Consider the following 55382-nt stretch of genomic DNA (forward strand, 5'->3'; position numbering starts at 1 on the left):
TAGGTCGGGGCTTCGGCGGCGTCGAGCACGACCGGTGGGCCGTCGGTGGTCAGCGCCACCCATCCGGTGCCGCGCAGTGTGGTGTTGAACAGGCCGCCGGTGGCGATGCTGCCGCCGCGGACCCGTTCGATGTTCCAGTCCAGGCTCGACGAGAAGGCCAGCACGTTCTTGCCGCTGATCGACAGACCCGAGTTGGACAGCTGCAGCAGGTGTACGTCGAAACCTTGATCGGCCAGGAACACATCGCCGGAGCCCTGGCAGCGCATCAGCGGAAGGCCTTCACCGGTCAGGGCCTTCTTGATGAACTTCGATGCGCCGCCGCCTTCGAAGGCGAAGTCGACGTTGCCCTGGTAGGCGACCATCGAGCCCTGCCGGGCCATGAACGGGTCACCCAGACGGACCCGCAGCATCTTGCGGTTCTGGTTGGCGATCGGCGTCGCCTCTTTCTCGCTGAACCGGCCGTCGACGAGTTCGCCGCTGATGCCGGCGAACCCGCCACCCTGGGACTGCTGGGCCTGAACCTGTGCCTGCTGCGGCTGCGGTTGCTGGGCCTGCTGTTGCTGCGGCGCTGCTCCCATCGGCGCGCGGCCGGCCTGGCCCTGATGGGATACCTGATCGGTCCAGGATTGTCCGTCCCACCACCGGTATTCGTAGCGGCCCTCGGGATCAGGCAGCCAACCGGGTTGCGGGGTTCCGTTCACAGTCATCGCCTCAGGCTACAGATGGAGCACCGCTCTGAGCGGTGTCGCTACGAACGGGGCCAACCCCTGGCATTCTGGTGCCATGGCAAAGGAAATCGACCCGCTCCGTGCCCAGGGTGCGCTCGCGGTCTTGAAGCAGCACCCCGGCATGGTGCTGTTCGCGGTGTCACCGGTGATCATCGTGCTGGGCGCCGTGTGGTGGATCGCCGGCCCAGGCTGGGCGGGGTTGCTGCTGGTCGCCCTGGTGCTGGCGGGTGGAGCCGCACTGCTGCTCAAGCGCAACTAGACCGGAAAACCAACAATTGGCGTTCGCCGGTGGTGAACGCCGTCCCACCAGCGGTGTAACGGTGTAATCATGTAATCATGACTAAACACCAACACCATCGCCGGTCTGCGGATGAGGCCGCCGAGTGGTTCGCGGGCCGACTGCCCGACACCTGGTTCACCGGCGATCCGACCGTGATCGTCGACCGTGAAGAGATCACCGTCATCGGCCGGCTTCCTGATCCGGACGAAGCCGAGACCAAAGCCCGGGCCTCCGGGCGGGCCTCGCGGTTCCGGGAGGAGACGCGCAGTGAGCGCATGCGCATCGCCGACGAGGCGCAGGGCCGTTTCGACCGGAAGGTCTCCTGGGGCGTGGAAATAGGCACCCAGGTGGGCGACGGCGACGAAGTGGAGCGAATCTTGTTCACGCACATCGCCGTACCGGTGATGACGCGGCTCAAGCAGCCCGAGCGTCAGGTACTCGACACCCTGGTCGATGCCGGTGTGGCGCGGTCCCGCTCGGACGCGCTGGCCTGGTCTGTGCGCCTGGTCGGTCAGCACACCGAGGAGTGGCTGGACAAGCTGCGTGACGCCATGAAGGCGGTCGACGATCTACGTGCCGAGGGTCCCGGCGCCTAGAGTCGCTCGACTCCCACGTAAACCGAGCCCAGTGCCGAGGTCTGCGACAGCGGATCTATCGATGTCCGGTCGGCCAGCAGGTTGCGGTTGACCCCGTAGGTGTCCGGCGGGCCGCCATGAGTGGGGTCGAATACCCCTGAGCCCCAACCATGATCGAGCACGACGACCCCGCGACGCGGCCCGTCGCTGAGGGCTGCGGTCACCTCCAGCCGTCCGGTCGGTGAGAACACCCGAACCCGGTCGCCTGACGCAATGCCCAGCGCGGCGGCGTCCTCCGGGTGCAGCAGTACCTCGTTTCCCTTGCCGCCCGGATGCAGGCCGGGCAGTTCGTTCAGCCACGAATTCATCGAATGCCGTCGGCGCCGGTTGCCCAGCAGGAACGGGAACTCCTCCGGTGCTTCGGGATCCGGCGTGGCGAGCAGTTCACGGGTTCGTGCCACGAACTCGGCGGGAGCCGCATGGACCTTGTGGTCCGGGGTGCGCAACGCCTCGCGGAAGCGGCCGAACTGCCGTGGGCCGAGCACCAGGCCGTGCGGATGGGCTTTGAGCTCGCGCCAGGTGAGCTTGTGCCCGTCGACCTTGCGCGAGGTCAGGATGATCAGCCGGTCCAGCCAGTGCGGCCCGAAGGCCAACCCGGGCCGTCGGGTTCGCTCCGCCAGCCGGCGGGTCGCGCGGATGAACCCGTTGAAGCCCTTGGCGCCGAACAGCGGGCGGCGCATCGCCAGCGCCAGATCGGTGAATACCCGCCACTCCTCGCGGGCGCCGGCCGGTGGTTCGACGGCCTTCCCGCCGTACTGCACGTACGGCTCGTCGTGCATACCGCTGGTGAAGGCCAGCAGATCGTCGCGTTCGAGCCAGTGCGCCGCGGGCAGCAGCCAGTGCGCGTGCCGGTGGCTCTCGCGTTGCACCAGATCGATGGCCACGAGCAGGTCGAGCCGGCCCAGGGCCTCGTCGAGCCTGGCCCCGTCGGGCCCCGAGATCACCGGGTTGCCGGAATTGATCAGCAGGGCACGGATCTGGCCGCGACCCGGCGTGGTGATCTCGTCGGGCAGCTCGGCCAACGCGTGGGCCCCGGCGACCAGCTCACGCCCCGCCACCCGGCTGGTGTGCGGGCGGGTGGCCGCCAAACCCGCCAGCCGCAGCGTGTCGACGTAGCCCGGCTCGAAGCGACGACCACCCGGACGGTCCATCCGCCCGGTGATCAGATTGAGCACATGCCCGAGCCATTCCGCCACGGTGCCGGCGGCGTGGAGCGAGACCCCGGTGCGGGTGATGGCCATCGCCCCTGGCGCCGAGGCGAATTCGCGAGCCACCCGCTCGATCACGTCACGGTCGACGTCGCAGCGTGCCGCCAGGTCGTCGAGGTCGGCTCCGGCGGTCAGCGCACGTAGGTCCGCCACCCCGACGGCCAGCTCGGCACAGTCAGTGCGGTGCTCGCGACCCTCGTCGAGGATCACCTTGACCATCGCCAGCAGCAGCGCCCAATCCGTACCGGGACGCACGGGCAGATGGAGGTCCGCGGCCTGCGCGCTCTCGGTGCGGATCGGGTCCACCACGACGATGCGGGCGCCCCGCTTCTGGCGGGCCAGTGCCCGGCGCCAGCCGCCCGGCACCGATTCCACCCAGTTCCACGCGCTCACAGCCGGATTAGCGCCGATGATCAGGAAGTAGTCGCAGTTGTCGACATCGGAGACGGGCACCATCAATGGCGAGCCGTACATGGCTTCGGCCACCACGTGCAGCGCGTTCTGGTCCACCGAGCCGACCGCGTAGCGGTTGTACGTGCCGACGGCGTCCAACCAGGCATTCATGAATACGAGGTTCGAGGACGAGTACCCGGCCGGATTGCCGTAGTAGGCGGCCACCGCATCCGGGCCCCCGGCGTCGATGATCCGGTTCATGCGCTGGGCGATGTCGCTGATCGCCTCGTCCCAGCTCGCCTCGACGTAGCCATCACCTACCCGGCGCATCGGCGCCACGATGCGCCGCGGGTGCTCCACGACCTGGCCGGCGGTGCGGCCCTTCGCGCAGAAATCACCCCAGGTGTGCGGGTTGAGCTTGTCGGGGCCGATCTTGACGACGCGATTGTCCTCGACCGTCACTTCGAGGCCGCAGGAGGCCAGGCAGTACCGGCAGAACGTGTGCACGGTACGGGTCGTCATTACAGTGACACTACAATTTGTAATGGAATTGTGGTGCTAAACCTGCGTCATCTCCCAGTACCGACCGTGCCGCGACATGAGCTCTTCGTGGGTGCCGCGCTCGATGATCCGGCCGGCGTCCATCACCAGGATCAGGTCGGCATCCCGGATGGTCGAAAGTCGGTGGGCGATGATGAAACACGTCCGGTCCCGGCGCAATTCGGCCATCGCCTGCTGGATCAGGAGTTCGGTGCGGGTGTCCACTGCGCTGGTGGCCTCGTCGAGTACGAGCACCTTCGGCCGGGCCAGCACCGCACGGGCGATCGTGATCAGCTGCTTCTCACCGGCGCTGATGGCACCGCCGTCATCGTCGACCCGGGTGTCGTACCCGTTGGGCAGGGTGTGCACGAACCGGTCCACGTAGGCTGCCCTGGCCGCCTCGATCACCTCGTCCTCGGACGCGTCGGGCCGGCCATAGGCGATGTTGTCGTAGATGGTGCCGCCGAACAACCAGGTGTCTTGCAGCACCATGCCGATCGAGGACCGAAGCGATTGCCGGCTCACCGTCGAGATGTCCACACCGTCGATCAGGATCCGGCCGGAATCGACGTCGTAGAACCTCATCAGCAGGTTCACGCACGTGGTCTTGCCCGCGCCGGTGGGGCCGACGATCGCCACGGTGCGGCCCGGCTCGGCCACCAGTGAGAGGTCCTCGATCACCGGGGTGTCCGGCAGGTAGCCGAAGTTCACGCGCTCGAATTCGACCCGGCCGCTGCGGATCTCGAGGGCGCTGACCGGTTCGGAGGACTGTTCGTCGGCGTCGAGCAGTTCGAAGACCCGTTCGGCGCTGGCGATTCCGGACTGCAGCGTGTTGTACATCCCGGCCACCTGGCCCAGCGGTTGGTTGAACTGCCGCACATACTGGATGAACGCCTGGATGCTGCCCAGCGTGATCTGTCCGGTCGCCACCTGCAACCCGCCCACCACGGCGACGGCCACGTAGCTGAGGTTGCCGATGAACATCGTCGTCGGTCCCACGAGTCCAGAGAAGAACTGCGCCCCGATGCTGGACCGGTAGACCTCGTCGTTGAGTTCGTCGAACTTCCGCTGGGCGGCCTCCCGGTGCCCGAAGGTCTTGACGATCGTGAAACCGCTGTAGGTCTCCTCGATGTGGGCCGCGAGCCGGCCGGTGTTGCGCCACTGCGCCACGAACAACGGTTGCGACCGACGGGTGATCCAGCGGATCGCCCACAGCGCCAGCGGCACGGTGACGACGGTGAGCAGGGTCAGCAGTGGCGAGATGGTCAGCATCATCACCAGCACCGCGAACACGGTCAGCACCGAAGTCAGTAGTTGGCTGATGGTCATCGACACCGAGCTCTGCATGTTGTCGATGTCGTTGGTGACCCGGCTGAGCACCTCGCCACGCTGCCGGGAATCGAAGTAGGACAGTGGAAGTCGGTGCAGCTTGTCCTCGACGTCGGCCCGCAGCGCCACCATGGTGCGCTGCACCGTGATGTTGAGCAACTGCGCCTGCAGCCAGACCAGCACCGCGGCAAGCAGATACAGGCCCAGCGCCAGGGCCAGGGTGCGGGCCACCGCGGCAAAGTCCACCCCGTGGCCGGGAACCACGTTCATTCCCGACAGGAGGTCGGCGAACGTCGTGTCGCCGCGGGCCCGGGCGGCCGCTACGGCCTGCTCCTTGGTCAGGCCCGCAGGTAGTCCGCGACCGATCACACCGTTGAACAGCAGATCGGTGGCGTGCCCGAGAATCCGGGGGCCGATCACGCCGATCGCGATGCCACCCATTCCGAGCAACACCACCGAGATCGCCAGGCCACGTTGCGGCACCAGGCGCCTGAGCAGCCGAAGGGCCGATCCGCGGAAGTCGCGAGTGCGCGCGACCGGTGCGACAGGCGTGCCCGAGCGGCGCAGCACGTGGCCGGTCATCGCGGATCTCCGGCAGTGATGGCCTGCGACGCCGCGAACTCGGCGTAGGTGGGGCAGTCGGCGAGCAACGCCTCGTGCGTGCCGATGCCGACGATGCGGCCGTCCTCGACCACCACCACCTGGTCGGCCTCGATCACCGTCGAGATCCGTTGCGACACGATGACCACGGTGGCGTCGGCCGACACCTCACGCAGCGCGGTGCGTACCCGGGCATCGGTGTGCACATCGAGGGCTGACAGCGCATCGTCGAACAGGTAGATCGCGGGCCTGCGGATCACCGCACGTGCGATCGCCAGCCGTTGGCGCTGCCCGCCCGAGAAATTGATGCCGCCCTGGGCCACCAAGCGGTCCAGCCCCTCGGGGTGGGCCGCCACGAAGTCGTCGGCCGCCGCGATCCGCAGCGCCTCCCACATCTGTTCGTCGGTGAGTTCCTGTCCGGGCGCAGCGCCGTAGCGCAGATTCTCGGCAATGGTTCCGGAGAACAGATAGCCGCGTTGGGGGACCAGACCGATCGACGACCACAGCTGTTCGAGGCCCAGTTCACGCACGTCGACGCCGTCGACGCGGACCGCGCCCGAGGTGACGTCGTAGAACCTGCAGATCATGGCAAGCAGGGTGGATTTGCCGGATCCGGTGGATCCGACGACAGCGGTGGTGGTCCCGCGCTCCACGCGCATCGAGACCTGCTGCAGCACCGGGCGATCGGCGCCGGGATAGCTGAATGACGCGTCGTGGAACTCGATCTCGCCGGCTATGGACACCGGTCGGACCGGGTCGGGTGGGCTGGTGATCTGAGGCCGGGTGCCCAGCACACCGCTGACCCGCTCGGCGCAAACCGACGCGCGCGGAAGCATCACTGCCAGGACCGTCGCCATCAGCACGGCCATCAGAATCTGCATGAAGTAGGCCAGGAACGCGATCAGCGAGCCCACCTGCATGTGGCCGGAGTCGATGCGCAGTCCGCCGAACCAGATCAGCGCAACGCTGGAGACGTTGATCACCAGGGTGGTGGCGGGCAGCATCAGTGCCTGCCACCGACCGGCCTCCAGCGCGGTGGCCGACAGGGACTCGTTGGCGTCGGCGAAGCGGCGCTGCTCGAAGGGTTCGCGCGCAAACGCGCGGATCACCCGGATGCCGGACAGTTGGTCGCGCATCACCCGATTGATGCCGTCGATCAGTCGCTGCATGCGACGGAAGATCGGCATCAGGTGGGTGATGATCCAGAAATTCGCCAGGGCCAGTACCGGAACACTGACCAGGAGCAGCCACGACAGTCCGGCGTCCTGGTGCAGCGCCATCAGGATTCCGCCGATCGACATGATCGGGGCGGTGATGAGGATGGTGGCGGTCATCTGCAGCAGCTGCTGGATCTGGCCGACGTCGTTGGTGGTCCGGGTCAGCAGCGACGGGGCGCCGAAGCGGCCGGTCTCCTCGGCCGAGAACGTGGTGACGTGGTGAAAGATCGCCGAACGCAGGTCGCGGCCGAAACTCATGGCCGCGCGCGATCCGAAGAACACCGCACCGATCGCGCATGCCACCTGCAGACCGGTGACACCGAGCATCACCCCGCCGAGTTCGACGATGCGCCCGGTGTCGCCCTTGGCCACGCCGTCGTCGATGATCGCGGCGTTGACCGTCGGCAGATAGAGCGACGCCAGGGTGCTGATCACCTGAAGCGCCGCGACGATGGCGAGCAGCCGCCGGTACGGCCGCACATACTGTCGCAGCAGCGCCCAGAGCATCTGGCTACTCTTGCACACCGGCCGCTGTGGGTCGTGTCCAGCCGCTGCCGTGTCCGGCTCGGTGAAAGTCCAGGTCAGTCGGTATGCCGGTGTGGGGCATAGGTGTTACAGCTACAGTGCATGGCGTGACGGTCCGCACGGCCACCAAGCCACTACTCCGCAATGCCAGAGCCTTGGCGGTATTGGCTGCGGCAATGGTCCCGGTGTTCGCCGGGTGCTCGACTGACGAGCCCGCGACACCCCAGGTTCCGCAGAGCGAGTCGCCGAGTGCCGGTGGCACGGGTCAGCACGGCCCCCACTTTCCGCACTGCGGCGGCGTGACCGACCAGACGGTGACGGAGTTGACCCAGGTCCAGGGGCTGGTCAACACCGCGACCAATTCCTCGGGCTGCCAGTGGTTGCAGGGTGGCAGCATCCTGGGACCCCACTTCTCCTTCACCTGGTTCCGGGGCAGCCCGATCGGCCGGGAACGTAAGACGGAGGAGCTGTCGCGGACCAGCGTGGAGGACATCAACATCGAGGGTCACGGCGGCTTCATCGCGGTCGGGGAGAACCCGCTCAAGGCCGGCGACGTCAACCTGTGTGAGATCGGCATCCAGTTCGACGACGATTTCATCGAGTGGTCCGTGAGCTTCGACCAGAAGCCCTATCCCGATCCGTGCGAGGTCGCCAAGGAGCTGACCCGCCAGTCGATTGTGAATTCCAAATGATGACGCGACGTGGGGCTGCCGGAGCGCTCGCTGTGCTGGCCGTGTTCGCCGGGCTGACCGGGTGCACGCGCACCGTGGACGGCGCCGCAGCCAAGGAAGGGTCCAGCGGCGGCCCCAGTAACAACAAGTCCGAGAAGACGTACCCCAACCTGCTCAAGGAATGCGACGTCCTGACCACGGACATCCTGGCCAAGACGGTGGGTGCCGACCCGCTCGACATCCAGAGCACCTTCGTCGGCGCGGTGTGTCGCTGGCAGGCGGCCAACCCGGCCGGCCTCGTCGACATCACCCGATTCTGGTACGAGCAGGGCAGCCTGGACAACGAGCGTCAGACGGCCGAGAAGCTGCAGTACGCGATCGAACAGCGTCGGATCGCCGGTGTCGATTCGATCATCATGAAGCCCAACGGGCTCAACGGGGCGTGCGGTGTCGCCAGTGACGCGGCAGGCGTGGTCGGCTGGTGGGTCAATCCGCAGGCGCCCGGGATCGATGCCTGCCCGATGGCCATCAAGCTGATGGAGTTGACGCTGGCCACCAACTCCTAGCGGGGTACGTGGAAGCGCACCAGTGTCGCGCCGCCGAGCGCGAGCTGCTCCCAGGGGTCGCTGGTCCGCAGCACCGCGATGGCCGATGTCGGGAACTTCAGCGAAATGCTCTCCGCCGCAGTGCGGTTGGAACCGTCTGCCAGGCCCAGGGCAACGGCGGACATGGCCGGCTCGTGCCCGATCACCAGGACCGTCGAGGGCTCGGTGCCGAAACGTGACGCGACACCGTTGATCTCGTCGATGACGGTGCCCGGCCTGGCGTCGTAGATGCGCTCGGCGTATTGCACGGGCGCCTCGATGCCGGTGCGTTCCAAGGTCTGACGGGTCCGGGTGGCCGTCGAGCAGAGCACCGCGTCCACCTCGGCGAAGTTGGCCCGGATCCAGTCCCCGGCCAGCCCGGCCTCCCTGATCCCGCGCGCCGCCAGCGGGCGGTCGTGGTCGGTGACGCCCTCGGGATAGTCCGACTTGGCGTGGCGCATCAGCAGCAGGGTTCTGATCGGACTGATCGGGTCGGCCATTCCAACCAGGTTAGGCCATGCCGCCGCAGGTCCCCGGACTTGTCGGCTGCCAGTCCTACACTCGCCTTGCTCGGAAGATGAACCCACGGGGATCAACACAGGAAGGACGGGGCCGATGCGTTTTCTGCATACCGCCGACTGGCAGCTCGGCATGACCCGGCATTTCCTGAACGGTGAGGCCCAGCCCCGTTACTCGGCGTCGCGCAGGGAGGCCGTCGCGGCCCTCGGCCCGGTGGCAGCGGCCTCGGGTGCGGAGTTCGTCGTGGTGTCCGGTGACGTCTTCGAGCACAACCAGTTGGCCCCGCGCGAAGTCAGCCTGTCGCTGGAGGCCATGCGTGGCATCGGGGTGCCGGTCTATCTGCTGCCGGGCAACCACGATCCGCTCGATGCCGCCTCGGTCTACACCAGTGCGCTGTTCACCGCGGAATGCCCGGACAACGTCGTGGTCCTCGACCGCGCGGGTGTGCACGAGGTGCGGCCCGGTCTGCAGATCGTGGCCGCTCCGTGGCGGTCCAAGGCGCCCACTTCGGATCTCGTCGGCGACGTGCTGGCGGACCTGCCCGCCGACGGCACCACCCGGGTCGTGGTGGGCCACGGCGGCGTCGACATCCTGGATCCGGACAAGGACAAGCCGTCGCTGATCCGGCTCGCCGCCGTCGAGTCGGCGTTGGCGCGCGGTGCCGTGCACTATGTGGCGTTGGGGGACAAGCACTCCCGCACCGAGGTCGGTTCGACGGGCCGGGTCTGGTACTCGGGTTCACCCGAAGTGACCAACTACGACGACATCGAATCGGACCCGGGGCATGTCCTGGTGGTCGACATCGACGAGGCCGCCCCGCACCGTCCGGCGCGGGTGGAGTCCGAACGGGTGGGCCGGTGGCGCTTCGTCACGCTGCGCCGTGAGGTGGACACCGACCGCGACGTGGCCGACCTGGATCTGAACCTGGATCTGTTGGCGGACAAGGAACGCACCGTGGTGCGTCTCGCGTTGACGGGCTCACTGACCGTGACCGACAAGGCCGCACTCGACGCCTGTCTCGACAAGTACGCCCGATTGTTCGCCGCCCTCACCGAGTGGGAGCGGCACACCGAGATCGCGGTGTTGCCTGCCGACGGCGAATTCGACGACCTGGGTATCGGTGGTTTCGCGGCGGCCGCTGTGGACGAGTTGGTGGCCACCGCCCGTACCGAAGGAGCCGGGGCCGACGACGCCAGGGCGGCGCTGGGGCTGCTGCTGCGCCTGGTCGACCGTGGGAGCGCGGCATGAAACTGCACCGCCTGGTCCTGACCAACTACCGCGGCGTCACCCACCGCGAGATCGAATTCCCCGATCACGGTGTGGTGGTGGTCAGCGGCGCCAACGAGATCGGCAAGTCCTCGATGATCGAGGCACTGGATCTGCTGCTCGAGGCCAAAGACCGCTCGGGCAAGAAGGAAGTCAAGCAGGTCAAGCCGACGCATGCCGATGTCGGCGCCGAGGTGATGGCCGAAATCTCCACCGGTCCTTACCGTTTCATGTACCGCAAGCGCTTTCACAAGCGTGCCGAGACCCAGCTGACCGTGCTGGCGCCGGTGCGCGAGCAGCTCAGCGGGGACGAGGCGCACGAGCGGGTGCTGACCATGCTCGCCGAGACCGTGGACACCAGCCTGTGGCAGGCCCAGCGGGTCCTGCAATCCAGTTCGACCGCACCGGTCGACCTCTCGGGCTCGGACGCGCTGGCCCGGGCCCTGGACGTGGCCGCCGGTGAGGCGGTCGCACTATCCGGGGACGAGCCGTTGCTGGTCGAACGCATCGACGCGGAGTATCTGCGCTACTTCACCGCCACCGGCCGGCCCACCGGTGAGTGGGCGGCGGTGACCAAGCGGCTGGCCGCCGCCGAGGGCGAGGTGGCGCAATGTGCCGCGGCGGTGGCGGAGGTCGACGACGCGGTGCGTCGGCATGCCGAGCTCAGCGCCGAGGTCACCGGACTGGCCGGTGAGCGCGAAGTGGCCCACGCCGCCCTGGCCGCGGCGCGCAAGGACGCCGAGGCGGTTGCCGCACTGGTGCAACGGCTCAAAGAGGCCGAGGTGGTGGCCGAGGCCGCCCGGGTTGCGCAGGCCGCCGCGGCCGCTGCCCTCACCGAACGCCGACGGCTGCGCGCCGACCTCGACGAGCGGGCCACCACCATCACCGAACTGCAGGCTGCGCTCGGTGTGGCCGACGGTGAGTCCACCACCGCCCGTGAGGTTCACGAGGCCGCCGAGGCCGTGGCCGAACAGGCTCGGGTGGCAGCCCAGGAGCACGAAGTCAGGGTGGAGTCCGCCCGCACCACGCTCACGCAGATGACCGACCGCGACAAGGCCGACCGGTTGGCGGCCCGGCTGAGCAGGATCGACGCCGGCGTGCGTGAGCTCGACCGGAACAACCGCGACCTGGCCGGGATCACGCTCGACGACGCGGGGATGCGGGCCATCGAGGCCGCCGCGGTGGCGGTGGAACGTGCTGCGGGGCAGGCCGAACTCGCTTCGGCGCGCATCGAACTCGTCGCCGTCGAGAACCTCGATGTCCGAGTGGACACGGCCGGGGTCGCTCTCGAGGCCGGTACCCCATGGTCGGTCAACACCACCGCCGAGACCGAGATCGCCGTGCCCGGTGTGCTCACCGTCCACGTGGTGCCGGGCACGCCGGCCGCGCAGACACAGGCCCGTCTCGACGAGGCACAGAACGTGTTGACGGCTGCGCTGGCCGCGGCCGGGGTCGACGACGTGGAAGCCGCGCGGGCCCTCGACACCCGGCGCCGGGAACTGGTCGGCAGCCGGGATCGGTTGCGCGCCACCGTCGAAGCGCTGACGGGCGATGACCAGTTGGCGGATCTGCGGGCCCGACTGGCGCAACTGCGGGCCGGACAGCCCGACGAGGCCGGGTTGTTCGAGCTGGCGGGGCCCACCGATATCGCCACCGCCCGAAGCGAACTCGATACCGCGGTGAAGGCGCACCGTCAGGCGGTGGCCGACAGTGAGACCAGTCGCAAGGTGATCGCCGCGGCGGCCCAGAAGCTCACGGAGAAGTCGACCCGCTGCAGCGTGCTGCGCGAGAAGCTCACCACGGCGCAGGCTGAGCTGACCGTGGCCGGTGGCCGGTTGGAGGTCCAGCGTGCGCAGGCCGGCGACGATGAGTTGGCGGTCAAGGCTCAGACGACTGAGGAGGAAGCGACCGCCACAGCAGGCCACGCGACAGCGTTGCGTACCGAATTGTCGGCCACCGCACCGGATTCGGTGAAGGCCGCACTCGATGAGGCGGTTCGTCGCGCGGAGGCGCTGGACGCTCGACACGGGGCGGCGGCCGATGCGCTGCGGGAGTTGGCCGCGCAACTCAAGGTCTACGGCACCCAGGGACGCAAGGGGCATCTCGACGCTGCCGAGACCGAACGCGAGCACGCCCACGCCGAATACCTCCGGGTGCATCGCCGGGCCCGGGCGGCCGAGACGCTGCGGACCGTGATGGCGCGCCACCGCGATGCCACCCGTCAGCGCTACGCCGATCCGTTCCGTCTCGAGGTGCAGCGGCTGGGCCGGCTCGTCTTCGGTGAGGATTTCGAGGTCGACGTCGACAGCGACCTCAACATCCGGACCCGCACGCTGTCCGGGCGCACGGTGCCGTACGAATCGCTGTCGGGCGGCGCCAAGGAGCAACTGGCGATTGTCGCGCGGCTGGCCGGCGCGGCGATGGTGGCCAAGGAAGACAGCGTGCCCGTCGTCATCGACGACGCCCTCGGATTCACCGATCCGGACCGGCTGACCAAGATGGGGGCGGTATTCGACGCCGTCGGCGGAGACGGACAGGTCATCGTGCTCACCTGCAGCCCGGAGCGTTATGCGAGCATCCAGGGCGCGCACCACATCGCCTTGACGGCCTAGAAATCGGCTACCTGGACTCGCCGTTTACTACTCCTGGGTCGCGATTTCGTCCGAGCACGACCCAGGAGTAGAAAACGATGCGCAAGCCTTCCCAGTGGCCCGCCACGCACGGGATCAGAAGTAGGCGTTGGACGGAAGGGGCGTGCCGTGCAACAGGTTCTGACCGATCACCTGGGCCTTGTAGGCCACCGGGTTGTGCAGGGTGATGGTGCGGATGTTGCGCCAGTGCCGGTCCAGGTTGCGCTGCCGGGAGGCCGCACTGGCGCCGCCGAGTTCCAGCAGTCGGGTGGCGGCCTCGGGTGCGACGTCGTCGAGGTGCACTTTCACTTTGGCGACCTTGAGCTGAGCTTCCGCCGCGAGCCGCAGGTCGGGCACCCCGTCGACGGCAGAATCCGTCGCGGCACCGATCGCCGCCGCCGCGTCCAGCACGGCAGCCCGCGCGACGTAGGCCGTGCTGGCCAGGACCCCGAGTTGCCGCTGCAGCAGAGGATCATCGGTGGGCCGCTCGGTGACGGCATGGCTGAAGTTGCGCTCGCGGGAGCGCAGCAGCGCCACGCCGTCGTCTACGACATTGGCCAGGATTCCGGCCACCACCGCATGGATGAACAACTGCAGTGAGGCGTACTGCACGGTCGGAACCGGTTCGGCGTCATACGGGGTATCGGAAAGGATCTCGTCGGCAGCGACCGTGACATCGGTGAACGTCGTGGTGCCGGTTCCGGTGCGGCGCTGGCCGAAACCGTCCCAGTCGTCGACGAGCCGCACGCCTTCGCGGTCGGCGGGAACCAGGACGGTGGCCACCGAGTCGCGGTCGGTGGTGGCGGTCACGGTCAGATAGTCCGAGAACAGGGTGCCCGTGCTGTAGTACTTCTCGCCGGTCAGCCGGAAGGCACCCGGATTCGCCCCGTCGGCCAGCAGCCGGGTGTTGAACACCAGGCTGCCCACGGCCAATGAGCCCTTCTCACTGAATGCGTTACCGAAGATCTTGCCCTCGGCGATCTTGCCCAGCCAGTGCGCCGACACCGGATCCTCGGCATTGCGCAGGCGCTCCTCGGTGAACCAGAAGTGCGTCCGGAAAATGTGGGCCACGATGGGGTCGGCCTTGGCCACGTCGATCACCGCGGAAAAGAGCTGCGGCACAGTGAATCCTGAGCCGCCGAGGGACTCGGGCAGGCGCAGGGTGCCGAACCCGGCCCGCTTGAGCGCCGCGACCTGATCGAAAGGGTTCTCGTCGTTCAGGTCGCGGTCCTTGGCGCCTGAGGCGATCGAGGCCAGCAGGTCATCCCATTCCGGGGTTCCGGGCCGGACATGGGTCACGTTCTCGACGGTGGTCATGGCACCGTTGTAGCCGGACCGGCTACCGCTGGGCACGTGTTTGGATCAGCCCGAACCTAAGCCGTTCACCCGCATACCGTAGAGATAGGTGGTCAGGTATTCGTCGATCACCTTGACCCGCACCTCGGGGGTGTCGGGAATGGTGATCAGCAGTGCGTAGAGCCCGGCGAAAAACGATGCGCCGTTGTGCAACACGTCTACCGTGTCCGGGATCTCGCCGGCGTCCCTGGCGCACTGGAGCTCTTCGATCAGTGCCACCAGCACGGGATGGTGTTCCCATTCCTCCGAGGGCGGGCGGGTCGTGGAAAAATGCAGCGCCAGAAAATCTTTGAACAACGGACGGCCCAGCCGCCGCTCCAGCTTCTCCAGCATGCGCACGGATTCGGTGAGGGTGGCGCGAACATCGTGCGGTGCGGCGAAGAGTCGGATGAGCTCGGCGGCCATCCGGGCCTCCTCGCGCTGTTCCAGCTCCACCAGGACGTGTTCCTTGGTGGGGAAGTGGAAGAAGAAGGTGCCGTGGGCGACGCCCGCGGCGGACGCGATCGCGGCGGTGTCGGCAGCGGCCATGCCCCCGCGCTTGAACTCGGCGATCGCGGCCCCGAGTAACCGTTCGCGGGTCTGCTGACCCTTGCGGCTGCGGGGGGTGGCCTGGAGCACGACCTCATGCTACGGCAGAAATAACTGACTGTACTCAGTTCTGGTCTTTCCTTTGAGCACTGGAGCCGCTACGGTTTCGATCAAGAGTTGTTCTGACTGAAGTCAGTATTTGGAGGTCGGCGTGCAGATCCTGGAGCAGGTTCAAGACCTGCCGAAAGCCGGGAACATCAAGGCCCAGTGGGTGAGCCTGTGGACCGGGCCGGCGGTCGGCGCGGTCCTGCTGGTGGCGGCGCTGGCATTCCCCGGCTTCTGGCCACCCATGTCGCCCACCTGGAGCGCGCAGCAGGTTGCCGGTTTCTATGCCGACCACACCGCGTGGATCCGGTTCAGTCAGGTGACGTTCAACCTGTGCGGGATCCTGATCCTGCCGTTCTTCATGGTGATCGTCGTCCAGATGAAGCGGATGAAGACCCAGAGCCATGTGTTCGCCTACTGCTATCTGACTGCCGCGGTCAGCGGTGCCACGATCTTCGCGCTGTCCAACGTCTTCTTCCTGGTGGCCGCGTTTCGCCCGGACCGCAATCCCGAACTGATCATGCTGCTCAACGACCTGGCCTGGATCGTGCTGGTCGCTCCCGTGGGCATGGTGGTGTCGCAGTTCGCCTTGCTGGCGGTGGCGGTCTACTTCGACAACGGGCCCGAACCGGTGTTCCCGCGCTGGGTCGGGCACTATTCGCTGGCCACCGCGGTGGCGATGATCCCGGCTGCGGGTGCTGCGGTCTTCCACACCGGGCCGCTGGCGTGGGACGGCGTGCTGGCCTTCTGGCTGCGCAACGGCGCCTTCGCGGTCTTCGTCATCGTGATGTTCTTCGTGCTGCGCCGCGCGGTACTCAGCCAGGCCGTTCAAGACGGTGTCATCGCGCGGGCGGCGGACCGGTGACACTGCTGACCGAGGCGCCGCCGGGCAAGCCCGACGTGCGGTTGATGACCTGGTTCTTCCCGCTGTGGTACGGCGCCTTCGGGGTCATCATCTGCATCCTGACCCGGGTGACGCCGCCACCGCGCCCCGATGTCACCGCTGCCGACAAGGTGGCGTTCTTCGTCGAGCACGGTCTGACCATCAAGATCGGCTTCTGTCTGCTACTGATCCTGCTCGGCGGGGCGGCGATGACCAACGGATTGGTCGCCTACCAGATCAAGCGCATGTCGGTGGGGTCAGTGTTCGCTTATGGCTACATCGGAGGCATGGGCGTCGGCGCACTGCCCGGCTTCCTGTTGGTGTCGGTGTGCTTTCTCACCGCGGCATTTCGGCCCGACCGTGACCCGGAATTGATCAGCCTGCTCTATGACCTCGGAATGCTTTCCTACAACGGCTCATTGGGCTGTTTCACGGCGGCCTACCTGGTATTCGCGATCGCCATCCTCTACGACAAGAACCAGATCTTCCCGGCGTGGTTCGCCTATGTGACGATCTGGCAGATCATCACCGAGGTGATCGCCACCCAGATGTTCGTGTTCGAGTCCGGGCCGTTCGCCTGGAACGGGTCAATCGCCTTCTGGTGGGCGGTGGTGGTCTTCTCCGTCTGGCTGTCTGCCCTGATCGTGCTGCTCCGGCAGGCCCTCAAGCGTGAGGAAACATGCAGTGACGCAGACTGATCCGCGGCCACAGACCTCGTCGGAGCACCTGCCCGGCGACGGGCACATGTGGGTGATGGTGCTCGGTGACCTGGTCATCTTCGGTGGCTACTTCATCGTCTTCATGATCTACCGCACCATGTATCCGGACGAATTCCTCCGGGCCCAACAGCATCTCGACATCACGATCGGTGTGCTCAACACCGTGATCCTGCTGACCAGTTCCTGGTTGGTGGCCCGTGCGGTGCTGGCCGCGCGCGCCGGGCGGCACGAAGCGGCGATCCGGCTCACCTACGCCGGCGGTGTCGGCGGTCTGATGTTCATGGCCTGCAAGGGTTATGAATGGGTCGTCAAGATCAGGAACGGGCACACCAATTCCGAGATGTTCTACTCGTTCTACTACGTGCTGACGGGTGTGCACCTGATCCATGTCCTGATCGGGCTCATCGTGTTGGGCGTGATCGTGCGGGAGTTGCGCAATCCGTCCCGACGCCGCGCATCGGTCGTGGAGGCGAGCGCCGTCTACTGGCACATGGTCGACCTGCTCTGGGTGATCATCTTCGGCCTGCTGTACGTGGTGAGGTGACGATGACCGACAAGGCTGTGACTCAGACGTGGCTGGTGCTGGTCGCCATCACCGTCGGATCCTGGTGGTTGGCACCGGCGCAGTATTCGGACGCGTTGCGGGCCAGCGTGCCGATCACCGCGCTGGTGCTTGCGTTGACGCTGATCAAGTCCCGTCTGATCATCCGGCAGTTCATGGAGGTCCGGACCGCGCCGAGGTGGCTCAAACTCGCCACGGACGGGTGGCTGGTGCTGCTGTTCGGGGCGACTTTCACGATCTATCTGATCTGAGCATCGCGCGGCACAATGGAGCGCAATGACCATGAACGCCAAGCGCAGGCGGGTGCACGACAAGCTGGCTGCGCTACCGGGGGTGCGCGCAGTGCGGCGCCCGGTCAGCCCTGGTTCTGACGAGCGGTTCGACCTGTTCTACGTGCGGTCCGGGCGTAAATCCGCGCATCCGCTGGTGATCATCCCGGGCGGTCCCGGCGTAGCGTCGATCCAGCCGTACCGCGCGTTGCGCAGGCGCGCGGCTGCGGCCGGATTCGACGTGATCATGATCGAGCACCGCGGTGTCGGGATGTCGCGGCATACCGATGCGGGTGCGGATCTGCCGCCGGCGGCCATCACCGTCGAGCAGGTGGTCGCCGACGTCGCCGCGGTGCTCGACGACGCGGGCGTGCACGCGGCGGTGCTGTACGGCACCTCGTACGGGAGTTACATCGCCGCCGGTTTCGGTGTCCGCCATCCGGACCGGGTCGCGGCGATGGTGCTGGACTCGCCGCTGCTGTCCACCGCCGATATCGAAGTGGTGCGCAGTGCCGTCCGCGGTCTCCTATGGGACGGTACGGACCCGGACACTGCGGACCTGGCGCCCAAGGTCCGGCGCCTGGTGGCCGGCGGGGCATTGGCGACCAGGGGAGGAGAACTGGCCGGTCTGCTGTACGGGTTCGGTGGCGCCGCCCTGCTGGACCGCCAACTCGACCTGCTGCTGCGCGGCCGCACCGTGGTCTGGTCGGGGCTCGCCCGACTGAGCCGACTCTCGACGCGAAAAGCGCCGTACCGCAACGAGGTAGACCTCGTCGGGCGAATCGCCTTCCGCGAACTGAACTACGCCGGCGTGCCCGACGGCCTCCCGCTGGACCCGGCGCTGGAGATGGCCGACATGATCGGCAGCGCCAAGTTCTTCGAACCCTTCGAGGCCGAGCCCTTCGACCTGCTCACCGAGCTACCGGACTTTCACTGGCCCACCGTCGTACTGTCCGGTGGCCGGGACCTGACCACCCCGCCGGCCGTTGCGGAGCACATCGCGGAGCTGGTGCCCGGTGCCGTGCTGGTGTCCATGCCGACGGTGGTGCACAGCGTGATCGACACCAGGGAGCGGGCGGCGTTCGCAGTGATCCGTGCCGTGCGCGACGGTGTGGCCGAACAACTTTCGGCCACTGCCGACGAACTGGATGCCCTGCCCGCTCGTCCGGCCATCCGGGTGGCGGTGTCGGCGATCACCGTGGCCACCGTCGTGGAGTCGGCCGTTCCCACTGCGAGATCGCATGGGACTACTTGAGGAAGCCGACCTTCGTGTAGTCGGTGTCGGCGAGGCCGGGGGCCCCGAAATTGGCCAGGCTGCTGCGCACTGCGACGTTTCCGGGTGACTGGAACAGCGGGAGGCTGAACACCTCGTCGAACAGCATCTTGTCCAGCTCGTTGGCCAGCGTCAGTGCCTTGGCCGGGTCGAGCTCTTCCAGCGTCTGCTCGATCTTGGCGTCGATCTCCGGGCTGCCGATCTTGCCGAAGTTACTGGCCCCGTCCTGCGCATAGATCTGGGTCAGCGAGCTCAGCGGGAAAGCGTCGCCGAGGAAGGCGAACTGGGCAATGTCGAAGTCGCCCTTGATGATGTAGTTGGTGAAGAATCCGGTACCCGGCTTGGTGTCGAGCTTCAGGTTCACCCCGATCTGGCCGAGCATGTTCTGCGCGATCTGGGCCACCTGCCGGGTGCTGCCCGCGTCGTAGAACACGTTGCGGATGACGAGTTCCTTGCCGTCCTTCTCGCGGAACTGCCGTCCTTCAGGCACTTTCCAGCCCAGCGCGTCGAGTTCGGCCTTGGCTTTCTCGGGGTCGAACGCCACCGACGCGGCGTTGTCCTGGTAACCCTGCTGGCCCGCGACGAAGATGTGGTTGTTCAGCGGGACCGGGTTGTCGGTGAGGCCCCGCTGGGTGATGTTGGCAAGTGCCTGACGATCGATGCCCTTGGCGACCGCGCTGCGCAGCGCCGGGTCGGCCAGGATCGAGCCGGGTGCGCCGTTGAAGGTCAGGTGGTACCAGCTGGCCGACGGGGCCCGCCGGATGCTGATCCCCGGGGTCTTTCGGGCGATGGTGAGTTCGTCCAGCGACGCGGTGCCGGTTGCGTCGATGGTGTTGTTCTGCAGCGCCGGGATGCGGGCGGCATCATCGAGCACCAGGTAGGTGATGCTATCCAGCAGCGGCGGGGTGCCCCACCATTTCGGGTTGCGGCTCAACGTGATCCGCTGAGCGCCCCGATCGATGTTGGTCACCATGAACGGGCCCGCCGACGGGCCGGGCGCTGTGAGTTGAGCCTTGTTGAAGGCCTCGGGGGTGGAGGTCATGCTCTTGGGCAGCAGCCGGCCGTTCCCGGCGAACATGCCCTTCCAGTCCGCGTAGGGCTTGGCGAAGGTCATCACGGCCTGGCGGTCGTCGACGCCGCGGGTCACAGTGGCCACCCGCTCGAAGCCGTTGGGCGCGGCAATCACGAACGCCGGGTCCTTGCCGCTGTTGGCCTCGGTCTGGGACTTGATGTCCTCCCAGGTGATCGGTGTGCCGTCGGTCCATACCGCCTTGGGGTTGATCGTGTAGGTGACCACCTGGGGGTTGGTGCCGGTCATCTCGACATTGGTGAAGTAGTCGGTGTTGACCGTGGCCGATCCGTCGGCGGCGATCACGAACGTGCGGGGCATGGTGGGCCTGGTGAGCGCGCCGACGTCGCCGGTGTTGCCGTCGAGGTGCAGCGGGTTGAAGTTCGAGGGGAACTCCGTCAGGGCCAGACGCAGATCGCCGCCCTGGCGCAGGTTCGCGACGTCCTGCGGATTGATGTCGTTGGTGCTGCCGACCTCGGCGTTACCGCCGGCCGACGGGGTCTCCCGATCACCGCCGGAGCATCCGGTGAGTGCGAGGCCGGCAACAACGGTGGCGATAGCCAATCGTCGGATGTGGAATCCGTTCATGCCGCCGATGCTAGAGGTACGCGGGCCGCTATGGGGTGAGGACTCGGACAGCGCCGGTTCGACGGTTGCGTTGGGACGGCAGCCGATACCGTGGGACCCGGGTTTTTCGACGGGGGAGGCGCGGCCGTGACGGACACGACTGGCACCGATGTTCGCTGGTCGCCGGCGACGCGAATCGGTTTCCGCTTCGGGTTCTGCTACTTCGGCCTTTTCGGGCTGGCTTGTTTTGTGGGGCTTACTCCGGTGTTGTTGGCAGGCGCCGGGATCCCACTTCCGTGGTCATCGGTTGCGGGCCTGCTTGAGGCGGTGCGCCCGTTGATCGATTGGACCGCATCCGGAGTTCTCGGACTGCGGATCGAGAGCATGCAGGTGGGCAGCGACAGTGCATTCCAGTGGACCGCACTGTTCTTGATGCTGGTGGTCTCCACGGTTGCGACTGTCGTCTGGTCGGTACTTGACCGTCGTCGCGGCAACTACGCGCGGTTGGCCGCCTGGCTCACCTTGTACCTGCGATTCGTGCTGGCCACGGCGATGTTCTATTTCGGGATGGCCAAGGCCATTCCCACCCAGATGCCGTTCGTGCTGAACCGTCTGGTCGAGCCCTTCGGCAACTTCAGCCCGCAGGGCGTGTTGTGGTCCCAGGTGAGCATCTCGCAGCCTTACCAGATCGCCCTCGGGTCGGCCGAGCTGCTGGCCGGTGTGCTGCTGCTGATCCCGAGGGCGGTGCCGGCGGGCGCGTTGCTGACAGCGATCGACATGACGCAGGTCTTCCTGCTCAACATGACCTACGACATCCGGCTCAAGACCGTGTCGTCGATGCTGCTGCTGATGAGCCTGTTCCTGCTGGCGCCCTACGCCGCGCGGCTGGCGGCGGTGCTGTTCTCGGATCGCGCGGTTCCCGCAGCAAGCACACCGCAGCTGTTTACCTCGGGGCGGGCCAACCGAATCGCATTGGTGGCCCAGCTATTGGTCGGTGCGATGCTGTTCGGTGTCACCGCAGCGCAGAACTGGCAACAGTGGGCCAGGCCGGTTCCCGAGCTCTACGGCATCTACCGCGTCGACGGCTTCTCGGCCGAGGGCTACCGGCGTGATCCGCTCCTGACCGACGAATTGCAGTGGCGTCGAGTGGTTTTCGACCGTTCGCTCAACATTGCCGATCCGATGCGGCTGACCATCCAGCACATGGACGACTCGTTCGAGGAATACGGTGGCACGATCGATGCGAGCCGGCACTTCATCGACCTGAATCACTACATCGAGTTGGGAACCGCCAGGCAGACACCGGTGCGGGTGCGCCTGACCTACTGGTGGCCGGGACCCGACCGCTTGGTGATCGACGCCGACGACTACGCCGGGCACCGCATCCACGCCTGGTGCACCAAGGTGGATCCGAACTCGTTTCCGTTGGTGGAGAGGGGTTTCAGTTGGGTCCGCGAGACTCCGTACAACAGGTGAACTCAGTCGACCGGCTTTGGTTGCGGAACCGCGGCCAGCAATTTGCGGGTGTATGCGTGCTGTGGGTTGGCGAACACCTCGTCGCCTGAGCCCTGTTCGACGACCGCGCCCTTGTGCATCACCGCGACATCGTGGGCCAGGTGTTTGACCACCGACAGGTCGTGGGAGACGAACAGGTAGGCCAGGCCGAACTGGTCCTGCAGGTCGAGCAGCAGGTTGATGATCCCGGCCTGGATGGAGACGTCCAGCGCGGAGACCGGCTCGTCGAGCGCGATGATCTTGGGCTGCAGGGCCAGGGCGCGGGCGATTCCGATGCGCTGCTTCTGCCCTCCGGAGAACTCGGCTGGGTAGCGGGCGGCGTCGGCGCGTCGCAGGCCGACCAACTCGAGCAGTTCGGCCACCCGTCCGTCGATCCGGGGTTTGTCGAAACCATTGGCGGTCAACGGCTCTGCCAACACATCCGACACCGGTAGCCGCGGGTCGAGTGAAGCCACCGGATCCTGGAACACCACTTGAAGGTCGGTACGCAGGGCGCGGCGCGTCTTCCGGTCCAGGGTGGCCACGTCGGAGCCGAGCACTTCTATCGAACCCGATTGCGGTGCAGACAGATTCAGGATCTCGTGCAGGGTGGTGGACTTCCCCGATCCGGACTCGCCGACGATGCCGAGGGTGCGGCCGCCGCGCAGGTCGAAGCTGACCTTGTCGACCGCGCGGACCTCGCCGACCTGCCTGCGCAGCACCACGCCTTTGGTGAGCTTGTAGGTCTTGGTCAGCTCGCGCACCCGCAGCACCACATCGGCGTCCTCGTCGGGCTTCTCCGGAGTGGTGCCGTTCGTGTCGGGGCCGCCCGGTACCTCATAAATCTCGGCGGCACTGCGCCCACTCACCTGATCGGTGCGGATGCAGGCGGCATGGTGATCCGGCGTCAGCTCGATGAGTTCTGGCTCGGCGGCCAGACATTCGTCGATGGCCAGCGGGCAGCGGGGGGCGAACGGGCAACCGGTCGGAACCGTGGTGAGCGACGGCGGTGCACCGGGGATGGGCACCAGACGGGTGCCCTGCGAGGCATCCAGGCGTGGCACCGAGCCGAGTAGGCCGACGGTGTAGGGCATCCGGGCGTTCTCGTACAGCTTGGCCACCGGAGCGTCCTCGACGGCCCGGCCGGCGTACATCACGAGGGCCCGGTCGGCGAATTCGGCGACCACACCGAGGTCGTGGGTGATGATCAGCACCCCGGCGCCGGTGACGTCGCGCGCGGTCTTGAGCACGTCGAGGATCTGGGCCTGCACCGTCACATCGAGGGCGGTGGTGGGCTCATCGCAGATCAGCAGATCGGGATCGTTGGCGATGGCGATGGCGATGACCACCCGCTGGCGTTCGCCGCCGGACAACTCGTGCGGGAACGAGCGGGCGCGTTGTTCGGGCTGGGCGATGCCGACAAGCTCCAGCAGTTCGACGGCCCGGGACCGGGCTGCGCGCCGCCCCAGATCACGGTTGTGGGCTTCGAGCGCCTCGGCGATCTGATCACCGACGGTGTAGACCGGCGTGAGCGCGGACATCGGATCCTGGAACACCGTGCCGATGGTGTTGCCCCGGACCCGCGACATCTGCGTGTCGGACAACCCGATCAGTTCCTCGCCGCGCAGCCGCACCGATCCGGACACCTCGGCGAACTCGGGCAGTAGCCCGATCACCGCCATGGCACTGGCCGATTTCCCGGCACCAGATTCGCCGACGAGCGCGACCACCTCACCGGAATCCACGTGGAAGTTCAGGCCCCGCACCGCGTGTACCGCGTCGGTGTCGGTGGGGAAGTCCACCGTCAGATCAGATACCTCGAGCAGCCGGCTCATCGGGCGCCGCCCTTCCGCCGACTCCGCCGTCGCAACCGGCCGCTGCCCGGGTCGAGGGCGTCACGGAGGCCGTCACCGATCAGGTTGGCGCACAGGATGATCAGCACCAAAACTCCCGCCGGGAACAGGAACACCCAGGGGAAGGTGGTGGCGGACTTGGTGCCGTCGGCGATCAGTGTGCCCAGTGATACGTCGGGCGCCTGGATACCGAATCCCAGATAGCTCAAACCGGTTTCGGACAGAATCGCCACGCCGACATTGAGCGCGGTGTCGATGATCAGGATGGATGCCACGTTGGGCAGGATGTGGCGCACGATGATGCGCGCGCTGCTGACACCCATATAGCGGGCAGCCAAGACGAATTCGCGCTCCCGCAGGCTCAGTGTCATCCCGCGCACGATGCGGGAGCTGATCATCCAGCTGAATGCCGAGAGCAGCACGATCAGCCAGAACACCCGATCGGACTGGCTCAGCCGCGGCGTGACGATCGCGATCAGGATGAAGCTGGGTACGACCAGCAGAACGTCGACGATCCACATGAGCGTGCGGTCGCGCCAGCCGCCGAAGTATCCGGCGACCGAGCCGACCGTGGCGGCGATGACGGTCGAGATGAACGCCACACAGACGCCGATCAGCATGGATTTCTGCATGCCGCGCAGGGTTTGGGCGAAGATGTCCTGCCCGAGTGCGTTCGTCCCGAACCAGTGGTCGGTCGACGGCGGCTCCTGCAGCGCGTAGTAATCGAGGTCCGAATAGCTGTAGGGGAGCAGCGACGGCAGCGCGTAGCAGGCCACGAACATGATCACCAGCAGTGTCAGCGACACCACGGCGGGCCAGTTGCGCAGGAACCGGCGGAACACGAGGGTGCGCCGGGTGGCGAACTCCTCGGTGTGCAGGCCCGAGCGGGCCGCGGCGGCATCCCCCGTGGGAGCAGACGTCTGGGTCATGTGACTCGCACCCTCGGGTCGAGCATCGCGTAGATGATGTCGGAGAGCAGTCCGGCGACCAGGATCACGGTGCCGGTGAACACCGTGATGGCCGCGATGATGTTGGTGTCCTGGGTGGCGATGCCCTGCACGACCCATTCGCCCATGCCGTGCCAGCCGAAGATCTTCTCGACGAACACCGAACCGGTGACCAGCCCGGCCACCCCATACGCGAACAGGGTGGCCATCGGAATGAGTGCCGTCCGCAGCCCGTGCTTGAACAGGGCGCGACGCCGGGTCAGCCCCTTGGCCCGCGCGGTGCGGATGAAGTCCTGGCCGAGCACGTCGAGCATGGCGTTGCGCTGGTACCGGCTGTAGCCGGCGATGGCCATCAGGGCCAGGGTGAACGTCGGCAGCACGAGGTGCTGCAGCCGGTCGACGAACTGGTCCCAGGCGCCGCCGACGGGCACCGGTGCCGTTTCCCCCGTGTACTCGAAAATCTGCACACCGAAAATCGAGTTCACGTTGAGCGCGGCGAGGATCAGCATGTTGGCGATGACGAAGGACGGCGTGCTGATCACCAGCAGCGACAGCACTGTGATGACGCGGTCCGACAGCCGGTACTGGCGGATCGCCCCCCAGGCGCCGACCACCACCCCGATCACCGCACCCGAGATCGCGCCGATGACGAGCAACCGCAGGGTCACCCCGATGCGCCGCCACAACTCGTCGACCACCGGCTGGCCGGTCACCGTGGTACCGAAATCGCCTCGGACCGCGCCGGCGGCCCAGTTCGCATAGCGGAGCGGAATGGGCTGGTCGAGGCCGAGTTCAGCGGCTTTGGCGTCGATCGCGGATTGCGGCGGCCGCGGATTGCGCTGCTCGAGGCTGTCGAGGGGTTTGAAGTTCAGCGAGGTCAGCGTGAACGTCAGGAACGACGCCAGGGCCAGCAACACGATGTAGTTGAGCAGCCGGCGCGCCAGAAAGCGCGTCATCCGGTTGTTCCTGCCCACGGCTGCATGCCAGACAGGGTAGAGCAGCCCGGCACCGGAACCCGGTCATCGCGGCGATGTATGCCTTCGGCGCGCCTGTGCTCGGTGGGTAACTGGTAGTGGGCTCACAGCGTCGGCATAGAAATCAGGCGTTCACTGAAATACATGAAGGTCAGCGGACTGAAGAATGTGAAAGTGATCGCTGCGGTCGCCGGTGGTGCGGCCGTGGTGGGGCTGGGCGTGTTCGGAGCGGTCTCGGACGTTCACCTGGGGGCCGGCGAGTCCCTGGCTTCCGGATCCCACATGAACGTCGGCCAGACCAGCACGGAGACGACGCCTCCCACTGCGCCGCAGGTTTCGATGGCAGTACCTGCGATGAGGGGCTACACGCCGCCGTCAGGGTTCGCCGTCACGCACTGATCACGCGACCGAGCGTCGGTAGTGGTTTCACCGCCACCCGCCGCGGCTATACGTCGCGCGGAGGTGAGCGCATTGGGTAGCGCGAAGGAAAACATTCAGCGAAATCTGAAATTGGTCAGCGCCGGTGTCGGCGCGATCGGTGGGTTAGCCACCGCTGTGCTCGGAGTCGCCATGGGCGGAGGCGTCGCCGGAGCCCAGCAGCGGGTGGAACCGCCTGCCATCACCACTGGACAAACGGTTACCGAGACGACTCCGCCGACGGCCCCGGAGACCTCGAAGGGCACTCCGACGGTCTCGGCCACCACCCCGCCGGGGTTTGCCACGCCACACTGATCGCCGCTGATCTCACCGACCGGGGCCTGCGAAGTCGGGTTTACCACGCCTGCAGGCACCGGTAGGGAGGTCTGTGTGACAGGAGACGAACGCAACAAGCGGACCAAGTACGCGATGGCCGGTGTCGGGGCGATCGCACTGGCAGCGATGGGCGCATTCGGTGCGATGGTGGCCGAGGCGCCGAGCAGTGGCGCCGTCCCCGCTGTCAATGTCGGTGAAACCGTAACGAAGACAACGGCTCCCACCGAACTGGAGACATCTTTCGCCAAGCCGAAGGTGAAGGTGGACCTGCCCGACGGGTACGGCAACGGTTAGCGGCCGGGTGCCTCGCCGATGCTGGTGACGGTCGGCTTGTCCGTCGGTGCCGAACCGGTGCGGGTGGCTCGGATCAGGACCCGGTCGTTGACCTCGTACAGCGGTTTGACGGCGTCCGGCAGGGCATAGCTCTGGGTGAATCCGTCGTTGCTGCGCACCGTCACCGACGTTGCGCTCAGTTCGGTGATGGTGCCGGTTTGAAACAGGGTCGTACGGTAGCCGCCACCATCGGTCAGCACCGCCTCGCTGTGGATCGTGGCGGGATCGGTCCGGTCGTGGGACCGCCCGTCCATTCCTGGCCCGCCCATCCAGGGCGGCGGCCCGCTCTCTGCATTGGGCGGACCATGGCGGCCGGGGCCCTGCGTATCGGTGGCGGCATACACCGCCGCGCCGCCGAGCCCCGCAATGGCCGCCGCGATGCCGACTGCGGCAACAGTGGGTCGGATGCTCATGCGGACCACGCTGCCGGGGTTGGCTGTGTGCCGGCTGTGTGCGGGCTCTGGCCCAGATGTGGCGATTCTTCACAGCTGGCGCATAGAGAGCGCTCAGTCGGGGCCTAACGAGCGGGCGAATAATGACCGGGTGAGCAGCACGACCAATGGCACCGATTCCGAGTCCGGGCGCGCCGTCATGCGCCGTGCCGATGGCAATCCGATCCAGGTCCTGGTAGTCGACGACGAACCCGTACTGGCCGAACTCGTGTCGATGGCGCTGCGCTATGAGGGCTGGGACATCGCGACTGCAGGTGACGGCGCGAGCGCCATCGCCGCAGCCCGGGAGAGCCCGCCCGATGTGGTCGTCCTCGACGTGATGCTGCCCGATATGAGCGGTCTGGACGTCCTGCGCAAACTGCGGGAACAGATTCCCGGCCTGCCTCTGCTGCTGCTGACCGCCAAGGATTCGGTGGAGGACCGGATCGCCGGTCTCACCGCCGGCGGCGACGACTACGTCACCAAACCGTTCAGCCTCGAGGAAGTGGTGCTGCGGTTGCGGGCACTGCTGCGGCGCACCGGAGTCACCAGTGAGGACGGCGGCGCCAAGATCGTCGTCGGCGATCTCGTGCTCGACGAGGACAGCCATGAGGTGACCCGGGCCGGTGATCAGATCACCCTGACCGCCACCGAGTTCGAACTCCTGCGCTTCATGATGCGCAACGCCAAGCGGGTGCTGAGCAAGGCCCAGATACTCGACCGGGTGTGGAGCTACGACTTCGGCGGCCGGTCCAACATCGTCGAGCTGTACGTCTCGTATCTGCGCAAGAAGATCGACAGCGGGCGGGAACCGATGATCCACACGCTGCGCGGTGCGGGTTATGTCCTCCGGCCCGCGCGCTGAGGTGACGGCCGGGACCAGCGCCACCCGCTGGTGGTCACCGCGGACCTGGACCCTGCGGGCCCGGCTGGTGGTCACCCAGGTGGCCCTGCTGGCGGTGGTGTGCGCCAGTATCGGGGTGGCGACAGAGTTTGCGCTGCAACGGTTTTTGATGAACCAGCTCGACGACCAACTGATCGAGGCCGGCCGGCGCTCGGCCGCCATCTTCGAATTGCCGCCGCCGCCACCGGGAACCCCTCCACCGCCGGGGATGCACCGTCATCACCGTGTTCCGTTCGACCCTGAGGAGGGGCCGGGACCCGGATTCCTCAATGCCCCGGGACAGGCCGCCCGCACGGTCGGAGCGGTGGTGGCGCCGAACCGTCCGGTCGACGCGGGGGTGATCACCGCTGACGGCGACCGCGTCGAGGTCAGTGCGGCCGCGGCCGTCCAGCTGTCCCAGGTCCCGGCCACCCGGGAGCCCGAAACCGTGGACCTCGACGGGCTGGGCCGCTACCGGCTCATCGGCCTGCACCCGCGTCACGGCGGCCCGCAGACCATCGTGACCGGACTGCCGACCGCCGTCGTCGACGACACCCTGCTGTGGGTCCTCGGAATGTTCTGTGTGCTGGCGGTGATCGCGTTGATCGCCGCGACGACGGCCGGAACCCTGATCATCCGACGCCAACTCGCCCCGCTGTCCCGCGTCTCGGCGGCGGCGCGACGGGTGGCCGATCTCGAACTCGACCGCGGCGAGGTGGAGTTGCCGACGCCGATCGTGCCGGTCGACCCCGCCAGCGCCCACACGGAGGTAGGCCAGCTCGGCAGCTCGCTGAACCGGATGCTCGACCGCATCGCCAGCGCGCTGTCGGCCCGGCACGCCAGTGAGACGCGGGTGCGCCAGTTCGTCGCGGACGCCAGCCATGAGTTGCGGACGCCCCTGGCGGCGATCCGGGGCTATACCGAGCTGGCCCAGCGCAAACGTGATGACCTGCCCGCCGACGTGGCCCATGCGATGAACCGGGTGGAGTCCGAGACCACGCGGATGACGCAACTGGTCGAGGACATGCTGCTGCTGGCGCGCCTCGATGCCGGCCGGCCACTGGAGCGCGACAGCGTGGATCTGTCCCGGCTGATCGTCGACTCGGTGAGCGATGCCCACATCGCCGGCCCCGACCATCAGTGGGCGCTGGATCTACCCGAGGACCCCGTGGTGGTCGAAGGCGACGAGGCCCGGCTGCACCAGGTGCTGGCCAACCTGTTGGCGAACGCCCGAACTCACACCCCGTCGGGCACCTCGGTCACGGTGTCGCTGAAACCAGACCGGGATGCCGTGCTGCTGAGCGTCGCGGACGACGGTCCCGGCATCCCCGCGACACTGCTGCCCGACGTGTTCGAACGGTTCGCCCGGGGAGACTCGTCGCGGTCACGACGGGAGGGCAGTACCGGGCTGGGTCTGGCGATCGTGGCCGCGGTACTCAAGGCACACGGCGGCACCATCGAGGTGAGCAGTACCGCGGGCTCGACCGAATTCGAGGTGCGGCTGCCGGTCATCAGCTCACAGGGCACGCACAGGACGGACCAATCCGGCACCTAGCGGCCGCGGCAACGATGAGAACGTGACCCTTGTTGCCGCGCATCCCGCTGCCGAGGTGCAGGCGGCGACATACGGGGAGTCGACGCCTCGCAGCTCCACCCCGATCACCCAGCGCATCGCCCTGGGCCTGCTGTTGGCCGGCACCGCGGTGCTCTACCTGTGGAACCTGTCGATCAGCGGGTGGGCCAACGCGTTCTACTCGGCTGCCGCGCAGGCCGGCGCCGAGAACTGGACCGCGATGCTGTTCGGATCCAGTGACGCGGGCAACGCCATCACCGTGGACAAGACGCCGGCGGCGCTGTGGATCAGCGACCTCTCGGTGCGCCTGTTCGGGCTGAGCTCGTGGAGCGTGCTGGCGCCGCAGGCGTTGATGGGGGTCGGTGCGGTCGCGGTGCTCTACGCGGCGGTACGTCGCGCGGCCGGACCGTGGGCCGGTCTGCTGGCGGGCATCGTGCTGGCGCTGACGCCGGTGGCCGCGTTGATCTTCCGGTTCAACAATCCGGACGCGCTTCTTGTACTGCTACTCATCGTGGCGGCCTACTGCGTGCAGCGCGGGATCGAAAAGGATGCCAGCCGTTGGTGGTTCGTCGGCGCGGGGGTCGCCCTCGGCTTCGGGTTCCTGGCCAAGATGCTGCAGGCATTCCTGGTGCTGCCAGGGATTGCCGCCGCGGTGCTGGTCGCCGGAGACCGCCCATTGGGCCGACGCATCCTCGATGTCGCCACCGCCGGCGTCACCATGGTCCTCAGCGGTGGCTGGTACCTGGTGCTGGTGGAGTTGTGGCCGTCCTCGTCGCGGCCCTACATCGGTGGTTCGCAGCACGACAGCATTCTCGAATTGGCTTTGGGCTACAACGGTCTGGGCCGGCTCACCGGTGACGAAACGGGTGGCCTCGGCAATCTGAACTTCGACGTCGGGCCGGGGCGGTTGTTCGGGTCGCAAATGGGCGCCGACATCGGCTGGTTGCTGCCCGCGGCGCTGATCTTCCTGGTGGCCGGCCTCTACCTGACCCGCCGGGCCGCCCGCACCGACCCGACCCGCGCCGCTCTCATGCTCTGGGGTGGTTGGCTTCTGGTCACCGCGGTGGTGTTCAGCTTCATGAACGGCATTGTCCATCCGTACTACACCGTGGCACTCGCTCCGGCCATCGGTGCGGTGATCGGCATCGGGGCGACTCTGCTGTGGCAACACCGCACCGACCTGCGCGCCGCCACGGCGATGTCGGGCGCCGTGCTGGTAACCGCGATCCTGGCCGCAGTGCTGTTGGCCCGCAACGACGATGCGTTTCCGTGGCTGCGGGCGGCGGTGGCAGTGGTGGGCGTGGGTGCGGCGGTACTGCTGCTGATGGTCGCACGGTTGGAGCGCCCGATGGTGCGGGTCACGGCGGTGCTGGCGGTCGCGGCCTGCCTGGCCGGTCCGGCCGCGTACTCGATCGCCACCGCGTCCGCCCCGCACACCGGGGCGATACCGACCGTCGGTCCATCGCGTGGTGGCGGCGGATTCGGCGGAATGTTCGCGGCCCCCGATCCCGGGCCAACGCTGACCGCAACACTGGCCGCAGATGCCGACCACTACCGGTGGGCGGCCGCCGTGGTGGGCTCGTCGAATGCCGCGGGATACCAATTGGCCACCCGCGCACCGGTGATGGCGGTCGGTGGCTTCAACGGCACGGATCCGGCACCCACGCTCGACGAATTCCAGCGTCTCGTCGACGATGGCGACATTCACTACTTCATCCGATCCCGCATCATGGCCGGCGGATTCGGCGGACACACCCCCAGCGGCAGCCAGGCGGCCACCGAGATCGCGGAATGGGTCCAGGCCCATTACAACCCGGTCACCGTTGACGACGTCACCATCTACGACCTGACTCGCCGTGCGTCGAACACATAGCCGGCGCATAGCTTCGCCCAACCCGGATCACAAGCCTGCGGAGAACGATGAACTCATGACAACCTTGGTCGAAGAACCCGAGCAGCGCTTTCATTTCGCGTCGCGGCCCAACGCCACACTCGCCGCGCGGGAGGCCGGGGTGCCGGTGCTCGACGTCGTCGTACCGGTGTACAACGAGCAGGCCACGCTCGCCCATTCGGTTCGCCGGCTGCACCGCTATCTCGCCGAGAACTTCGCGGTACCGGTGCGCATCACCATCGCCGACAACGCCAGCGTCGACGAAACCCCGCGTATCGCTGCCGAACTGGCCGCTGAACTCGACGACGTACGGGTGGTCCGGCTGGAGGAGAAGGGGCGCGGACGCGCACTGCGGGCGGTGTGGTCCGCTTCCGACGCACCCGTGCTGGCGTACATGGACGTCGACCTGTCCACCGACCTGGCCGCGCTTGCGCCGTTGGTGGCACCTCTGATCTCCGGCCACTCCGACCTGGCCATCGGCACCCGCCTGGGCCGCGGCTCACGGGTGGTCCGCGGCGCCAAACGCGAGATCATCTCGCGCTGCTACAACTTCATCCTGAAATCGACTCTGGCAGCCCGTTTCTCGGATGCCCAATGCGGATTCAAGGCGATTCGCGCCGACGTTGCCCGCGAGTTGCTGCCCCACGTCGCCGACACCGGTTGGTTCTTCGACACCGAGCTGCTGGTGCTGGCCGAACGCAGCGGTCTGCGCATTCACGAGGTTCCGGTGGACTGGGTGGACGATCCGGACAGCCGGGTGGACATCGTCGCCACGGCGGCCGCCGATCTCAAGGGCATCGGGCGGCTGCTGCGCGGGTTCGCCAACGGGTCGATCCCGGTGAACACGATCGCCGCGCAGCTCGGATCGTCGCGGAAATCGGCTGCCCCCGGGTCGTTGCTGCGCCAGGCGGTACGCTTCGGCGCGGTCGGTGTGGTCTCCACGCTGGCTTATCTGCTCCTGTTCACGGCTCTGCGGGCCGGCGTCGGTGCGCAGGCCGCGAACCTGATCGCCCTGTTGGTGACCGCGGTCGGCAACACCGCCGCCAACCGCCGGTTCACCTTCGGTATTGCCGGCTCGGGCAACGTCACCCGCCATCACCTGGAGGGGCTCACGGTGTTCGGGGTCGCGCTGGCCATCACCAGCGGATCATTGGGACTCTTGCACGTCGTGGCGCCCGTGCCGCACCGCGGCGTCGAACTTGCAGTATTGGTGGCGGCCAACCTGTTGGCCACCGTGGTGCGCTTCGTCCTGTTGCGCGGGTGGGTCTTCCATCCCGCGCGGACGCGGCAGGCCACCGCGCCGAATCGAGGGGTAGAACTATGACGACCATCGTCGACACGGCACCAGAAGCCGCCGCGGAGACCGCGGAATCACCGAAGACAGTGACGCCGCGCTGGATTCGCCCCTCCTACTGGGCTCTGCTGGCCGGCACGGCCGTGCTCTACCTCTGGGGGCTGGGGTCCTCGGGCTGGGCCAACAGCTACTACGCCGCCGCGGCCCAGGCCGGGACCCAGTCCTGGAAGGCCTGGCTGTTCGGATCGCTGGACGCCGGCAACGCCATCACCGTGGACAAACCGCCGGCCGCGATGTGGGCAATGGGGTTGTCGGGCCGGCTGTTCGGCTTCAACGAGTTCACCATGCTGCTGCCGCAGGCGTTGATGGGCGTGGGCGCGGTGGCGCTGCTCTATGCCACCGTGCGACGCACCAGCGGCCCGGCCGCCGGCCTGATCGCCGGGGTGGCGTTGGCGCTGACACCGGTCGCGGCCTCCATGTTCCGCTACAACAATCCCGATGCACTCCTGGTCCTGCTGTTGGTGCTGGCGGCCTACTTCATGGTGCGTGCCGTCGGACCGGTGTCGGCACGGGCCAGCGCCGGGTGGGTGGCGTTGGCAGGATGTGCGCTCGGGTTCGCTTTCCTGACCAAGATGCTGCAGGCCTTCCTGATCGTGCCCGGTCTGGCCCTGATGTTCCTGGTCGCCGCGCCCGCGGTCGGTGTGTGGAAACGCTTGGGTACCTTGCTGATCGGCGCGGCGACGATGATCGTCTCGTCGGGCTGGTACCTCGCGTTGGTGGCGCTGTGGCCGGCGGACTCCCGCCCGTATATCGCCGGATCGACCGACAACAGCCTGCTGCAACTGGCCTTCGGCTACAACGGGCTGCAACGCATCCTGGGGCAGGAGGGGCACGGGCCCGGCTCGGGCCCCGGCCCGGGTGGACCCGGTTTCGGTCACGGTCCGGGCGGCGGCCCCAACCTGATGTTCGGCGGTGACCCCGGGATCGGCCGGATGTTCGGGATGTCGATGGGCACCGAGGCGTCGTGGCTGTTGCCTGCGGCGCTGATCGGGCTGCTTGCCATGCTGTGGCTGACCCGGCGCACCGCGCGCACTGCCGGACCGCGGGCCGGCGTGCTGATGTGGGGCGGCTGGCTGCTGGTCACCGCCGTGGTGTTCAGCTTCATGGACGGGATCATCCACCCCTATTACACGGTCGCACTGGCGCCTTCGGTGGCCGCACTGGTGGGCATCTCGGTGGTCGAATTGTGGCGGGTCCGTGCCCGATTGGCAGCCCGGTTGGTGCTGGCGCTGATGCTGGCCGGCACCGGGGTGTGGGCGTTCGTGCTGCTGGAACGGACGCCGGACTGGTTGCCGACACTGCGCTGGATCGTGTTGATCGGCGCGGTACTGACGGCCGTCGCCCTGGCGATCACCGCCCACCGGGCGGGCAAGGTCCCTGCGGTGGTGGCGTTGGCGGCCATGGTCTTCGGGCTCGCGGCAACGGCGGCCTACACCGTCGAGACGGTGGCCAAAGTCCACGGCGGTGGGCCGATGGCGACCTCGGGTCCCAACCGGGACATGGGGTTCGGCGGGCCGGGCGGTCCCGGTGGTCCGGGTGGATTCGGGCGCGCCGATGACCCCGCGCTGGCCGAGCTCATTGCGGGTGCCGACGGTCGCTGGGCCGCGGCCAGTGTCGGCTCGATGCAGGTCAGCGATCTCGAGCTCAAGACGGGCGAGTCGTTGATGGCGATCGGCGGTTTCACGGGCAGCGACAACTCGCCCACGCTGGCGCAGTTCCAGCAATATGTCGCCGACGGTCAGGTCCGCTACTTCCTCGATCGGCCCGCGGGTGGGCGAGGCGGGCCGCCCGGACCGCCCCGTGATCCCGGCGGTAGCGCGGGGGAGATCACGACGTGGGTTCGTGAGCACTTCACCAAGAACATGGTCGGTGAGGTCCCGGTCTACGACCTGTCTGCGCCCGTCGCCTGACACCCAGACCGCGGCGGCCGTCCAGATCCCCCCGGCAGGACGGCCGCCGCCTGGGCGCACCCCAATCGGCTCAGCCTGATTCTTCCTCTGGCCCTGCCCGCGGCGCGGGGTTAGCGTCGATTCATGTCTGTCACCGACCAGTACCTGGCCAACAACGAGGTCTATGCCACGACCTTTTCCGGGCCGTTGCCGTTGCCGCCCAGCAAGCACGTTGCGGTGGTCGCGTGCATGGACGCCAGGCTGGACGTCTACCGGATCCTCGGCCTGGGCGACGGTGAGGCGCACGTCATCCGCAATGCAGGCGGTGTCATCACCGACGACGAGATCCGCTCACTGGCCATCAGCCAGCGGCTGCTCGGCACCAGGGAGATCATCCTGATCCACCACACCGACTGCGGCATGCTGACATTCACCGACGACGGGTTCAAACAGCAGATCCAGGACGAAACCGGAATCAAGCCGAACTGGGCCGCCGAGTCCTTCGTCGACCTGGCCGAGGACGTGCGTCAGTCGTTGCGTCGCATCGAGGCAAGCCCGTTCGTCACGAAGCATGAATCGTTGCGCGGCTTCATCTTCGACGTCGCCACCGGCAAGCTCAACGAGGTGACGCTCTAGCTCAACCCACCTTGTACGTCGCGATGGCCTTGGCCACCGCCTCGCCGTCTGGAGTGACGATATCCACCTCGCTGTTCACCAGGGACCTACCCTGACGCAACACGCGCCCGAGGCTGATCAGGTCGGTGGCGCGGGCCGGCGCCAGATAACTGATCGACATCGAGACCGTCACTCCGCGAAGCGAATCCGGAACCTCGGCGCCCGCCCAGGCTGCCGCCATCACCGTGACGTCGGCCAGCGCGGCGATCGCACCGCCGTGCACCATGTCGGCGATCGTGATGTTCGACGGATCCCACGGCAACCGAAGTCGGACCTCGGGGCCGTCGAGGTTCTCGGCGACGATGCCGAGTTTGGCCACGAACGGCGACTGGGGGAGAAACTGCGCCATGACTTCCGGGCCGGTCTGGATACTCATGCCCGCCAGTGTCTGTCGCCGGCGGTCAGCGTCTCAATTACCTGCGGGGTAAGCACACCGTGAATCAGCCGTTCCCACGGGGGATGGCGCTGCTGGTGGCCGGTGCGCTGTTCATGGAGATCCTGGATGCCACGATCATCGCCCCGGCGATCCCGCTGATCGCCGCATCGTTCGGTGTCGAGGCCATCGACGTGAACGTGGCGATCTCGGCGTACCTGTTGACGGTCGCGGTACTGATCCCGGCCAGCGGCTGGCTGGCCGACAAGTTCGGCGTCCGCCGGGTGTTCATCGGGGCGATCGCGGTGTTCACACTGGCCTCGGTCGGCTGCGCGGTGAGTGCCTCGCTGCCGATGTTGGTGGTGATGCGGATCCTGCAAGGGGTCGGCGGCGCCATGATGGTGCCCGTCGGCCGCCTGGCGGTGCTGCGGCACAGCAACAAGTCCGACCTCGTGCGGGCCATCGCGCTGTTGACCTGGCCGGCACTGACCGCACCGGTGCTGGCTCCGGTGCTCGGCGGGGCCATCGCGACGCTGGGCAGCTGGCGTTGGATCTTCGCGATCAACATTCCGATCGGCGTGATCGGAATTGTCCTGGCGCTCGGACTCGTCCGCGGCGGGCCCCATTCCGGGGTCCGATCGCTGGACTGGCCGGGCCTGCTCGCGCTCGGCTCGGGGATTGCTGCGGCCCTCATCGCATTGGAGAACATCCGGGTCTCGGGTACCGATTGGGGACTGGTCACCGGATGCGGTGCCGCGGCAGTCCTACTACTCGGTGCGGCCATGTGGCGGCTGCTCACGACGCCGGCCCCGCTGGTGCAACTGCGGGTGCTGCGGGTGCACGCGCTGCGCATCACGGTGGTGGCAGGGTCGCTGTACCGAATGGTGATCACCGCGGTGCCGTTCCTGCTGCCGCTGCAATTCCAGCTGGAATTCGGCTGGACGCCGCTTGCGGCCGGCGTCATGGTGGCCGCGTTGTTCGCCGGGAACCTGACCATCAAGCCGGCCACCACCCCGTTGATGCGCAGGTACGGCATCCGGACCGTGCTGCTGGTCAACGGGGTGGCCTCGGTCGCGTGCTTCGGCCTGCTGGCCGCGTTGCAGCCGGGCGTGCCGGTCGCGGTGATGGCCGTCGTCCTCTATCTCAGCGGGGCGCTGCGGTCGATCGGCTTCACGGCCTACAACAGCCTGGCGTTCTCCGACGTCGACGGAGAGCACCTGACGCACGCCAACACGCTCAACGCCTCGGTGCAGGAGCTGGCGGCCGGCCTCGGCATCGCGGTGGCAGCCCTGCTGCTCAGCCAGCTCACCTCATATTCGGCGACCTACCTGGTCCTGGGCTCTTTGCTGGCACTGACCCTGGTCGCCACGGTGCGGCTGCCGCGACAGGCCGGTGCCCACGTCAGCGGGCATCGGGCCTGACGGTTGCCCGCCATTGACACCGCGGCGACAGGGCGGCTAGATTCCTGGCCATGCTTGCAATTCTGGCCATTCCTACCAACTTAATGGGGAAGTGATGACCGCCGCACAGAAAACCGATCAGCAGTCCGGCCGGGCCGGCCATTACGAGCTGAGCCACCTGCGGTCACTGGAGGCCGAGGCCATCCACATCATCCGCGAGGTCGCCGCGGAGTTCGAGAAGCCCGTGCTGCTGTTCTCCGGGGGTAAAGACTCGATCGTCATGCTGCACCTGGCCGTCAAGGCGTTCGCGCCCGGCCGGCTGCCGTTCCCGGTCATGCACGTCGACACCGGTCACAACTTCGACGAGGTCTACCAGGCCCGCGACGAGCTCGTCGAGCACTACGGTGCCCGTCTGGTCGTCGCCAAGGTGCAGGACGACATCGATGCCGGCCGCGTGGTCGAGACCATCCCGTCGCGCAACCCGATCCAGACCGTCACCCTGCTGCGCGGTATCCGGGAGAACAAGTTCGACGCCGCCTTCGGTGGCGCCCGCCGCGACGAGGAGAAGGCCCGCGCCAAGGAGCGAGTGTTCTCCTTCCGCGACGAGTTCGGCCAGTGGGACCCCAAGGCCCAGCGTCCCGAGCTGTGGAACCTGTACAACGGCCGGCACCACAAGGGTGAGCACATCCGGGCCTTCCCGATCTCCAACTGGACCGAGTTCGACATCTGGTCCTACATCGGCGCCGAGAAGATCAAGCTGCCGTCCATCTACTACGCCCACCAGCGCAAGGTGTTCGAGCGCGACGGCATGCTTCTCGCGGTGCACAAGTACCTGCAGCCTCGCAAGGAGGAACCGGTGATCGAGAAGACCGTGCGGTTCCGCACTGTCGGCGACGTCACCTGCACCGGCTGTGTGGAGTCCACCGCCGCAACGGTTTCCGAGGTCATCGCCGAGACCGCGGTGTCGCGGCTCACCGAGCGCGGCGCCACCCGCGCCGATGACCGGATCTCCGAGGCCGGAATGGAAGACCGTAAGCGCGAGGGGTATTTCTGATGAGCACGTTGTTGAGAATCGCCACGGCGGGTTCCGTCGACGACGGCAAGTCCACGCTGATCGGCCGGCTGCTGTTCGACTCCAAGGCGGTCATGGAGGATCAGCTGGCCGCCGTCGAGCGCACCTCCAAGGAACGCGGCCACGACTACACCGACCTGGCACTGGTCACCGACGGCCTGCGCGCCGAGCGGGAACAGGGCATCACGATCGATGTCGCCTACCGCTACTTCGCCACGGCCAAGCGGAAATTCATCATCGCCGACACCCCGGGGCACATCCAGTACACCCGCAACATGGTGACCGGAGCCTCCACCGCGCAGCTGGTGATCGTGCTCGTCGACGCGCGTCACGGCCTTCTCGAGCAGTCGCGCCGCCACGCCTTCCTGGCCTCGCTGCTGGGCATCCAGCACATCGTGCTGGCCGTGAACAAGATGGACCTGATCGACTGGGACCAGGAGCGTTTCGAGGCGATCCGCGACGAGTTCCACGCGTTCGCCGCCCGCTTGGACGTGCACGACGTGACGACCATCCCGCTGTCGGCGCTCAACGGCGACAACGTGGTGACCAAATCCGACGTGACGCCCTGGTACGACGGCCCGTCGCTGCTGAGCCACCTCGAAGACGTCTACATCGCCGGTGACCGCAACCTCGTCGACGTGCGATTCCCGGTGCAGTACGTGATCCGGCCGCAGACCCACGAGCACGCCGACCACCGCAGCTACGCCGGAACCGTCGCCAGCGGCGTGCTGCGTCCCGGCGACGACGTGATCGTGCTGCCGGCCGGAAAGCCCACGCGCATCACCCAGATCGACGGCCCGAGCGGCGTGGTCGAGGAGGCCTTCCCGCCGATGGCCGTGTCGATCAGCCTGTCCGACGACATCGACATCTCCCGCGGCGACATGATCGCCCGGCCCAACAACCAGCCCCGGGTGGCCCAGGATTTCGACGCCACCGTGTGCTGGATGGCCGACGGATCGTCACTGGAGCCCGGCCGCGAATACCTGGTGAAGCACACCACCCGCACCACCAGGGCCAAGGTGACCGGGCTGGACTACCGGCTCGACGTCAACACCCTGCACCGGGACAAGTCCGCGACGGCGCTGAAACTCAATGAGCTGGGCCGTGTCTCGCTGCGCACCCAGGCGCCGCTGCTGCTCGACGAGTACAGCCGCAACGCCGCGACCGGGTCGTTCATCCTGATCGACCCCAACACCAACGGCACCGTCGGCGCCGGCATGGTGTTGCGCGAGACCCGCAACGACACCGCGAGCCCGAACACCGTGCGGCACGAGTCGCTGTGCACCGCCGAGGACCGGCTGTCGAAGGGCCGCACCGTGTGGTTCACCGGCCTGTCCGGTTCGGGCAAGTCCTCGGTGGCGGTGCTCGTCGAGCAGAAGCTGCTCGAAAAGGGTGTTCCGGCATACGTTCTGGACGGAGACAACCTGCGCCACGGGCTGAACGCCGATCTGGGCTTCTCCATGGCCGACCGGGCCGAGAATCAGCGCCGGCTGGCCCACATCGCCGCCATTCTGGCCGACTCCGGCCAGGTTGTGCTGGTCCCCGCGATCAGCCCGCTGGAGGAGCATCGTGCCCTGGCCCGCAAGGTCGCCACGGACGCGGGTCTGGAGTTCTACGAGGTGTTCTGCGACACCCCGCTGGAGGACTGCGAACGCCGCGACCCCAAGGGCCTGTACGCCAAGGCGCGCGCCGGTGAGATCACCCACTTCACCGGTATCGACAGCCCGTATCAGCGGCCGAAGAACCCGGATCTGCGGCTCACGCCGGACCACAGCACCGCTGAACTGGCCGATCTGGTGATCGAGCTGCTGGAATTGCCGTCGTGAACGATCACGAACTGGCTGCCCGGCTGGCCACCAGGGCCGGGGATCTGCTGCTCGATATCCGTGCCGACTTCGCCGATGCCACGGCAGCCGAGCGAAAGGCCGCCGGGGACAAGCAGTCCCACGATTTCCTGATGGCCGAGCTGGCCAAGCTGGTCCCCGGTGACTCGGTGCTGTCCGAGGAGGCCACGACCGAGGAACGGGCCGATCCGGCGCGGCTGAACGCCGACCGGGTCTGGATCGTCGACCCGCTCGACGGCACCCGGGAGTTCTCCGAACTCGGCCGCGACGACTGGGCCGTACACGTGGCGCTGTGGAGTGCAGGCGAACTCGTCGCGGGAGCGGTCGCCCTGCCCGCGCAGAACACCACGCTGTCCACGCCCGAGGTGGCCGCGCCCCGCCCCTTCGACGGCCCGCCCCGGGTCGTGGTGTCGCGTACCCGCCCGCCCGCGGTGGCGCTGGCGGTGCGGGAGGCGCTCGACGGAACCCTGGTCGAAATGGGTTCGGCCGGAGCCAAAGTCGCCGCGGTCATCCGCGGGATCGCCGATGTGTACGTGCACGCGGGTGGTCAGTACGAGTGGGATTCGGCCGCGCCCGTCGCGGTGGCCCGCGCGGCCGGCCTGCATACCTCACGCATCGACGGCTCGCGGTTGGTCTACAACTCGGCCGACCCCACGCTGCCCGACCTGATCGTGTGCCGCCCAGAGCTGGCCGAGCGGGTGCTGGCCGTCACGGCGGGGTAGTCGGCACACCGGCGGGGACCTGGTCGGTACCGACATTCGGACAGGCAAGCTTCAGTTCGTGGAGTGCCTCGGTTCCGTCCTGGAAGCCGCCGACGAAGTTTTTGTCGGGCCATCCGTTCGGAGGCGTTCTGGGATTGCCCTGGCTGATCCGGTGCAGCGCATCGGCGAACCTCAACGCTTTTCGCTTCAGGTCCTGATCTTCGATCGAAGCAGCTTCGTCCCGGGCTGCGGTGGTCGCCTCGCCGGCATCTCGCGCCAGGTTCGGGTCGACTTCGCCGACTCCCATCCCCTTGAGGACACCCGGCACGACCTTTACCCATTGGTGCGCGATCTGATCGGCGCGTTGGCAGTCCGCGCTGAGCTCATCACTCGAGTCGTCGGCGTAGCCGACCACCACCATGATCAGCATCAGCGGTGACGCCGCGGCCAACATGACCAGCCTGACCTTGGCCGACGACCAATCCCGGAGTGCCACCAATGCAGCCTAAACGCGGTCGCCGACCACTACGCTCACCGAAATGAGCCGCCCCACGCTGCGCGAACTGGCCAGCCTTCCCGCCGCACCGGCCCGCCTCGCTGATTCCACCCTGGTCCTGATCGACTGTCAGAACACTTACACCCAGGGAATCATGGAGCTCGACGGGGTGCAGGCCGCTCTCGAGCAGACGGCACAACTCCTCGACCGGGCCCGCAGCGCGGGCATTCCGATCATCCACATCCAGCACTCCGACGGTCCGGGTTCGCTGTATGACATCGAAGGGGAGAGCGGCGCGATCGTCGCAGCGGTGGCCCCGCGCGAGGGAGAACCCGTGGTGGTCAAGCAATTCCCCAACTCGTTCGTGCAGACCGATCTGGACGACCGGTTGAAGGGTCTGGGTGCCTCGAACCTGCTGCTGGCCGGATTCATGACGCACATGTGCGTCAACTCGACCGCGCGCGGCGCCTTCAACCTGGGATACGCCCCGACCGTGGTGGCCGCCGCCACGGCCACCCGTACCCTCGCCGGCCCCGACAGCGCACCCGTGCCCGCCGCGGTCATGCAGTCGGCGAGCCTGGCCGCGATGTCGGATCTGTTCGCCGTCGTCGTCCCCGACGCGGCCGGTGTTCCGGACTAGCCGACAGTCGAACTTCCTCTTCGCGAAAACAGCGGCCGTCACGGGTGCTTGCAGGTTTCGTACCTGTCCATGAGCGCCTGTTCGGCGGCCGGTGGCCGGTAGACGAGGAGATCGCGTGCCGTGCACCCGCCGATGGTGATGGCGATGGCGCCGGTGGCCTGCCCGTTGCCCGTGATGTGCCCCTGTATCTGATCGCTGGCGGTGTAGAGCGTCGGGCCGGTCAGCGTCGCCGCGAGTGGCAGATGCCGTTGGGCAAGGGCGACGGCGTCGGCAGGCTCGTGCGAGCGGGTCTGCTCCGCCAGCCATACCGACGGTTGCACGCGGCCGTTGATCGTCAGCTTGTCGATGTGCGGGATCGTCTGGTCAGCATTCATCCGACTCCAGACGTCAAGCTCGCCAGCGGTCGGGAAGCGGCGGGCGCTTTTGATCTCGGCAGGGTGATCGTCACCCGCGCTGACGGTCCAGGTCACGTTGGCGAGCCCCGGAAACCTTCCGGACATGGTGGTGACCACCGCGGCCACGTCCGTGTAATCGGTGGCATCGGCCAACCGGATCGACCCGACATCGGAATGTCCCCATTCCTGCATCGTCGACCGGCCATCGGGGTGGGTCACCGTGGCGCGTAAACGTACTGTGGCCGTGGAGAATTCACGACGCATCGCGGCCCAGTCGCGGGCCTGGGAGATGATCTGTTGCGCATTGTCGATCGGTAACCTGCCGCCGTCGACCGCGAAGACGTTCCAGCCATGGTGGGCGGCGAACTCGGTGTGGTAGCCGGTGTAGTTGACCATCGTGAGGTCCTGCAGGTAGCGGGACACCACTGCGGCGAGTTGATCTTCGGTGATGTCTTCGGCGGTCTCGACGTCAATGGCGAACCGAACCACGCCCTGGGCCGGGCGATTCGTCACGGTGTGGCTGACCGTCTGCACGCCGGGCATCTCGCCGAGCAATCGCGCAAGGCGGGCCACGTCTGCGTTGCGGTCGGGCGGGGTGGAGTGGCAGCCGCTCAGGACTGCGGTGACAAGCGCCAGGCCGAGGGTGATCGTCAAGCGGCGCCAGGAGGTCCGGTGCCTCACACCGGTCGGCTCAATCCGCCTGGTGGCGTTACGTATTTGCTGAACTTCACGATTGCCGTCCCTCCAGGAACAATCCACATCAGGGAAAGCATTGCATACTGCAATGGTGCGCAATCGACGTGGTGAGCGCGCCGATTGCAGGTCGGACCGGCGACACCGCTCGCCGCAGCGCCGCGGGCGAAGAGTGAGCTGGCACAATCTGAGGTCATGCGGATGTCGGCGAAGGCGGAGTATGCCGTCCGAGCCATGGTCCAGCTCGCGACGGTGGGCGATGGCGAGCTGGTCAAGACCGACGACCTCGCCAAGGCGCAAGGCATCCCGGCGCAGTTCCTCGTCGACATCCTGACCGCGCTGCGCACCGACCGCCTGGTCCGCAGCCATCGAGGCCGCGACGGAGGCTATGAACTGGCGCGGCCGGCCGGCGAGATCAGCATTGCCGACGTGCTGCGCTGCATCGACGGACCGCTGGCCAGCGTGCGCGACATCGGACTGGGGGATCTGCCGTACTCCGGTCCGACGGCGGCGCTGACCGATGTCTGGCGTGCGCTGCGGGCCAGCATGCGCTCGGTCCTGGAGGAGACCAGCCTGGCCGACGTGGCGGCCGGCGCGCTACCGGGTCACGTGGACACGCTGGCCAACGCCTACCGCGATCAGGAACACGAGCGCGGCCACCGCTGAAGCCGGTCAGCCTCCGTACGGGCGCGTGATGATCTCCAGGTAGTGCCCGGACGGGTCCTGGAAGTACACCCCGCGGCCGCCGTCGTTGTGGTTGATCTCGCCAGGGTGCTGACCATGCGGATCGGCCCAGTGCTGCATGCCGCGGTCGCGGATCTTGCCGTAGATCGCGTCGAACTCGTCCTCGGACACCAGGAATGCGTAGTGCTGCGGCCGGATCGCTTCGTCAGGCCCCATCTGGGCGTAATCGAGGCTGACTCCGTGATTGAGCGTCACCGCCAGAAACGGACCGAACTCCTGCGGTGCGGGGAGGCCGAACAACTCGGTGAAGAACTCGGCGGAAACCTGCCGGTCCGTGGCGGCGACGATGGTGTGGTTGAAGGTGATGGCCATATCAGTCCAGTAAACCGCTGGACCGGCACCCCCGGCAACACCGTCGAACTGCCCGCCAACGTCAGCGCGGCGCCAACTCGAAGTACCCGTAGAGGTAGATCTGCCCGTCGGCGGTGCCCGACTCCATCGGCGCGTCCAATACGGCCGCCACGATGCGGTTGTCGGAGAACCGACGTTGCAGTTGGTTGCCGTGGCGCCACACCATGTAGAAGTTCGAGCTGTCGCCCTGACTGTCCAGCTGGTAGCTCGACACCGTGGTCAGGTGGTCGTTTACGCTGTGCCGCAGCGCATCTCCGATGATGTGTCCCCTCGCCGCGAAGAAGCGCTCCCCGACAATGGTGAAGTCCGGCTCGATGCCGCCGACGAATGCCCGTAGTGCGTCCTCGGCCGATGTACGTGCGGCCGGCGGCACCGAATCGATCGGATACGACTGCTGGGTCATCAGGTACGGCGGGATGCCGGCGAGCTCCGACTTCTGCGCAGCTCGGTACTGGTAGAAGGCATAGCCGCCGCCGGTCAAGGCGATGGCGGCCAACACGATCAAGACCCACACGATCACCGGTGCCCTCATCACACGTTGCCCATGTTGACGCCGTGTACCGGGTGGCCGCCCCATCTCGGTGTCCCTGATCCCATAAAGACGCTCATCGGGGTGGTGATCAGCGGTCCTCCTCCGGTCGGGTTGGATTCCCATGGATTACGCAGGGCCACGGTGGCATTGTTCCCGGTGCGCCAATTGCCGGCAACGGTGCACGATGGGGACATGTCCAACCCCCAGATCCTGGCCGGGCCTCGGGTGCGGTTGCGTCCACCGGTCGCCGACGACGCCGAGGCCCTGTTCACCCACATCGGCTCCGATCCCGAGGTGACGCGATATCTGACGTGGCGCCCGCATTCGGGGGTGACCGAAACGCGGCGCGTCATCACCACCGTGTTCAACGCCGACGACGAGGAGACCTGGTTGATCGAGGCCGGTGGTGAGGCAGTGGGGCTGTGCGCCCGGCGACGACCCCAGCCGTACTCGGTCGAGCTGGGTTACTGCCTGGGCCGGAAGTGGTGGGGGCAGGGCCTGATGTCGGAAGCGGTTGCGTTGGTGCTGGCCGACGTGGAACCGGATCCCGCGGTGTACCGGGTCACGGCGCACTGCCACGTCGACAATGCCGGTTCGGTCGGGGTGTTGCGACGCAGCGGGCTGACTCTGGAGGGAAGACTGGCTCGCTACGCGATGTTTCCCAATCTCAGCGACGAACCTCAGGATGTGCTGTTGTTCGGAAAGGCGGTGCGGTGATGGGCACTTTCGATATTCGTGGGTTGCGACGTCCGGTGATCGTGGCGCCGATGGCAGGTGGACCCTCCACTCCGGAGTTGGCTGCGGCGGGCAGTACGGCCGGCGGTCTCGGGTTCCTGGCGGCCGGTTATCTGACCGCCGACGCGCTGGCCGACCGGATCACCGCGGCCCGCACCCTGACCAGTGAGCCACTTGGCGTGAATCTTTTTGCGCCCCAACCCAGTGTGGGCACACCTGACGGGATCCAGGCTTACGCGGCCGAGTTGGCCGGTGATGCGGCCCGCTACGGTGTGTCCCTCGGTGAGCCTCGGTACGACGACGACGCGTGGGCCGCCAAGCTCGATGTGGTGCTCGATCTGCGACCTGAGGCGGTGTCGTTCACCTTCGGCCTGCCGAGCGAGTCGGAGATTGCCCGGTTGCGCAGCGCGGGCATCACCACGGTCGGCACGGTGACGACGCTGGACGAAGCCTGGCTTGCGGTGGGTCGCGGGGTCGACACCCTCGCGGTCCAGGGGCCGGGGGCCGGTGGACACCGCGGCACGTTCGATCCCGGTGCCTCACCTGCGTCGCAGTCGCTGGACCACCTGCTGGCCGACGTGCTGGCGGCGGTGGACGTCACCGTCGTGGCCGCCGGTGGGTTGATCAGCGCCGACGACATTGCGGGTGTCCTGGCCGCCGGGGCCGTCGCCGCTCAACTCGGCACGGCGTTCCTGTTGGCCGACGAAGCCGGCAGCAGCCCGGTGCACCGCGCCGCCCTGCAGAGTCCAGAATTCACTGAAACAGTTGTCACCCGGTCCTTTTCGGGTCGGTATGCCCGTGGGCTCCGGAACCGCTTCATCGTCGAACACGATGGGCAGGCCCCGCTGGGCTACCCCGAGATCCATTATCTGACCAGCCCGGTGCGCAAGGCCTCGGTGGCCGCCGGCGATCCGCAGGCAACCAATGTCTGGGCCGGCACCGGGTGGCGCCGGGCCCGGACCGGTTCGGTGGCCGAGATCATGGAGGGGTTGACCCCGGACCGCTAGCGCTGTCCGAGTCCGACATCCTCGACGACGACGTCGCCGTCATCGGAGCGCACGGTAACTTCCGCGGCGGCGCTGTCGGGAACGGTCGTCTCGGGCACCCGCACCTGTGTCGAGGACCCGGACTGGGCATGCACCAGATACGGCCCACGCCCGGGCAATCCGATGGTCACGTCGCCGTTGCGGCTCACCGCATCCACCCGTCGCGGCGCGGCGTCACGGAAATCGACGGCGATGTCACCGTCGGACGTGGTGGCGTTGAACTGTTCGGTGACCGCGATGGGGGAGCGCGAGAAGATCTCACCGTTGACGGTGTGGGCCTCGATGCGGCGGGCTGCACCCCGCAGGATGATCGGCCCGTCGGTGGTGCGTGCGATCAACTGGTCCAGGTCCGCCTGCGCGATCACCGTGCCGATCTCCTGCTCGGTGCGCACCGTCAGCCGCCGGGACTGCTCGGGCGGTACGGCGACGGTGATCTCCCCGCCTCGGGCCCATTCCAGGACACGGGACGGATTCCCCACGATCGCGATGCGGGTCTCGTCGCCGTCGGTGGTGACCTGTAGTTGGTGTGCGCCGCTGTGGGTGGTGTTCACCAGACGCAGATCCGCAGTGGGGTCCCGCGTTTCGCGGTCTGCGGTGATCCGGATCGCGACGGGGATGTGTGCGGTGTCGATCACCAGTGATCGCATCGTGGCCGGCAGGGCCTCGTGATCGGTGACGACCCGAACGTTGCTCACGGCCCAGGCCGCGACGCCCAGTGATGCCACCGAACCGGCCACGAGCAGCGTGGCTGCGGCGATCAGCACGAGACGGAAGGTGGTGCGCCCGCCGGGGTTCAGCTGGGGCGGTGGGTTGACCGGCGGCGGAGGGGCGATGGTGGTCACGTTGAAAGTCCTTCCCGGTGTGGATGTTCGGTCTAGGTCTCGAGATAGCGCAGCACCGCCAGCACGCGGCGGTTCTCGCTCTCGTCGGGAGCGAGGCCGAATTTCGTGAAGATCGAGGCGATGTGTTTCTCGGCCGAGCCGACCGAGATATGCAGTGCCGTGGCGATGGCCGAGTTCGTCCTGCCTTCCGCCATCAACTGCAGGACGTCGCGTTCGCGTGGGGTCAGCTGGTCCAGGGCACTGTGGCGGGCCGAGCGGACCAGGATCTGTGACACCACTTCGGGATCGAGCACTGTGCCTCCACCGCCCACGACGGCGACGGCGTCGAGGAAGGCCGGCACGTCGGCCACTCGATCCTTGAGCAGGTATCCGAATCCTCTGGTGTCCGAGGCGATCAGATCGGCCGCGTACCGCTCCTCGACGTAGTGGGAGAGCACCAGCACCGGCGACTCGGGGTTCTGGCTGCGCAGCAGTGCCGCGGCCCGGATGCCCTCGTCGGTGAACGTCGGCGGCATCCGGACGTCGAGGATCGCCAGATCGGGGCGGTACTCGTTGACCAGCCGCAGCAGGTTGGTGGCGTCGGGCACCCCGGCGACCACCTCGTGTCCGGCGTCGGCCAGGATCCGCTCGATACCGGCCCGCAGCAGCGCCGAGTCCTCGGCGATCACGATGCGCATGGCAGCACCGCCGTGACGATCGTCGGGCCGGTGGCGGGACTCGACACCGCGAAGGTTCCGCCGGCGGCGCGTACCCGTTCGTCGAGTCCGCGCAGGCCGGTGGCATTCTCGCCCGCGTCCACGACGGCACCGCCCTTTCCGTCGTCGAACACCGATACGTGCAGCACATCGGCGGCCTCGTCGAGGCGCACGGTGACCACTGCCTGCGAGGCGTTGGCGTGCTTGGCGATGTTGGTCAACGCCTCGGCGACCACGAAGTAGGCGACCGACTCGACCTCATCGGGCAGCCTGCGGGGCAACTCGATGTGCAATGTGGTTGGGACCCCGGAGGTTTCGGCACGCTGCACCACCGAGGACAGTGCCGCGTCGAGGCCGCGATCGGACAGGATCGTCGGCGCGATGCCACGCACCACGTTGCGCAGTTCCACCAGCGCGCTCTTGGCGTCGTCGTGGGCCTCGGCGATCAGTGCCTTCGCGGCGGGCGGATCCGAATCCAGCTTGGTCTGCGCCAGACCGATCGTCATCGCCAGGGACACCAGGCGGGGCTGCACGCTGTCGTGGAGGTCCCGCTCGATGCGGTGCCGTTCGGTCTGCGCCGAGGACACCGCGCCCTGCCGGGCATCGGCCAGCGCGCTCACCTGATATTCCAGGGCCGCGGTGGGTGACGGCGACAGCAGCCATCGATCGATCGCGGCGTCCACTGCGGGCGCGAGGATCAGGATGGCCACCGCCGCGATGACGGCGACGATCGCCAGCAGCCACGCGACCGGCGGGGACAGAAACACCAGACCGGCATCGTTGTCGCTGTGCCGGATGGCGACGGCCGCGGCCGGGCCCAGGAAAGCGAACGTGAGCAACACGAATGCCAGGCCGGTGGCCAGCATGTCGTACGTCATCCGCAGGTAGTGGTGGCAGACGCCTTTCCAGAACCGGGTACTGCTGATGTCCAGCCATAGTTGGTGGGCCCAGCCCTGGACGCCGGTATGCGGCGACAGTCGGCGGGGCGGGACGCCGAGACCGAAACCGAACACGGCTTCACTTCGGCTCCGCTCGAACCACTCCACGCCGCGCATCAGGTAGATGAACACCACGCCGGCGAGCAGGAATCCGATCACCGACGGGATCGAGGAGACCCCGATGACCATGATGGACAACGGAATCCAGAACCACACGAGCGCGACGGCGGCGCCGGTGATCATCGATGCGGTCGGTACGACGCCAATGTTGCGGGATGTCGAAACGGGCTCAGACGCCGGCTGGGCCGGCGTGGGCAGGACGGTTTCGCTGGTTGCGACCATGCCTCCAACTTACGAAGTTGTGCGGCGTGGCGACACAGCGTTTTCCCCAGATCAAGCTGGGGGATAACCCCCGGCCCGGGGATCTACTTCGGCGCGGTGAGTTCCAACGCGATGTTGTCCGGGTCGCGGAACTCCAGGATGTAGGAAGGGCCGATGTCCTTGACGGGTTCGTGTGCGAGACCCAGATCGTCGAGGTGCAGCGCGGCGTCGTTCAGTTCGGCGAGGCTCCTGAGCCGGAAGGCCAAGTGGTCCAGCCCGGTTCGGTTCTCGTCGAAGGCATCCCGGCCGACCGGACGCAGTCCGATCAACGTTGCCCCGGCGTCGTAGATGACCCCACCGGACAGGAAACTCAGCCTGGCGCGGGTGGCGACGTCGGCGTCCTGTGGCAGCTCGATGAGGACCGGCCAGCCGAAAACGCTCTCGTAGAACTGCCGGGACCGTTCGATGTCGGTGACCGTGAGCCGTACATGCGCGACCGAGGACGTGGTGATGGCCATGGGTTCATGCTGCCACCCCGACGTGACAGAATCCGTGGGTGCGCGTGGGGATGACGATGCCGGTCATGGAGCCTCAGTTGGATGCGACGACGCTGCGGTCCTGGGCGCACGTCATCGACGGAGGCCCGTTCTCGTCGCTGTGCTGGGGTGAACGCATCGCGTTCGACAATCCCGACAGCCTGACCCTGCTGGGGGCGCTGGCGGCGTGGACCGACCGGGTGCGGCTGGTGACCACCGTGGTGGTGCCGCAGCTCCACGATCCGGTGATGCTGGCCAAAGGCCTGGCCACCGGAGATCTGCTCAGCGGCGGCCGGTTGACCGTGGGCATCGGTGTCGGCGGCCGCCACGAGGACTATCACGCGGTCGGCGCCGACCCGGCGTCCCAGACCCGGCGGGGAATGGCCGAGCGGGTCGCGGTGATGAAGCGCGTGTGGGCCGGCGAGAAGGTCACCGAATCGGTGCTTCCGGTCGGGCCGCCGCCGGTTCAGAGCGGTGGGCCGTCCCTGCACATCGGCACCATCGGACCCAAGACCATCCGGGATGCCGCGGCCTGGGCCGACGGCGTCGCCGGCACGACTCTGGATCTGGATGTGGCCCGCCAGGCCGAGTTGTTCGACATCGCCCGCACCGCCTGGGCCGAGGCGGGCAAGTCCAAACCACACCTGGCCACCTCGTTCTGGTTCGCGCTCGGTAAGCCGGAGGAGGCCCGCGCGCAGGTACACCGGCACCTGCGCCGGTACATGAACTGGATCCCGGCCGAATACGTCGACGCGATGGCCCCCGCGACGGGCTGGGCAGGCACCGAAGACGAACTGATCGAGGTGCTCGGCAGGTTCCAGGACATCGGCACCGACGAGGTGCACCTGATCCCCACCAGCTCCGATATCGACCAGCTTCGCCGCGTGGCCGAGGTAGCGAAGGTCTTCGCCTGAGCGACCTTCCTGGACGATTCCAGCAAAACGTGATCAAGATCATGGAATAAGCGCCTCGTAGTCTGGATCTCTGCTCGGCGTGGAGGTTCCCGACGTTGATTCGCGCGGAAAGGCGCGGTGCCGGCGATCGGGCGTCTCCGCTCAATGCCTGTTCGCAGAGCTTTGATTCAGGCGTGTGCGGAGTTGTTCATCTGACCGTTACCGGGTGTTGGTCCGGGGTGCGCTGAGTACGGGACACCGGCGTGCGTGGCCGCGGGCAACCCCGGCGCGCGTTCGGCGACAGCAAACGATGTCAAGGGTTCGTCAGTGATCGGCACTCGCGGCGTTCTGGTACTAGCGTGTCGATCGACGTCGTCGTCAGACGGCGGGGATACAACAGTTGGGGAACTCATGATCCAGAAGAGCTTGATCGCCACGACCCTCGCGGCGGGGGCCATCGGGGCCGCCGTGACGCTGTCCGCTCCGGCATCGGCCGATTCCAAGGGCAACAGCACCGTCGGATGCTCACCGTGCGACCGGGTGAATTCGTCGGTCACCGATGCCGTTACCGACGCCGCCAAGAGCGCGCTCACCGGCGGGGTCGACCTGCCCGAGAGCCCCATCGTCGACAAGTGGACGAAGTTCCCCGGCGAGACGGCCGAGAAGTGGACCTCGTTCCCGGGTAAGACCGCCGAGAAGTGGGCGACGTTCCCAGGCAAGACCGCCGAAAAGTGGGGAAGCTTCCCGGGCAAGGTGCTGAAGAAGTGGACCGGCCTGGGCTGAACCCCGACCGGAGGGCACCAACCTCACTCACGAACGAGCGTGTGGCAGACAAGCCGCACGCTCGTTTCGTATCTGCGGGTTAGCTGAAATTTCGCTGATCTTAACTGTTCTCGCAGCACAGCCCGCCCCCTGAAATAGACGCAGCCCGGTTCACCGACCAAAGGAGCTCGTCGCAATGGCTGCGCCTGCACGGCAGTTGCACCTCAACGCATTCCTGCGCAACATCGGCCAGCACGAAGCGGCGTGGCGCCTCCCCGAAACCGATCTGTCGGGCATCACCGACATCGCCCACTACATCGAACTGGCCCGCATCGCCGAGCGCGGCAAGCTCGACGCGGTGTTCTTCGCCGACCATCCGGTGCTCAAGGACCAGACCGAGTTTCGCCCGTTCGACGCGCTGGACCCGATCACTCTGGTCGCAGCGCTGGCCGGGGCGACCACCAACGTCGGGCTGATCGCGACGGCATCCACCACCTACAACGACCCGTACGGGTTGGCGCGGCGGTTCGCCACACTCGATCACGTGAGCCGGGGCCGGGCCGGCTGGAACGTCGTGACGACGGCCAACGCCTCGGCCGCGGCCAACTTCGGGGTGCCGAATCACCCGGACCCGGAGGCGCGGTACCAGCGCGCCGACGAATTCCTCCAGGTCGCGTTGAGGTTGTGGGACAGCTGGGAAGACGACGCCATCGTCGGCGACAAGGACGCGCCCCGCTTCGTGGATCCGGCGAAGATCCACGCGATCAACCACTCCGGCGCGTACTTCGACGTGGCCGGACCGCTGGAGGTACCGCGGTCCCCGCAGGGCCATCCGGTGCTGTTCCAGGCCGGATCTTCGGAACCCGGTAAGGATCTCGCAGCCCGGTACGCCGAGGCCATCTTCACCGCCCAACCCACACTGGACGAGGCCCGTGACTTCTACCGTGACGTCAAGGCCCGCATCCGCCGGTTCGGTCGCAACCCGGACCAGGTGCACATTCTTCCTGGGCTGTCGACGATCGTCGGCAGCACCGAAGCCGAGGCGCAACGGCGTCAGCGCGAACTCGAAGAACTCACCGTGCCCGATTACGGTCTCGAACAACTGAGCGCCATCGTCGGATTCGCGGTTACCAAGGACGATCTCGGCCGGAAACTGACCTTCCCGGCCGAAGACCCGGGCGACACGTTCATCAAGAGTCGACTCACCCTGGTGAAGCGGTTGGTCGAGACCGACAACCTCACCGTCCGGGAGTTGTTGCTGCGGCTGAGCAGCGGACGGGGGCACCGGTTGTTCGCCGGCACCGCAGAACAGGTCGCCGACACCATCGAGGAGTGGTTCACCAGCGGCGCCGCTGACGGTTTCAACCTCATCCCGCCGGCGCTGCCGTCATCGTTGACCGACTTCGTCGACCACGTCGTCCCAGAGTTGCAGCGCCGCGGCATCTTCCGGGAGGAATACACGGGGACCACCCTCCGCGACCACCTCGGCCTGGACCGGCCGGCCAACCGATTCACCACCGGCGCGGACACTTCCGTGTCGGCCGCGAGCTGACAGGGAACCTGATATGCGTAATCCGTTGACCCGCTTGACCCGGGTGATCGTGGCCGCCGGCCTCGTCGCGGGCCTGGTAGCCGGCTGCCAGTCGTCCGGATCCGGGGCGCAAGGCAACGGCGGACTTTCGGCCGACGCACCGATTCCGGTGGCGGTCCCGAAGGGGACCAGCCTGGTGGTGGCTGATGACGCGAACCGGCTCAAGACCCTGTTCAAACTCTCCGGTGAGCAGGACCGGCTCAGCGCCGACGTGACCTACGCCAACTTCAGCAGCGGTCCGCTACGTCTGGAGGCGATCCGGTCGGGCAATGCGCAACTGGGCCGGGTCGGCGATGTCCCGCCGATCCTCGCGCAGTACTCAGACGCCGGAGTGCCCATCGTCGGGGCGGTGAAATACGACGGAAACGGGCTGGTGCTGGCAACGTCACCGGGTTCGGGCATCAAATCGCTGAAAGACCTGGCCGGCAAGAAGATTGCGATCAATGAGGGCACGGCGCAGCAGGCGGTCGTGCTGCGCAACCTGAAGTCCGTCGGCCTGAGCATCAAGGACGTACAGCCGATCAATCTGGGTCTGGCCGAGTTCGCCGACGGGTTGCGGGCCGAACAGGTCAACGCCGCGGTGCTCAAGCAACCGGACCGGGTTCGCTACCTCACTTCCACGCAGGGGGAGGGGAGCATCGAAATCCCCAATGCCCCGGGCGCCTACCCCGGCTTGTATTACGTCTACGCCAGCCGGGAAGCACTGTCCGACCCCGCTCGCGCGGCGGCCATCCGGGAATTCGTGATCGCCTGGTACCGCGCCGAGCAGTGGCTCAATGACAACAAGCAGACCTGGATCGACGAGTACCTGATCAAGGATCAGAAGGTCAGCCCGGAGGATGCCAAGGCCATCGCTGCGGCCGACGGGAAATCCTCCGTACCTGGGTTCACAGATGAGCTGATCAACACCCAGCAGGAGACCATCGACCTGCTTCAGCAGGCCGGCGCGTTCTCCGGGAAAGAGTTGCACGCCAAGGACGAATTCGATTCCCGGTTCGCCGACCTCAACGCGACGTCGACGGGCAAGCAGTGACCACCGTCCAGACGGCCCCCGCTTCCACGGCTACCGCGGAAGCGGGGGCCGCTGGGCGTCGGGAGTATCCGAATCTCGACCATCGGTCGGGCACGCAGCGTCGCCGCAGGCTCGGGCCCGGACGCGCCATCCCGGCGTCGTTGGCCATCGGACCGCTTCTGCTGGCTGTCATCTGGATCGTCACCTCGCAGCTGGGCATTCTCGATCCGCGCACCCTGCCACCGCCGCTGGACATCCTGCGCACTGCCGGTGAGATGTGGTCGGACGGCCGGTTGCCCACAAACATCCTGGCTTCCCTGAAACTGGCGTCGATCTCGCTGGCCATCGGGGTGACGCTCGGCCTGGCGCTGTCACTGATCTCCGGGTTGAGCCGCATCGGGGAGGCGATCGTCGATGGGCCGGTTCAGGTCAAACGCGCGGTGCCGACCCTGGCGATCATCCCGCTGGCGATCATCTGGTTCGGCATCGGCGACACCATGAAGATCATCATCATCGCCACCAGCGTGCTGATTCCCGTCTACATCAATACCACCGCACAGCTCAAGGGTGTGGACCTGCGCCACGTGGAACTTGCTGAAACCGTTGGGCTTTCCCGCGGCCAGTTCATCCGCAAGGTGGCCATACCCGGTGCGCTGCCCGGCTTCTTCACCGGGCTGCGGCTTGCGGTCACCATCTCGTGGACCGCGCTGGTGGTCGTCGAACAGGTCAATGCCACCAGCGGTATCGGGTATCTGATGACCCAGGCCCGCCTCTATGGACAGCTGGACATCGTGGTGGTCGGCCTGTTGGTCTACGCGGTGTTCGGGCTCACCGGGGACTACGCGGTTCGCGCCGTCGAGAGGAGAGCGTTGTCGTGGCGGCGCGCGCTGGGAACCTGACCGAGGAAGTCGCCGTCGTGCGGCAACTGAGTCGATCATTCAGTGGCTCAACGATTCTCGACTCGGTGGACCTGACGATTCGCAAAGGTGAATTCGTGGCCCTGTTGGGACGCAGCGGCTCCGGTAAGAGCACGCTGCTGCGCGCCCTGGCCGGGTTGGACCACGGGGTCGCCGGTACGGGGGACCTGTTCGTCGCCCGCGATGTGTCGGTGGTGTTCCAGGATTCCCGGCTGCTGCCGTGGTCGCGGGTGCTCGACAACGTAGCCCTCGGGTTGTCCGGCCGTGAGGTCAGACAACGGGCGAGCGCGGTGCTCGCCGACGTCGGCCTGGCCGGGCGCGAGCGGGCCTGGCCGTACGAGTTGTCG

The 55382-nt window shown here is 67.3% G+C and carries 57 protein-coding genes (2 of these 57 running past the window's edge); 35 read left to right on the plus strand and 22 right to left on the minus strand.

Features of this window, described 5'->3' with window-relative positions:
• Positions 1 to 707 carry the 5' portion of an AIM24 family protein gene (locus tag AC4LGL_RS32395; protein WP_491842333.1) on the minus strand. It extends 178 nt beyond the left edge of the window, so the window shows 707 of its 885 coding nt (coding positions 1–707); its start codon is at positions 705 to 707; the stop codon falls past the left edge of the window.
• A gap of 76 nt (positions 708 to 783) precedes the next feature.
• Here AC4LGL_RS32395 and AC4LGL_RS32400 point away from each other — a divergent pair, with 76 nt between their 5' ends.
• Entirely contained in the window at positions 784 to 987 is a 204-nt protein-coding gene (locus AC4LGL_RS32400) for a hypothetical protein (protein ID WP_055116284.1), read from the plus strand.
• Between the two features lie 77 nt (positions 988 to 1064).
• The gene (gene abmR / locus AC4LGL_RS32405) at positions 1065 to 1604 is read left to right on the plus strand and encodes an ATP-binding transcription factor AbmR (RefSeq protein WP_491842334.1); all 540 of its coding nucleotides are present in this window, start codon (positions 1065 to 1067) and stop codon (positions 1602 to 1604) included.
• Here abmR and AC4LGL_RS32410 read toward each other — a convergent pair.
• From AC4LGL_RS32410 to AC4LGL_RS32420, 3 genes are read right to left on the minus strand one after another with little or no spacing between them, the layout of a single operon-like run.
• Positions 1601 to 3766, minus strand: a complete 2166-nt coding sequence (locus AC4LGL_RS32410) for a molybdopterin-containing oxidoreductase family protein (protein ID WP_491842335.1) — start codon at positions 3764 to 3766, stop codon at positions 1601 to 1603. The genes abmR and AC4LGL_RS32410 overlap by 4 nt on opposite strands.
• A gap of 36 nt (positions 3767 to 3802) precedes the next feature.
• Complete coding sequence (locus AC4LGL_RS32415; RefSeq protein ID WP_491842336.1) at positions 3803 to 5695, minus strand: ABC transporter ATP-binding protein; 1893 nt, start codon at positions 5693 to 5695, stop codon at positions 3803 to 3805.
• Complete coding sequence (locus AC4LGL_RS32420; protein ID WP_491842337.1) at positions 5692 to 7437, minus strand: ABC transporter ATP-binding protein; 1746 nt, start codon at positions 7435 to 7437, stop codon at positions 5692 to 5694. The genes AC4LGL_RS32415 and AC4LGL_RS32420 overlap by 4 nt, the downstream gene beginning before the upstream one ends.
• A 116-nt stretch (positions 7438 to 7553) precedes the next feature.
• Between AC4LGL_RS32420 and AC4LGL_RS32425 the strand changes: the two genes are divergently transcribed.
• Positions 7554 to 8147, plus strand: coding sequence for a DUF3558 domain-containing protein (locus tag AC4LGL_RS32425; protein ID WP_491842338.1), 594 nt, complete (start codon positions 7554 to 7556; stop codon positions 8145 to 8147).
• Positions 8147 to 8692, plus strand: a complete 546-nt coding sequence (locus AC4LGL_RS32430; RefSeq protein WP_491842339.1) for a DUF3558 domain-containing protein — start codon at positions 8147 to 8149, stop codon at positions 8690 to 8692. Before AC4LGL_RS32425 ends, AC4LGL_RS32430 begins: the two co-directional genes overlap by 1 nt.
• Here AC4LGL_RS32430 and AC4LGL_RS32435 read toward each other — a convergent pair.
• Complete coding sequence (locus tag AC4LGL_RS32435; protein WP_491842340.1) at positions 8689 to 9210, minus strand: SixA phosphatase family protein; 522 nt, start codon at positions 9208 to 9210, stop codon at positions 8689 to 8691. The genes AC4LGL_RS32430 and AC4LGL_RS32435 overlap by 4 nt on opposite strands.
• Before the next feature lie 115 nt (positions 9211 to 9325).
• Between AC4LGL_RS32435 and AC4LGL_RS32440 the strand changes: the two genes are divergently transcribed.
• Together AC4LGL_RS32440 and AC4LGL_RS32445 are read left to right on the plus strand one after the other, a co-directional pair.
• Positions 9326 to 10477, plus strand: coding sequence for a metallophosphoesterase family protein (locus AC4LGL_RS32440; protein WP_491842341.1), 1152 nt, complete (start codon positions 9326 to 9328; stop codon positions 10475 to 10477).
• Entirely contained in the window at positions 10474 to 13107 is a 2634-nt protein-coding gene (locus AC4LGL_RS32445) for an AAA family ATPase (RefSeq protein WP_491842342.1), read from the plus strand. The genes AC4LGL_RS32440 and AC4LGL_RS32445 overlap by 4 nt, the downstream gene beginning before the upstream one ends.
• 114 nt (positions 13108 to 13221) lie before the next feature.
• On the opposite strand, the gene AC4LGL_RS32450 is transcribed toward AC4LGL_RS32445, so the two are convergent.
• Both AC4LGL_RS32450 and AC4LGL_RS32455 read right to left on the minus strand, forming a co-directional pair.
• A complete protein-coding gene (locus AC4LGL_RS32450; protein WP_491842343.1) occupies positions 13222 to 14442 on the minus strand; it encodes an acyl-CoA dehydrogenase family protein in 1221 nt (406 codons plus the stop codon).
• A gap of 45 nt (positions 14443 to 14487) precedes the next feature.
• Positions 14488 to 15099 carry a TetR/AcrR family transcriptional regulator gene (locus tag AC4LGL_RS32455; protein WP_491842344.1) on the minus strand — a complete coding sequence of 204 codons (612 nt, stop codon included), beginning with the start codon at positions 15097 to 15099 and terminating at the stop codon, positions 14488 to 14490.
• A gap of 121 nt (positions 15100 to 15220) precedes the next feature.
• Between AC4LGL_RS32455 and AC4LGL_RS32460 the strand changes: the two genes are divergently transcribed.
• From AC4LGL_RS32460 to AC4LGL_RS32480, 5 genes are read left to right on the plus strand one after another with little or no spacing between them, the layout of a single operon-like run.
• On the plus strand, positions 15221 to 15979 hold the full coding sequence (locus tag AC4LGL_RS32460) for a hypothetical protein (RefSeq protein ID WP_491842345.1): 759 nt from the start codon (positions 15221 to 15223) through the stop codon (positions 15977 to 15979).
• A 44-nt stretch (positions 15980 to 16023) separates the two neighbouring features.
• Entirely contained in the window at positions 16024 to 16695 is a 672-nt protein-coding gene (locus AC4LGL_RS32465; protein WP_234789915.1) for a hypothetical protein, read from the plus strand.
• Positions 16696 to 16741: 46 nt separating this feature from the next.
• Entirely contained in the window at positions 16742 to 17260 is a 519-nt protein-coding gene (locus AC4LGL_RS32470) for a cytochrome c oxidase subunit 3 (protein WP_236732251.1), read from the plus strand.
• A 2-nt stretch (positions 17261 to 17262) separates the two neighbouring features.
• Entirely contained in the window at positions 17263 to 17529 is a 267-nt protein-coding gene (locus tag AC4LGL_RS32475) for a cytochrome C oxidase subunit IV family protein (protein ID WP_491842346.1), read from the plus strand.
• Between the two features lie 25 nt (positions 17530 to 17554).
• Entirely contained in the window at positions 17555 to 18802 is a 1248-nt protein-coding gene (locus AC4LGL_RS32480; RefSeq protein ID WP_491842347.1) for an alpha/beta hydrolase, read from the plus strand.
• Here AC4LGL_RS32480 and AC4LGL_RS32485 read toward each other — a convergent pair.
• Positions 18795 to 20477, minus strand: a complete 1683-nt coding sequence (locus tag AC4LGL_RS32485) for an oligopeptide ABC transporter substrate-binding protein OppA (protein ID WP_491842348.1) — start codon at positions 20475 to 20477, stop codon at positions 18795 to 18797. The two genes, AC4LGL_RS32480 and AC4LGL_RS32485, sit on opposite strands and share 8 nt — an antisense overlap.
• Positions 20478 to 20567: 90 nt before the next feature.
• Between AC4LGL_RS32485 and AC4LGL_RS32490 the strand changes: the two genes are divergently transcribed.
• Positions 20568 to 21932, plus strand: coding sequence for a DoxX family protein (locus AC4LGL_RS32490; protein WP_491842349.1), 1365 nt, complete (start codon positions 20568 to 20570; stop codon positions 21930 to 21932).
• Between the two features lie 2 nt (positions 21933 to 21934).
• Here AC4LGL_RS32490 and AC4LGL_RS32495 read toward each other — a convergent pair whose 3' ends face one another.
• Genes AC4LGL_RS32495 through AC4LGL_RS32505 form a run of 3 tightly spaced genes read right to left on the minus strand, consistent with a single transcriptional unit; the run spans position 21935 to position 25706 of the window.
• The gene (locus tag AC4LGL_RS32495; protein WP_491842350.1) at positions 21935 to 23785 is read right to left on the minus strand and encodes an oligopeptide ABC transporter ATP-binding protein OppD; all 1851 of its coding nucleotides are present in this window, start codon (positions 23783 to 23785) and stop codon (positions 21935 to 21937) included.
• Positions 23782 to 24732 carry an oligopeptide ABC transporter permease OppC gene (locus AC4LGL_RS32500; RefSeq protein ID WP_491842351.1) on the minus strand — a complete coding sequence of 317 codons (951 nt, stop codon included), beginning with the start codon at positions 24730 to 24732 and terminating at the stop codon, positions 23782 to 23784. Before AC4LGL_RS32500 ends, AC4LGL_RS32495 begins: the two co-directional genes overlap by 4 nt.
• Entirely contained in the window at positions 24729 to 25706 is a 978-nt protein-coding gene (locus tag AC4LGL_RS32505; protein ID WP_491842352.1) for an oligopeptide ABC transporter permease OppB, read from the minus strand. The genes AC4LGL_RS32500 and AC4LGL_RS32505 overlap by 4 nt, the downstream gene beginning before the upstream one ends.
• A gap of 162 nt (positions 25707 to 25868) precedes the next feature.
• Between AC4LGL_RS32505 and AC4LGL_RS32510 the strand changes: the two genes are divergently transcribed.
• The 3 genes from AC4LGL_RS32510 to AC4LGL_RS32520 all read left to right on the plus strand — a co-directional run bounded on the left by AC4LGL_RS32510 (position 25869) and on the right by AC4LGL_RS32520 (position 26771).
• Entirely contained in the window at positions 25869 to 26123 is a 255-nt protein-coding gene (locus AC4LGL_RS32510) for a hypothetical protein (RefSeq protein ID WP_491842353.1), read from the plus strand.
• A gap of 63 nt (positions 26124 to 26186) precedes the next feature.
• Positions 26187 to 26456: a hypothetical protein gene (locus AC4LGL_RS32515; protein WP_491842354.1), complete on the plus strand. Its 270-nt coding sequence runs from the start codon at positions 26187 to 26189 to the stop codon at positions 26454 to 26456.
• A 75-nt stretch (positions 26457 to 26531) separates the two neighbouring features.
• A complete protein-coding gene (locus AC4LGL_RS32520; protein WP_055116241.1) occupies positions 26532 to 26771 on the plus strand; it encodes a hypothetical protein in 240 nt (79 codons plus the stop codon).
• Here the strand turns inward: AC4LGL_RS32520 and AC4LGL_RS32525 are convergent.
• Positions 26768 to 27223 (minus strand): hypothetical protein, encoded by a 456-nt coding sequence (locus AC4LGL_RS32525; protein ID WP_491842355.1) that lies wholly within the window; start codon positions 27221 to 27223, stop codon positions 26768 to 26770. The genes AC4LGL_RS32520 and AC4LGL_RS32525 overlap by 4 nt on opposite strands.
• Before the next feature lie 178 nt (positions 27224 to 27401).
• On the opposite strand from AC4LGL_RS32525, the gene AC4LGL_RS32530 reads away from it, so the two are divergent.
• The 6 genes from AC4LGL_RS32530 to AC4LGL_RS32555 all read left to right on the plus strand — a co-directional run bounded on the left by AC4LGL_RS32530 (position 27402) and on the right by AC4LGL_RS32555 (position 35467).
• Complete coding sequence (locus tag AC4LGL_RS32530) at positions 27402 to 28106, plus strand: response regulator transcription factor (protein WP_491842483.1); 705 nt, start codon at positions 27402 to 27404, stop codon at positions 28104 to 28106.
• A complete protein-coding gene (locus AC4LGL_RS32535) occupies positions 28084 to 29679 on the plus strand; it encodes a sensor histidine kinase (RefSeq protein ID WP_491842356.1) in 1596 nt (531 codons plus the stop codon). Before AC4LGL_RS32530 ends, AC4LGL_RS32535 begins: the two co-directional genes overlap by 23 nt.
• 55 nt (positions 29680 to 29734) lie before the next feature.
• Positions 29735 to 31570, plus strand: a complete 1836-nt coding sequence (locus tag AC4LGL_RS32540) for a glycosyltransferase family 39 protein (protein WP_491842484.1) — start codon at positions 29735 to 29737, stop codon at positions 31568 to 31570.
• A 55-nt stretch (positions 31571 to 31625) separates the two neighbouring features.
• Positions 31626 to 32912 (plus strand): bifunctional glycosyltransferase family 2/GtrA family protein, encoded by a 1287-nt coding sequence (locus tag AC4LGL_RS32545; RefSeq protein ID WP_491842357.1) that lies wholly within the window; start codon positions 31626 to 31628, stop codon positions 32910 to 32912.
• Positions 32909 to 34852: a glycosyltransferase family 39 protein gene (locus tag AC4LGL_RS32550; protein WP_491842358.1), complete on the plus strand. Its 1944-nt coding sequence runs from the start codon at positions 32909 to 32911 to the stop codon at positions 34850 to 34852. Before AC4LGL_RS32545 ends, AC4LGL_RS32550 begins: the two co-directional genes overlap by 4 nt.
• A 123-nt stretch (positions 34853 to 34975) precedes the next feature.
• Entirely contained in the window at positions 34976 to 35467 is a 492-nt protein-coding gene (locus tag AC4LGL_RS32555) for a beta-class carbonic anhydrase (RefSeq protein WP_491842359.1), read from the plus strand.
• A 1-nt stretch (position 35468) separates the two neighbouring features.
• On the opposite strand, the gene AC4LGL_RS32560 is transcribed toward AC4LGL_RS32555, so the two are convergent.
• Positions 35469 to 35882, minus strand: coding sequence for a PaaI family thioesterase (locus AC4LGL_RS32560; protein WP_448404903.1), 414 nt, complete (start codon positions 35880 to 35882; stop codon positions 35469 to 35471).
• A gap of 83 nt (positions 35883 to 35965) precedes the next feature.
• Here AC4LGL_RS32560 and AC4LGL_RS32565 point away from each other — a divergent pair, with 83 nt between their 5' ends.
• From AC4LGL_RS32565 to AC4LGL_RS32580, 4 genes are all read left to right on the plus strand, one after another.
• Entirely contained in the window at positions 35966 to 37300 is a 1335-nt protein-coding gene (locus AC4LGL_RS32565; protein ID WP_491842485.1) for an MFS transporter, read from the plus strand.
• 94 nt (positions 37301 to 37394) lie between these two features.
• The gene (gene cysD, locus AC4LGL_RS32570; protein WP_491842360.1) at positions 37395 to 38333 is read left to right on the plus strand and encodes a sulfate adenylyltransferase subunit CysD; all 939 of its coding nucleotides are present in this window, start codon (positions 37395 to 37397) and stop codon (positions 38331 to 38333) included.
• Positions 38333 to 40177, plus strand: coding sequence for a sulfate adenylyltransferase subunit CysN (cysC, locus tag AC4LGL_RS32575; protein ID WP_491842361.1), 1845 nt, complete (start codon positions 38333 to 38335; stop codon positions 40175 to 40177). The genes cysD and cysC overlap by 1 nt, the downstream gene beginning before the upstream one ends.
• Positions 40174 to 40917, plus strand: coding sequence for a 3'(2'),5'-bisphosphate nucleotidase CysQ (locus AC4LGL_RS32580; RefSeq protein WP_491842362.1), 744 nt, complete (start codon positions 40174 to 40176; stop codon positions 40915 to 40917). Before cysC ends, AC4LGL_RS32580 begins: the two co-directional genes overlap by 4 nt.
• On the opposite strand, the gene AC4LGL_RS32585 is transcribed toward AC4LGL_RS32580, so the two are convergent.
• Positions 40904 to 41392, minus strand: coding sequence for a hypothetical protein (locus AC4LGL_RS32585; protein ID WP_491842363.1), 489 nt, complete (start codon positions 41390 to 41392; stop codon positions 40904 to 40906). The genes AC4LGL_RS32580 and AC4LGL_RS32585 overlap by 14 nt on opposite strands.
• A gap of 43 nt (positions 41393 to 41435) precedes the next feature.
• Between AC4LGL_RS32585 and AC4LGL_RS32590 the strand changes: the two genes are divergently transcribed.
• Positions 41436 to 42032, plus strand: a complete 597-nt coding sequence (locus AC4LGL_RS32590; protein ID WP_491842364.1) for a cysteine hydrolase family protein — start codon at positions 41436 to 41438, stop codon at positions 42030 to 42032.
• A 38-nt stretch (positions 42033 to 42070) separates the two neighbouring features.
• Here the strand turns inward: AC4LGL_RS32590 and AC4LGL_RS32595 are convergent, their stop codons facing one another.
• Entirely contained in the window at positions 42071 to 43081 is a 1011-nt protein-coding gene (locus tag AC4LGL_RS32595) for a hypothetical protein (protein ID WP_491842365.1), read from the minus strand.
• A gap of 234 nt (positions 43082 to 43315) precedes the next feature.
• Here AC4LGL_RS32595 and AC4LGL_RS32600 point away from each other — a divergent pair, with 234 nt between their 5' ends.
• A complete protein-coding gene (locus tag AC4LGL_RS32600; protein WP_064880158.1) occupies positions 43316 to 43786 on the plus strand; it encodes an Rrf2 family transcriptional regulator in 471 nt (156 codons plus the stop codon).
• A 6-nt stretch (positions 43787 to 43792) separates the two neighbouring features.
• Here the strand turns inward: AC4LGL_RS32600 and AC4LGL_RS32605 are convergent, their stop codons facing one another.
• The 3 genes from AC4LGL_RS32605 to AC4LGL_RS32615 form a co-directional block, all read right to left on the minus strand.
• Complete coding sequence (locus AC4LGL_RS32605; RefSeq protein WP_491842366.1) at positions 43793 to 44176, minus strand: VOC family protein; 384 nt, start codon at positions 44174 to 44176, stop codon at positions 43793 to 43795.
• Positions 44177 to 44237: 61 nt separating this feature from the next.
• Positions 44238 to 44747, minus strand: a complete 510-nt coding sequence (locus tag AC4LGL_RS32610; RefSeq protein WP_491842367.1) for a hypothetical protein — start codon at positions 44745 to 44747, stop codon at positions 44238 to 44240.
• Positions 44747 to 44941 carry a hypothetical protein gene (locus AC4LGL_RS32615; protein ID WP_491842368.1) on the minus strand — a complete coding sequence of 65 codons (195 nt, stop codon included), beginning with the start codon at positions 44939 to 44941 and terminating at the stop codon, positions 44747 to 44749. Before AC4LGL_RS32615 ends, AC4LGL_RS32610 begins: the two co-directional genes overlap by 1 nt.
• On the opposite strand from AC4LGL_RS32615, the gene AC4LGL_RS32620 reads away from it, so the two are divergent.
• Together AC4LGL_RS32620 and AC4LGL_RS32625 are read left to right on the plus strand one after the other, a co-directional pair.
• A complete protein-coding gene (locus tag AC4LGL_RS32620) occupies positions 44940 to 45464 on the plus strand; it encodes a GNAT family N-acetyltransferase (protein WP_491842369.1) in 525 nt (174 codons plus the stop codon). The two genes, AC4LGL_RS32615 and AC4LGL_RS32620, sit on opposite strands and share 2 nt — an antisense overlap.
• Positions 45464 to 46489 (plus strand): nitronate monooxygenase, encoded by a 1026-nt coding sequence (locus AC4LGL_RS32625; RefSeq protein WP_491842370.1) that lies wholly within the window; start codon positions 45464 to 45466, stop codon positions 46487 to 46489. The genes AC4LGL_RS32620 and AC4LGL_RS32625 overlap by 1 nt, the downstream gene beginning before the upstream one ends.
• Here the strand turns inward: AC4LGL_RS32625 and AC4LGL_RS32630 are convergent.
• The 4 genes from AC4LGL_RS32630 to AC4LGL_RS32645 form a co-directional block, all read right to left on the minus strand.
• Positions 46486 to 47370 (minus strand): DUF4097 family beta strand repeat-containing protein, encoded by an 885-nt coding sequence (locus AC4LGL_RS32630; protein ID WP_491842371.1) that lies wholly within the window; start codon positions 47368 to 47370, stop codon positions 46486 to 46488. The genes AC4LGL_RS32625 and AC4LGL_RS32630 overlap by 4 nt on opposite strands.
• Positions 47371 to 47402: 32 nt before the next feature.
• Positions 47403 to 48047 (minus strand): response regulator transcription factor, encoded by a 645-nt coding sequence (locus AC4LGL_RS32635; RefSeq protein WP_491842372.1) that lies wholly within the window; start codon positions 48045 to 48047, stop codon positions 47403 to 47405.
• Positions 48035 to 49345: a sensor histidine kinase gene (locus AC4LGL_RS32640; RefSeq protein ID WP_491842373.1), complete on the minus strand. Its 1311-nt coding sequence runs from the start codon at positions 49343 to 49345 to the stop codon at positions 48035 to 48037. The genes AC4LGL_RS32635 and AC4LGL_RS32640 overlap by 13 nt, the downstream gene beginning before the upstream one ends.
• 83 nt (positions 49346 to 49428) lie before the next feature.
• A complete protein-coding gene (locus AC4LGL_RS32645) occupies positions 49429 to 49842 on the minus strand; it encodes a VOC family protein (protein ID WP_491842374.1) in 414 nt (137 codons plus the stop codon).
• Positions 49843 to 49892: 50 nt separating this feature from the next.
• On the opposite strand from AC4LGL_RS32645, the gene AC4LGL_RS32650 reads away from it, so the two are divergent.
• The 6 genes from AC4LGL_RS32650 to AC4LGL_RS32675 all read left to right on the plus strand — a co-directional run.
• Positions 49893 to 50774, plus strand: coding sequence for an LLM class flavin-dependent oxidoreductase (locus AC4LGL_RS32650; protein ID WP_491842375.1), 882 nt, complete (start codon positions 49893 to 49895; stop codon positions 50772 to 50774).
• A 390-nt stretch (positions 50775 to 51164) separates the two neighbouring features.
• Positions 51165 to 51536: a hypothetical protein gene (locus AC4LGL_RS32655; RefSeq protein ID WP_135359138.1), complete on the plus strand. Its 372-nt coding sequence runs from the start codon at positions 51165 to 51167 to the stop codon at positions 51534 to 51536.
• Between the two features lie 175 nt (positions 51537 to 51711).
• Positions 51712 to 53067 (plus strand): LLM class flavin-dependent oxidoreductase, encoded by a 1356-nt coding sequence (locus AC4LGL_RS32660; RefSeq protein WP_491842376.1) that lies wholly within the window; start codon positions 51712 to 51714, stop codon positions 53065 to 53067.
• A 13-nt stretch (positions 53068 to 53080) separates the two neighbouring features.
• Entirely contained in the window at positions 53081 to 54139 is a 1059-nt protein-coding gene (locus tag AC4LGL_RS32665) for an ABC transporter substrate-binding protein (protein ID WP_491842377.1), read from the plus strand.
• On the plus strand, positions 54136 to 55017 hold the full coding sequence (locus AC4LGL_RS32670; protein WP_491842378.1) for an ABC transporter permease: 882 nt from the start codon (positions 54136 to 54138) through the stop codon (positions 55015 to 55017). The genes AC4LGL_RS32665 and AC4LGL_RS32670 overlap by 4 nt, the downstream gene beginning before the upstream one ends.
• Positions 54993 to 55382, plus strand: the 5' portion of a protein-coding gene (locus tag AC4LGL_RS32675) for an ABC transporter ATP-binding protein (protein ID WP_491842379.1). The gene runs 351 nt beyond the window's last position; 390 of the gene's 741 nt are visible here — the first part of the coding sequence; the start codon lies at positions 54993 to 54995; its stop codon lies beyond the right edge, outside the window. The genes AC4LGL_RS32670 and AC4LGL_RS32675 overlap by 25 nt, the downstream gene beginning before the upstream one ends.

The organism is Mycolicibacterium arcueilense, from assembly GCF_058536225.1.

Coding starts and splice junctions, on each gene's coding strand:
- AC4LGL_RS32415 (WP_491842336.1), bottom strand. CDS start 5,695: ATGACCGGCCACGTGCTGCGCCGCTCGGGCACGCCTGTCGCACCGGTC.
- AC4LGL_RS32480 (WP_491842347.1), top strand. CDS start 17,555: ATGACCATGAACGCCAAGCGCAGGCGGGTGCACGACAAGCTGGCTGCG.
- AC4LGL_RS32590 (WP_491842364.1), top strand. CDS start 41,436: ATGAGCCGCCCCACGCTGCGCGAACTGGCCAGCCTTCCCGCCGCACCG.
- AC4LGL_RS32525 (WP_491842355.1), bottom strand. CDS start 27,223: ATGAGCATCCGACCCACTGTTGCCGCAGTCGGCATCGCGGCGGCCATT.
- AC4LGL_RS32605 (WP_491842366.1), bottom strand. CDS start 44,176: ATGGCCATCACCTTCAACCACACCATCGTCGCCGCCACGGACCGGCAG.
- AC4LGL_RS32500 (WP_491842351.1), bottom strand. CDS start 24,732: ATGACCCAGACGTCTGCTCCCACGGGGGATGCCGCCGCGGCCCGCTCG.
- AC4LGL_RS32535 (WP_491842356.1), top strand. CDS start 28,084: ATGTCCTCCGGCCCGCGCGCTGAGGTGACGGCCGGGACCAGCGCCACC.
- AC4LGL_RS32530 (WP_491842483.1), top strand. CDS start 27,402: ATGCGCCGTGCCGATGGCAATCCGATCCAGGTCCTGGTAGTCGACGAC.
- AC4LGL_RS32640 (WP_491842373.1), bottom strand. CDS start 49,345: ATGGTCGCAACCAGCGAAACCGTCCTGCCCACGCCGGCCCAGCCGGCG.
- AC4LGL_RS32635 (WP_491842372.1), bottom strand. CDS start 48,047: ATGCGCATCGTGATCGCCGAGGACTCGGCGCTGCTGCGGGCCGGTATC.
- AC4LGL_RS32445 (WP_491842342.1), top strand. CDS start 10,474: ATGAAACTGCACCGCCTGGTCCTGACCAACTACCGCGGCGTCACCCAC.
- AC4LGL_RS32660 (WP_491842376.1), top strand. CDS start 51,712: ATGGCTGCGCCTGCACGGCAGTTGCACCTCAACGCATTCCTGCGCAAC.
- AC4LGL_RS32665 (WP_491842377.1), top strand. CDS start 53,081: ATGCGTAATCCGTTGACCCGCTTGACCCGGGTGATCGTGGCCGCCGGC.
- AC4LGL_RS32600 (WP_064880158.1), top strand. CDS start 43,316: ATGCGGATGTCGGCGAAGGCGGAGTATGCCGTCCGAGCCATGGTCCAG.
- AC4LGL_RS32435 (WP_491842340.1), bottom strand. CDS start 9,210: ATGGCCGACCCGATCAGTCCGATCAGAACCCTGCTGCTGATGCGCCAC.
- AC4LGL_RS32450 (WP_491842343.1), bottom strand. CDS start 14,442: ATGACCACCGTCGAGAACGTGACCCATGTCCGGCCCGGAACCCCGGAA.
- AC4LGL_RS32495 (WP_491842350.1), bottom strand. CDS start 23,785: ATGAGCCGGCTGCTCGAGGTATCTGATCTGACGGTGGACTTCCCCACC.
- AC4LGL_RS32465 (WP_234789915.1), top strand. CDS start 16,024: ATGACCTGGTTCTTCCCGCTGTGGTACGGCGCCTTCGGGGTCATCATC.
- AC4LGL_RS32610 (WP_491842367.1), bottom strand. CDS start 44,747: ATGAGGGCACCGGTGATCGTGTGGGTCTTGATCGTGTTGGCCGCCATC.
- AC4LGL_RS32470 (WP_236732251.1), top strand. CDS start 16,742: ATGTGGGTGATGGTGCTCGGTGACCTGGTCATCTTCGGTGGCTACTTC.
- AC4LGL_RS32655 (WP_135359138.1), top strand. CDS start 51,165: ATGATCCAGAAGAGCTTGATCGCCACGACCCTCGCGGCGGGGGCCATC.
- AC4LGL_RS32620 (WP_491842369.1), top strand. CDS start 44,940: ATGTCCAACCCCCAGATCCTGGCCGGGCCTCGGGTGCGGTTGCGTCCA.
- cysD (WP_491842360.1), top strand. CDS start 37,395: ATGACCGCCGCACAGAAAACCGATCAGCAGTCCGGCCGGGCCGGCCAT.
- abmR (WP_491842334.1), top strand. CDS start 1,065: ATGACTAAACACCAACACCATCGCCGGTCTGCGGATGAGGCCGCCGAG.
- AC4LGL_RS32430 (WP_491842339.1), top strand. CDS start 8,147: ATGACGCGACGTGGGGCTGCCGGAGCGCTCGCTGTGCTGGCCGTGTTC.
- AC4LGL_RS32440 (WP_491842341.1), top strand. CDS start 9,326: ATGCGTTTTCTGCATACCGCCGACTGGCAGCTCGGCATGACCCGGCAT.
- cysC (WP_491842361.1), top strand. CDS start 38,333: ATGAGCACGTTGTTGAGAATCGCCACGGCGGGTTCCGTCGACGACGGC.
- AC4LGL_RS32545 (WP_491842357.1), top strand. CDS start 31,626: ATGACAACCTTGGTCGAAGAACCCGAGCAGCGCTTTCATTTCGCGTCG.
- AC4LGL_RS32625 (WP_491842370.1), top strand. CDS start 45,464: ATGGGCACTTTCGATATTCGTGGGTTGCGACGTCCGGTGATCGTGGCG.
- AC4LGL_RS32505 (WP_491842352.1), bottom strand. CDS start 25,706: ATGACGCGCTTTCTGGCGCGCCGGCTGCTCAACTACATCGTGTTGCTG.
- AC4LGL_RS32560 (WP_448404903.1), bottom strand. CDS start 35,882: ATGAGTATCCAGACCGGCCCGGAAGTCATGGCGCAGTTTCTCCCCCAG.
- AC4LGL_RS32475 (WP_491842346.1), top strand. CDS start 17,263: ATGACCGACAAGGCTGTGACTCAGACGTGGCTGGTGCTGGTCGCCATC.
- AC4LGL_RS32565 (WP_491842485.1), top strand. CDS start 35,966: ATGGCGCTGCTGGTGGCCGGTGCGCTGTTCATGGAGATCCTGGATGCC.
- AC4LGL_RS32650 (WP_491842375.1), top strand. CDS start 49,893: ATGACGATGCCGGTCATGGAGCCTCAGTTGGATGCGACGACGCTGCGG.
- AC4LGL_RS32400 (WP_055116284.1), top strand. CDS start 784: ATGGCAAAGGAAATCGACCCGCTCCGTGCCCAGGGTGCGCTCGCGGTC.
- AC4LGL_RS32510 (WP_491842353.1), top strand. CDS start 25,869: ATGAAGGTCAGCGGACTGAAGAATGTGAAAGTGATCGCTGCGGTCGCC.
- AC4LGL_RS32410 (WP_491842335.1), bottom strand. CDS start 3,766: ATGACGACCCGTACCGTGCACACGTTCTGCCGGTACTGCCTGGCCTCC.
- AC4LGL_RS32645 (WP_491842374.1), bottom strand. CDS start 49,842: ATGGCCATCACCACGTCCTCGGTCGCGCATGTACGGCTCACGGTCACC.
- AC4LGL_RS32485 (WP_491842348.1), bottom strand. CDS start 20,477: ATGAACGGATTCCACATCCGACGATTGGCTATCGCCACCGTTGTTGCC.
- AC4LGL_RS32550 (WP_491842358.1), top strand. CDS start 32,909: ATGACGACCATCGTCGACACGGCACCAGAAGCCGCCGCGGAGACCGCG.
- AC4LGL_RS32420 (WP_491842337.1), bottom strand. CDS start 7,437: ATGCTCTGGGCGCTGCTGCGACAGTATGTGCGGCCGTACCGGCGGCTG.
- AC4LGL_RS32555 (WP_491842359.1), top strand. CDS start 34,976: ATGTCTGTCACCGACCAGTACCTGGCCAACAACGAGGTCTATGCCACG.
- AC4LGL_RS32615 (WP_491842368.1), bottom strand. CDS start 44,941: ATGTCCCCATCGTGCACCGTTGCCGGCAATTGGCGCACCGGGAACAAT.